The sequence below is a fragment of the Arthrobacter sp. AL05 genome (assembly GCF_029960715.1).
Taxonomy (GTDB): domain Bacteria; phylum Actinomycetota; class Actinomycetes; order Actinomycetales; family Micrococcaceae; genus Arthrobacter.
Window position 1 is genome coordinate 57,367 of the sequence record NZ_JASBRC010000001.1, and the last position, 56,130, is coordinate 113,496.

Genomic DNA, 56,130 nt, shown 5'->3' on the forward strand with positions numbered 1-56,130 from the left:
GTGGACCCCGCGGGCCTGCGGCTGGCCCCGGCCGGCCCCCGCGGGCACCTGAATGCGCAGAGCCCCACGAATCCAGCGGTCGATGGCCTCCTGGTCCGGCCCGTGCCGGCTCCCGACGGATACTCCGCCGCCATTGCGTCCGCCGCGGACCTGCCCGTCCGGGCCGTGCCGCTGGCCGAGATATTCGCCACTAAAAAGCTAGGTCCAAACGTCAAACGTCTAACCTTTAGGTATGGCTAGCAGCACGGCGTCTTCCGCCCTTCCCGAGACAGCACCTCCCGCCGTCGTGCGCTCACCGCGCGGCGTGGCGATCGCCGGAGTCATCGCGATTGTGCTGATCGGGCTGAACCTGCGCGCCGGCATCACCGGAGCCGCCGCCCTCCTGCATGACTTGCAGGAGGTCCTCGGCTACGGGCCGCTGACCGCCGCCATTATTCCCTCGATCCCCACGCTCTGTTTCGCCGTTGCCGGCGCAGCCACGTCCTGGCTGACCCGGCGGCTGGGACTCGAGAAAGCCATCCTGCTCTCCCTCGTGCTGCTCGCTGCCGGCCTGCTGGTCCGGGGCATCCCCTCCACCGGCATGCTGCTGGCAGGCACCGTCGTCGGGATGTCCGGACTGGCGATCTGCAACGTGGCGATGCCCTCCTTCATCCGGGTCCACTTCGCGCACCGGACATCGCTGATGACGGCGCTCTATACGGTGACCATGACCACTGGCGCCACCGCGGTTGCCGTGCTGATCGTTCCCGTGGCGCACCAGCTCGGCTCGCCCTCCGCCGGGGTCGGCGCGATCGGCTTCCTGGCCCTGGGCGCCTGCCTGGGTTTCCTGCCGATCGCCCTGCACGCGCACCGCAACGCACCCGGCATCAAGGCCGCCCCGGTGTCCCCCTGGCCGCTGTTACGGACCCGTACCGGCAGGCTCATTACCCTTGGGTTCACCGTCCAGGCCCTGCTGGCCTATTCGGTGCTGAGTTGGTTCCCCTACATGCTGGTCACGCTGGGCCTCTCCGCATCCGAGGGCGGGCTGATGTTCGGTCTGATGCAGCTCGTCTCGGTGCCCGCCGGCATGGTGCTCGTCGCGATCGGATCACGCCCGCGGATGCAACGGACCGCTTTCTACCTGGCCACTGTGACGATGGCCGCGGGTGTCCTGGCTATGCTCGTCCTGCCGCTGAGCTGGGCACCCGTCACCGCGGTACTGCTTGGCTTCGGGCTCGGCATCTTCCCGCTGGTGATGGTGATGATCAGCCGCAGCGGCCGCACCACTGCCGAAACCACCGCCTTGTCCACGGTTGCGCAGTCGGCCGGCTACCTGCTGGCGACGCTCGGCCCCTTCGGCATGGGCTTGCTGCACAGCGCCACGGGCGCCTGGACGCTCCCGTTGATCCTGCTGCTGGCCGTTGCCTTGGGCCAGATCGCCGTCGGGCATCTGCTGACCACCCTGCCGAAGGTTCCGCAGCGGAAGGAACTTCAGGACACTGAACTGCGGGCCGCAGGCACACCGGCCCGGCCTGATGCCGGCGAGGGACGGTCATGAGCCATACACCGTCCCATCGGCCGCCGCTGGTGGAGGAGGTCACCGCCAAGCTGCGCGGCCTGATCCACTCCGGCGAATGGCCGCTGCAACAGCGGATCCCGGCCGAACCTGAACTGATGGCCATGCTCGGAGTCTCGCGGGGAACCCTGCGGGAGGCCGTCAAGGCCCTGGCCCACGGCGGCATGCTCGATGTCCGGCGCGGGGACGGCACCTACGTCCGCGCCACCAGCGAGATCTCCGGCGCGGCCCAGCGCATGTACCTGGACCACTCGCAGGCTCACATCCTGGAGGTCCGGGTGGGGCTGGACACCCAGGCGGCCCGGCTTGCGGCCCGCCATGCAGCTGGCAGCGACGTCGGGGCGATGCGTGAACTGCTGACGGCGCGCCGTGAGTCCTGGCTGGCCGGCGACTACGCAGGCTGGGCCCGGGCGGACTGGGATTTCCATCTGCTGGTTGCGCAGGCATCGGGCAATCCGCTGCTGTACGAGCTGTACGCCAGCTTCGGCGCTGTTTTCCACGCCGGCCTGCTCCGCCAGCAGCAGCGCGGCGGCTTCAGCGGCCTCCCGCACGAAGGGCATGACGAACTTGTGGACGCAATCGCCGCACACGACGAAACTTCCGCCGTCGAGAGTGTGCACCGGAACCTGAACTCCTGCGCGGAGTGGATCCGGCAGTAACCGCACTGCAGCGCACAGGCCGCGGCGCCGGAACGGGATTCCGGCGCCGCGGCCTGTGCGCTGACGGCGTGTGCCGCTAGCGCGTGAGGCCCTGGAAAACGTTCTTGGGCCGCTGCATTTCACCGTGCTTGGCACCGAGGACGATCACCACGCCGGCGAAGACGGGGATCGCCCACTGCAGGATCTTCAACTGCTGCTGGGCCGAGCGGAGTTCCTCCGAGGCGCCGGGCTTGGGCTCGGTGGCACCTTCGGCGCCTTCGGCGGCTAGCTTGTCCACCTTCGCGCCCTGCAGACCGGAATACAGCGTCACGGCGGCACCGGCCAGGGTAACGATGGACTTGTAGACGCTCAGCCGGGTTACGCCGTCCTGCTTGGCCATCCGGCCCTTGTTCTCCCACATGATGGCGAGCCCGGAGAGCAGGTGCGCACCGAAGGCGGCCGCCTGGAAGGGGGCCCACTTCTTCCAGCCCAGGCTGGAGAGGCGGGTGCGTTCGGCCGGGTCCTTGGCTTCAGCCGTTGCTCCGTTCAGCCCGATAGCACCCATCAGCGAGCCGCCGAACCAGGCCCCCGCCGTCAGGTCGTGGATGGATCGGGCAACAAGATTTCCTGCCATGGTGAGCTTCCTATCGTCTGGGTCCGGGACTGCCGTCACCCCTTAAGGCCACGACCCGACTATGGTAAGCACACTTAGCAAAAAGTTGATAGTTCGGCGCGGGGACCGGGTCTGAGTAGACTCTGCGGCATGGAATCACCAGGGCCCCGGGACCGGCCCTCCCCTGCCGGCGAGGACCCTGACGAATCCGTGGCGTATGCCGCCGACGCCGCCGACGCGTCAGATGCCGCAGATGCCGCGGAGGATGCCTCCAACAGTGCGGCCCTCGACGTCGTCGCCCGTTCCGGTTTTGCCGTGATGGCACTGCTGCACATTATTATCGGCGCGATTGCCGCGGCCCTGGCCCTGGGTTCCCCCGGCCAGGCGGAGCCCACCGGGGCGATTGAACAGCTCGCGGCCAACCCCTGGGGGCCGGCGGTTATGTGGGCGGGGTTCGTCGCGTGCGCCGGACTCGCCCTGTGGCAGCTGAGTGAGGCCACGCTGCGGGCCCGGCACCTCCCGCGCCGGGCCCGGGTTGGCAAGTTCGTTTCCTCCGGCTTCCTCAGCATCGCCTACGCCAGCGTGGGACTCAGCTTCGCCGGCTTCGCGCTGGGCAACGGGGGCGATTCCGGCGATTCGACCCGGGATTTGAGCGTCGCACTGGTGCACGGGCCGTTCGGTGTGCCAGCGCTCATCGGTCTGGGCCTGACCGTGAGCGGGATCGGGGTGTACTTCATCGCCAAAGGCGCGGGGAAGAAGTTCAAGGCGGAGTTAGGCCATTTTGAGGGAACGCGCAGGGGCCATCTGATCAGCGGCTTGGGCGTTGCCGGACACATCGCCAAGGGAGTGGCGCTGATCCTGACGGGCCTGCTGTTTGTGATCGCCGCGGCCACCAATGATCCGGCCTCCGCAACCGGGCTGGACGGCAGCCTCAAAGCCCTGCTGGAGCATCAGTTCGGCCCGGTACTCTTGCTGGCCATCGGTGCCGGGTTCATCGCCTACGGGGTGTTTGCGCTGCTCCGGGCGCGCTTCGGACGGATGTAGCTCCCGCAGCGCACGGCGTCAGCGCCAGCGCCGCAGCGCACGGCGTCAGCGCAGCGCGACGACGTCGCCCTCGCGGTACAACAGGGCCCGGACCTCGGACTCGGCGGAGTCCGGCCGCTTCGGGTCGATCGTCTCCCCCGCGGCAAAGTGGTCCAGCAGCCGGGGATCTACGTAGCTTTTCCGGGCGATCGACGGAGTGTTACCGAGGACATCCGATGCATCCACCATGGCCCGGCTCACCGCGCGCTTCCGGGCTGAAACCTTTGGCTGCGGACCGCTCCGCGCCAGGCTGGCGGCGGCAGCCACCGTTCCGCGCAGGGTCCGGAAGTCTTTGGCGGTGAAGTCCTGGCCGGTGCGTTCCTTGACGTACTGGTTAATCTCGGCGCTTGACACGGGATGCCAGCTCCGTCCGTCCCGGTACGCCAGCAGGCGGGCCTTGCCGCCGCGGCGCTTGAGCTGGCGAACGACGGCGGCAAGGTCGGCGTCGTTGATCCGCGATTCCCAGGCCTGGCCGCTCTTGGCGGGGAAACTGAGCCGCAGTTCGTCCTTGCTCACGCGGACGTGGGCGCAGAGCAGCGTGGCGAGGCCGTGGCTGCCGTTCTCGTTGGTATACCGCTCCGAGCCAACCCGCAGCGAGCCGCTGTCCAGCATCCTGAAGGCGGCCGCCAGCACCCGCTCCCGGGCGAGGCCCTCGGAGCGCAGGTCCAAGGTAACGAGCCGGCGAGCGGCCGGTAGGGTTTCCGCGAGCTGCAGCGCCCGGTCAAACTTCAGCCGGTCTTTTTTCTCCCGCCAGCTTGGGTGATAGATGTACTGGCGCCGGCCGACCGCGTCCAGCCCGGTGGCCTGGATGTGCCCGTTGTCGTACGGGGCTATCCACACGTCCGTCCAGGCCGGCGGGATGCCGATGCTTGCCAGCCGATCGCGCACCTGCCCGGCAGCCAGGGTGGAGCCGTCCAGGTCCTTGTAGCTGAAGCCGGTCCCGGACGCGAGACGCCGGTAACCGCGCCCGGACGCGTTGCTGCGACGGAGCCTCATCGGCGGGCCGCTGGCGTGAGTTGCTCATCCATGACGGTAAGCCTACTGACTACACGTCGAAAATTCCCCTCCAGGACAATGCGGGGCCAGCTGGCGGTCAGACTTCCGCGGCCACCCCGTCGCGGGAAATCCGGACCATGGCCGCACGCGGGACCACCTTGATGCGTTCGCGGGCGACCTCGACGCCGTGCGAGCCGCCGTCGGCGGTCGCCTTTTCGCCCAGGGACCGCTCGTGCGCGTCGAGCGCCAGCCAGCCTTCCCAGCCGGTGTATTGCACGCCCCGGTTCTGCAGCAGTTCGACGACGGCGTCCGGCGCGGGTGCTGCGGCCGGCGGCAGCTTTTCGAGGTCCGCCAGCAGATGCGTCACGGTTTCGAGGGCGTCGCCCTTGGTGTGCCCGATCAACCCGACCGGGCCGCGCTTGATCCAGCCCGTGGCGTAGATGCCCGGCATCCGGGCGCCGGACGCATCCAGGACCCTGCCGCCGTCGTTCGGCACAACACCCTTGCCGTGGTCGAAGCCGACCTCGTTCAGGGCCGAACCGAAGTAGCCGATGGCGCGGTAGACGGCCTGGACCGGGTAGTCGATGATCTCACCGGTGCCGCGGGCGTTGCCGGTACCGTCCAGCGCGGTGCGTTCGAATCTGATCCCGGCGACACGGCCCGGGGCGTCCGCGTCGTCATACACTTCCACCGGGCTGTGCAGGAAATGCAGGTGCAGGCGGCGGGAGGATGTGAGTTCGCTCAGGTCCTCCGGCTGCCCGGCGATCCAGTTGGTGAGCGTTCCCACCATGGTCTTGGTCTGGTTGTTGCTTTGGATCTGGCGGTCTGATTCGGCGTCGAACTCGAAGTCCTCGGCGTAGAGGATGATGTCGACGTCCCTGGAGTGGGAGAGTTCGCGCAGCTCCAGCGGGGTGAACTTCACCTGGGCCGGCCCGCGGCGGCCGAAGACATGGACGTCGGTGACCGGGGAGGCTTTCAGCCCGGCGTAGACATTGTCCGGGATTTCGGAGCTGAGGAGGTCGTCGGCGTGCTTGGAGAGCATCCGGGCCACGTCCAGGGCCACGTTGCCGTTGCCGATCACGGCAACTTCACTGGCTTGGAGCGGCCACTCCCGGGGGACGTCCGGGTGGCCGTCGTACCAGGAGACGAAGTCGGCGCCGCCGTAGGAGCCCTCCAGCTCGATCCCCGGAATGTTCAGGTCCGCGTCCTTGATGGCGCCGGTGGCGAATATGACGGCGTCGTAATGACTCTGCAGGTCCGCCAGGGACAGGTCAGTGCCGTAGTCCACGTTGCCGAAAAAGCGGATGTCGCCGCGGTCCAGGACCTTGTGCAGGGCGTTGACGATGCCCTTGATGCGCGGGTGGTCCGGTGCCACGCCGTAGCGGATCAGCCCATAGGGTGCCGGGTAGCGGTCGAAGAGGTCGATGCTCACCGTAAGCCCACCGCTCTTGACCGCCTCGCTTTTGGTGAGGATGTCCGCGGCGTACACACCGGCGGGTCCGGAGCCGACAATGGCGATGCGCAGCGGGCGAGCGGCAGTTCCTGCAGGGCTGTTCGTTGACACGGCTGTGTTCCTTTTTTCTGTCACGGCCCAACTGACTCGCAGTTCAGGTCGTTTTGCGGGCTCATAACGACCTCAACTGCGAGTCAGTTGGGTGAGGCTACGGGTCGGGGCTACTTGGTCAGGACGCGGGGGGCGTTCGGGGCGGTGGTGCTGTAGTCCGCGGTCTTAAAGTGCGACGGCGCAAACGGGCTGACGCGGACCACGTCACCGATCACGATCACGGCGGGGTTCGCAACGCCTGCGGCCTCCGCCTGGTCCGCGATGGTCCCGAGCGTTCCGATGGTCACCCGCTGGTTGGGCAGGTATCCATTCTCTACGATGCCAACAGGTGTCCCCGGAGGCAAACCGCCGCGTGCCAGGGAAGCCGCTGACTCGCGCAACTGGCCCACGCCCATGAGCAGGATCACTGTGTGGTCGGCACGGGCCGGGACTTCGGCGAGTTCCTCGTGGCCGGTCACCACACTGAAGCCCTTGGCCAGCCCGCGGTGCGTGACCGGGATGCCGGCGGCGGCCGGAACCGAGATGGCCGAGGTGACGCCGGAAACCACCTCAACCTCGACGCCGTGCTGCCGGCAGAACTGTGCCTCCTCGCCGCCGCGGCCCAGGACGTAGGGATCGCCGCCTTTGAGCCGGACCACCCGGTGCCCGGCCAGGGCTTCATCCACCAGGATCCGGTTGATGTTGGACTGCGGGACAGGGTGGTGGCCGGGGGACTTGCCGACCTCGATCACCCGAACGTCGGGGGCCAGTTCGGCCAGGAGTTCGCGCGGGCCCAGCCGGTCCGCGACAACAACGTCGGCCTGGCCCAGGAGCCGCCGGCCGCGGACGGTGATAAGTCCGGAGTCGCCGGGGCCGCCGCCCACGAGGGCCACGGAGCCCGGAGTTTCCCGCCGGCGGCGCAGCGGCAGGTCCCCGGTTTCGAGGGCGGTGGCGACGGCGTCACGCAGTGCCATGGCGCGGCGCGGGTCTCCCCCTGCGTTCACAGCGATCTTCACGTCGTCCACCACCGCGACGGCGGGCGTCCACGCGGCCGAGGCTTCGTGGTTGGAGGCGTTGACGCACCAGATGTGCTGCGCCTCGGCGTCGGCCGCTACCTGCGCGTCAACGGTGGCATCCCCGGTGGCGGTCTGGACGAACCAGACGGCGTCGACGTCGGTGCTGCGGTACGCCCGCGGAGCCCAGTCGAGGAGCCCGGCGTCGGACAGCTCTGTCAGGGCCGGGCAGGCCACGGGGGCAACGGCAGTGACCCGGGCACCGGCGTCGAGCAGTCCCTTGGCGCGGCGCGCGGCGACCGGGCCACCGCCGACCACCAGCACGGGGCGGCCGAGGAGGCGCAGCGCCGTGGGGTAAATGTCCTGAATTGCCATGCATCGACGATAGGGCGGCGTTCCAGGGTGGAACAACGGTGCGGAAACACCAGTTCATCCGGGGTAACGAGGCGTAACCTGGGGCTTCGCTGCGGTCCGGGTCATCCAGTAGCCGTCAGGGCAGCCATGGATCTACTTAACTGCGATGAGCTCGATCAGTTTGATGTCGGGGTCCTTGGCCAGCAGCTCGGGCCCGTGTTCGCCAAGGGCCGCGGGGATGGCTCCGTTGAGGTGGGCCTGCCGGTCCTCCTCGGTGTCGAACGTGTCGAAAATGCCGAAGCTGTTCTCGTTGACCCGGAAGGCATACCAGGTCCGCGTGCCGGGCTCGGCCAGAACTATCTCGCGGCCCCCGTTGAGGAAGTCCCAGACGTCGCGTTCCTTCCCCGGCTTGGCTTCGACCAGTGCCAGCACTCCGTATTTTGGCGCCACGGCTGTCTCCTTGGAATTGGGCTGGAAGGGCCGCATACCGGCCTATAGCCGCGAGTGTAGGCCGGTCCCGGGGTCCGGACAAGGCGTCGCGAGGAGGATCCCGCGAGCCGCAATAAGGCGTTGCAGATAGCGGCGCAGGATAAGCCGCTCGACAAGCCAGCCCAGCGGTCCAAAGGGTGCCGAGAATTCAATCCGATCCGTCATAACGGCCCCAGCATCGTTTGACGCGAATTCGTGGACGTGGCGGAACGCCTTGAAGGGCCCCTCTACTTGCTCATCCACGAACCACGTCGGGTAGTCGAAGCTTGTCACGCGGCTGGTCATGGTCAGGGGAACGCCGAAGTGCCGTGCCCGCCAGGTCACTTCCCCGCCCGCGCCGATGAGCCCCTCGGTGACCCCGGCAACGGCCCGCTCGCCCGAAGAAGCCATCGTGTCCACGTGCACGTCGATGCTGCGCGCCCGGTCGAACAACTGTTCCTTGGGCAGGACTGATTCGGTGCGGCAGACGAAACTCACGGTCATGCCGTCAGTCTGCCAGATGCCAGCCCGACGGCGGAGCAGCCGCCGGCGCACCCACCAGACAACAGCAACGCGGGGTGCCGGCCTAGCGGGTACTGCCCGTGAGGAGTCCGCGGCGGCGGAGCAGCCGTTTTTCGATCGGGCCGAACACCAGCAGTTCGATCAGGATGCCGACGGCGAGGATCAGCAGGATCGCGGACATCACCATGGTCATCTCCGACAACACACGGCCCTGGTCCAGGAGTGAGCCAAGGCCAAAGCCGATGCTGCCTCCGACGGCGATGATCTCCGCGGCCATCAGCGAGCGCCAGGAGAAGGCCCAGCCTTGCTTGAGACCGCCCAGGTACCCGGGCAGTGCTGCCGGGAGGATGATCTGCAGGGCCAGTTGGACCCGGGACGCGCCCAGCACTTTTCCGACACTGCGGTACAGCGGCGGAATCTGGTCCACACCCGAAATCAGCCCGTTGATGATCGAGGGGATCGCGCCCATAAACACCACAAAGAAGACGGTGGCGTCGGTGAGGCCGAACCAGATGATGGCGGCGGGCACCCAGGCCACCGACGGCAGCACCTGCAGCCCGGAGATCAAGGGGCCGAACGCGCGCCGCAGCGGGGCGACCTGGGCCAGCAGCAGACCGACCGGGGTCGCGATGGCCACGCTGATCAGGAATCCTATGAGCCCGCGCTGCAGCGAGGTCCAGAGCGCTTCCTGCAGCTTGCCCTCTGCCCAGAGCCGGCCGAACTGGGCCATCACGTCCAGCGGGCCGGGCACCAGGTCCTGCCGCTTAAAGCCCATCAACACGTACAGCTGCCAGACAAGGATCAAGGCCACAATCGCGGCCAGCGGAAGCAGGATCCGGCTCCAGTCGACGCCCGCCCGGCGCACGGCATCGGACTGCAATGAGTCCAGGCCAGCCTCAAGCTCCCGAAGTTCGGCCGGGCCGGTGGAGGAGCGGGTCAGGGCCGCGGTGACGTGGCGGGTGTCCCCCGGCTCAGCCAGGGACGATTGTTTACTTGGCATGGCGGCGGATCTCCTCGCGGAGCCGGGCGGTGATTTCGCCGGTGAGCTGGCCGGCGAGCCCGGCGTCGGTGCGCTGCTCTTCGCTGACTTGCCACTCCCGCACCACGCGGCCGGGCCGGGAGGAGAGCAGCAGCACGCGCTGGCCCAGCCGGACGGCTTCGCGGACGTTGTGGGTGACAAAAATGATGGTGCGGCCGGTTTCCTTCCATATCCGCTCCAGCTCATCGTGCAGCAGGTCGCGGGTGATCGCGTCCAGGGCTGCAAAAGGTTCGTCCATCAGGAGCAGCTGCCGGTCCTGGGCGAGCGAGCGGGCCAGGGCCACCCGCTGCCGCATGCCGCCGGAGAGCTCGTGCGGGCGTTTGTCCCCCGAGCCGGCCAGGTGCACCAGGTCCAGGAGGTCGTCGGCTTTGATCCGGCGCGCGGCTTTCCCGACGCCGCGCAGCTTCAGTGCCAGCTCGATGTTTTCCCGGGCCGTGAGCCAGGGGAAGAGTGCCGCGTCCTGAAACATCAACGCGGCGCCGTCGCTCGGCACCTCCAGGGCGCCCGACGTCGGGGCCTCCAGTCCCGCCATAATGTTCAGCAGGGTGGACTTGCCGCAGCCGGAGGCACCGAGCAGGGCGACGAATTCGCCCTGCCCGATGCTGGCGTTGACGTCATCCAGCACCGGGGCGCTGTCGCCGAAGCGCTTGCCCAGGTGTTCGAGTACGACTGGCATGGTCAGGTCCTATCTTGTTGGGGCGGAGCCGGTGCCGGGAACCGGCTGGTCCCTGCCCAATCCGGGTGCGGAGATCTTCGTCCCCGTGGCATCCCCGCCCAGGACCCTGTTCAGGGCAGTGAGCTCGAAGATGCCGCTGATGTCGGCCTGGGTGGTGGTTCCGGCCGCAACCCCGTCCTGGAGCAGCTTTTTGTAGGTTCCGGCGAGCGGGTCGACAGTGAAGACGATGTTCGTGAGCGACCGGTCAATCACATCGGCGGGCAGGGCGGCGCCGGCGGAGTCCTTGAGCGCGGCGTTGAGGACCGCGGCCTTCTCCGCGGCGGGGGCGGCGTTGAGCCAGTCCACGGATTCGACGTGGCCCTTCAGCAGGGCCGTGACGGTGCCGGGGTGCTCGGCGGCAAACTTCTTGTTGACGATCAGGACGGTGGTGGGGAACTCGCCGGGCTTCCCTGACAGTGCCCCGTCCCAGAGTTCCTTTTCGTCAACGAGGACTTTCGCGCCGGCTTGGAGCACCAGGCGGGAAGCCCAGGGCTCCGGCAGCCACGCGCCGTCGAGCTTGCCGTCCTGGAACAGCTTGAACGTCTGCGCGTTCTCGGTGGGGTTGATCGCGACGTCGCCGCTGCCGTCGGTGTTGGTCCGGTAGCCCTGCGTGCCCAGCCAGGCGCGCAGGGCCACGTCCTGAGTGCCGCCGAGCTGCGGCGTCGCGAGCTTCTTGCCGGCCAGGTCCGCAGCCGAGGTGATTTCGGGTTTGACCACCAGCTGGGCTCCACCGGATGCGGCACCGGCGATGATGCTGATCGATTCGCCTTTGCTCTTGACGTAGGAGTTGATGGCCGGGTTGGGGCCGATGTAGGTGGCGTCAAGGGCGCCGGCGTTGAGGGCCTCGATCGCGGCCGGGCCGGCGTTGAACACCTGGGTGCTGAGCTTGGTCCCGCCGAGGTTTTTGGCAATGAAGCCCTTGTTGACGCCTACGAGGGCCGGGGCGTGGGTGATGTTGCCGAAGTAACCGAGCCGCAGTTCTGCGGCGGGGGTGTCGGAAACCGCCGCTGCGGGGGCGGCTTCAGTGTTGCGGGACGCCGTCGAAGCCACGGCAGCACCTGCCCCGATCAGCAGCACGAGGCCGGCAGCCAGGCTGATCTCCAGCGTGCGCTTGCGCCTGGGCATAGCAGCTTCACCGGCGACGATCCGGGTGGTTCCGGGACTCTTCCCGGTGGCGTAGGAGATCCGATCCGTAGGTGTCATTGGTTCACCATAGGGACCGCCCGGGACAGGGTTCAACGGTCCGGAAACCCGGGGTCATGCGGGTTCATGCGGCGTCACATGTGAGCGAGGCTCCCGCTGCGGCCGGAGAAGACGGCCGGACCGGTGGGACCGTCAGAGTGCCGCGAAGATGTCGGCCAGCAGCGGCGCGCCGGACTGGCGGGGTGGCCAGGCGAGCACGTACGACTCCCGGCCCAGGACCCGCAACTGCTGTTCACGGGTGAGCGTGTCAGCCATGATGACGTGCCGCTGGGTCCGGTGCTCCCGCAGGCCGGCAAGGACGTTGCCTGCCACGGCGCGCGTATCGACTTCCACGCCGATGGTCTCGTCCGGCACCGGGCGCAAGTGGTAAACGCGCTCCCGGTCCCACGGCTCCAGGCCGTGCTTGAGGCGTGCCATGTTCCAGCGCAGGAACGTAGATTCGCGCATCGCGCCGTGGAGCAGCCGTTCCATCCCGGCGCCACCTTCGCTGCGGACCTGGTGAAAGGCGGTGTCGGCGGCCCGCCCGGTGGCAATGTGATCGGGGTGTCCAGTGATGCCATCCGGGCCAAAGGTACACACCACCCGCGGCCGCTCCTCCCGCAAGATCCGCGCGACCCTTCCCGCGAGCTCCGCCAACGGCACAGCCGCCACCCCGCCGTCCGGGTAGCCAAGCCAGTTATGCCGGTCCGGGGGCCGGCCGTGGGCCTGCCACGCGGCGTCGTCCTCCCGGCGCCGGAATTCGCCCAATCCCCCGGCTGGAACCTCGACGCCGGGCGCGATCTCCCCGGCGCCGCCGTCGGTGGCGTGAATCAGGATGAACCGGAACTCCGGATTCCGGGCATACAAGGCCACGGTGCCGGCCAGTCCATACGCGTCGTCATCGGGGTGCGCCATAACAGCTGGTCAGCGGCGAATTCGCCGGAAACCTGCGGGGTCGCCGGAAGTTTGCGGCGACCCCGCAGGTTTCCGGCGACCTGGCAGGCAGTCGGCGGAGCAGCCCTCAGATCGAGTAGCGTTCGTCCTCGTGGTCGCCGGGGTGGTCCTTGACGAGGCCGGCGGCGAGGGTGTTGCCGTCCTGCGGATCGATTACCAGGAACGCGCCGGTGCGGCGGTGGTTCCCGTAGTTCTCCAACGGCAGCGGAGCGGAGAGCCGCAGCTGGACGTGGCCGATGTCGTTTAGGTCAAGGGTGGTGGTGGGCTCCAGCTGGAAGTCGGCGAGGTCCAGTTTTCCGGTCACGTTGCGCACCAGTGCCTGGACGGTGCGGGTGCCGTGTTTGACCAGCACCTTGGCTCCCTCGCGGAGCGGCTTCGGCGACAGCCAGCACAGCGCGGCATAGAGGTCAGCCGAAGCTTGCGGTATTTTGCCACCGCCAGGCCCCGCCGCCGCAATCGTGTCGCCGCGGGCGACGTCGAACTCGTCGGCGAGCCGCAGCGCGACGGACTGCGGGGCCACAGCCTCCCTCAGTACCTGCCCGGCGAAGTCAATGCCAGCCACGGTGGTGGTGCGCGTTGCCTGCCCCGGAGTCAGGACGCTGACCCGGTCCCCCAGCTTCACCGAGCCTTCGGTGATCTGCCCGGCGTAGGCACGGTAATCCCGGTACGCAGCGGGATCAAGACCACCGGCGACGGCGTCGGGAGCGAGTGCGCCCTGCGGCCGGATGACCAGTTGGACCGGGAAACGGAAGCTTTCCAGGTGGCTTTCGATTTCGTCGGCGGCGGGCAGGGTCTCCAGGACTTCCAGCAGCGCCGGGCCGAAGTACCAAGGCGTGCGCTCGGAGCGGTCCACAACGTTGTCCCCGTCGAGCGCGGAGACCGGGATGACGATGAGGTCAGCGATGCCATCGGAACCGAGCCCCAGCTCCCGGCCCACCCGCTGCACGTCCGCTTCGAGTTCGCGGAACACGGCCTCGCTGAAGTCCACCAGGTCGATTTTGTTCACGGCGACGATCACGTGCGCCACCCGGAGCAGCTGCAGCACGGACATATGCCGGCGGGTCTGCTCCAGGACACCCTTGCGGGCATCAATGAGCACAACAACGGCGTCCGCAGTGGACGCGCCGGTCACCGTGTTTTTGGTGTACTGCACGTGGCCGGGGCAGTCCGCGAGGATAAAGCTGCGGCGGTCCGTGGCGAAGTACCGGTAGGCGACGTCGATGGTGATGCCCTGCTCCCGCTCGGCGCGCAGGCCGTCGGTCAGCAGCGCCAGGTCAATGGCCTGAGTGCCGGTGGCGCCTGCCCCGCCGAACCCGCGGTCCGCGGAGGTGCGGGCAACGGCGTCGAGCTGATCGGCGAGGATCGCCTTCGAGTCATGCAGCAGCCGGCCCACCAGGGTGGATTTGCCGTCATCGACCGAGCCGGCAGTGGCGAAGCGGAACAGCGTGGCGGGCAGCGCCGCGGATGCCAGGTCCAGGCCCGGGATAAGAGTTTCCGTGCTCATTAGAAATAGCCATCCTTCTTGCGGTCTTCCATGGCGGCCTCGGAAATGCGGTCATCGGCCCGGGTGGCGCCACGTTCGGTGATGGTGGAAGCGGCAACTTCGATGACAACGTCGCGCACGGTGGCGGCAGCCGATTCAACGGCGCCGGTGCAGGACATATCGCCGACGGTCCGGTAGCGCACGGTCTTGGTGATGACCTCTTCGTCGTCGCGGGGCCCGGAGACCTCGCCGACCGCACGCCACATGCCGTCGCGGGCAAAAACTTCGCGGCGGTGGGCGTAATACAGGCCCGGCAGCTCAATGTCTTCCCGCTCGATGTAGCGCCAGATGTCCAGCTCCGTCCAGTTGCTGATCGGAAAGGCCCGGACGTGCTGGCCCACGGTGTGCCGGCCGTTGTACAGGTTCCACAGCTCGGGCCGTTGGTTGCGCGGATCCCACTGGCCGAACTCGTCGCGCAGGCTCAGGATTCGTTCCTTGGCCCGGGCCTTGTCCTCGTCCCGGCGGCCGCCGCCGAAGACGGCGTCGAATTTGTTGCGCTGGATCGCGGCCAGCAACGGCACAGTCTGCAGCGGATTGCGGGTGCCGTCGGCACGCTCGGCCAGCTCGCCGGAATCGATGAACTCCTGGACGGAGCCGACGACAAGCTTGAGGCCCAGCCGCTGCACGGTCCGGTCGCGGAACTCGATAACCTCGGGGAAGTTGTGCCCGGTGTCTACGTGCAGCACGGGGAACGGCACTTTCCCGGGCCAGAACGCTTTGGTGGCCAGGTGCAGCATCACCACGGAATCCTTGCCGCCGGAGAACAGCAGTGCCGGCTTCTCAAACTCGGCAACAACCTCGCGGATGATGTGGATCGCCTCGGACTCCAATGTGTCCAAAGACGACAGGCGGGCCGACAGCAGAGCTGCAGAACTCAGGTCACCCGGCGGCAGAGCCGGAGCAGCAGATGCCGCCCCGGGAGTGGCATCGGGCCTGTCGGAGCGGGACGCGATGCTGCTTGCAGCATCGCCGTCCCGCGCAGGGGCGGGGGCGGCATCTGCTGTGGAGGCGTAGCCGGCCACGAAAGTCTCAACATTGCTCATACGTGTAGTCCGCATTCTGTCTTGTCGGTTCCTGCCCAGCGTCCGGCGCGGGGGTCATCACCCGGCGCCACTTTGCGGGTGCAGGGCTGGCAGCCAATGGACGGGTAGCCCTGCGACAGCAAGGGGTTGACGGGCAGGAGACTGTCGTCGGAAAACTGGACCAATTGGTCGAAGCTCCAGGCGGCGACCGGGTTGACCTTGACCAGGCCGTTGGTTTCGTCCCAGCTGACCAGCGGGGTGTTGGTGCGGGTGGGGGCTTCGTCGCGGCGGACGCCGGTGAACCAGAGTTCGTAACCGGCGAGGGTACGGCGCAGCGGCGCGACTTTGCGCAGCGCACAGCACTGGGCGGGGTCGCGGGCGAAGAGGTCCTTGCCCAGGAGCCGGTCCTGCTGCTCCACGGTGTTCTCCGGCAGCACGTCGACGACGTTAACGCGCAGGTTCGCTGCCACCTCGTTGCGCGTCGCGTAGGTTTCCGGGAAGTGGTACCCGGTCTCCAGGAAGAGGACGTCGACGCCGGGAAGCTGGTCTGAGACGAGCGCGGGGAGGACGGCGTCGGCCATGGAGCAGGCGACGGCGACGGCGGGCAGCTCGAAGTGCCGCGCCGCCCAGGCAATAACCTCCCGCGCCGCGGCGTCCCAGCCGAGCTCGGCGGCACCGGACTCGGCGAGGATCCTAAGCTCCTCGTGGCTGCGCAGCGGTTGGGGGCTCACTGCAGATCACCCTCCTCGGCGGCGAAAGCCCACTCGGCGAACGTCTGGCCCTCGGAGTGGTCGGCCACGAACTTCCGGACCACACGCTCCACGTAATAGGGCAGGTCCCCGGCGGTGACCTTGAGGCCGCGGACGGTGCGTCCCAGGCCCGCTTCCTCGCGGTCGAGGGAAGCCAGCCCGCCGCCAAGATGGACCTGGAAACCCGGGGTGGGGTCGCCGTCGGGTGTGGGAAGCATCATGCCCTTAAGGCCGATGTCGGCCGTCTGGATCCGGGCGCAGGAGTTGGGGCAGCCGTTGATGTGCAGCGACAGTGCCTGCGGGAGCTGCCGGGACTCAACGAGGTCGGCGAGGCGGCGTTCCAGCTCGGCGACGGCGGTGGCCGCGGTTACCTTGGTTTCGACGATGGCGAGCTTGCAGTATTCGATGCCGGTGCAGGCGATGGTGCCGCGGCGGAACACGGAGGGCCTGGCGGAGAGGCCCAAGGCGTCCAGTTCCGCGACGAGCGGTTCCACCTGGTCCTTGGCCACGTCGAGGACCACGAGCTTCTGGTGCGGTGTGGTGCGCAGCCGCCGCGAGCCGCGGGCTTCCAGGGTGTCAGCGAGCGTGACCAGCTGGCTGCCGGAGAGCCGGCCGGCCAGCGGGGTGGCGCCGATGAAGAACCTGCCGTCCTTCTGTTCGTGCACGCCGATGTGGTCCCCCGGGCTGGACGGCTTGGGCGCGGCGGGGCCGTCGTCGAGTTGGTAGCCGAGGTATTCCTCCTCGAGGACCTGGCGGAACTTCACCGGCCCCCAGTCGGCCAGCAGGAACTTCAGCCGCGCCTTGGTGCGCATCCGCCGGTAGCCGTAGTCGCGGAAGATGCTGGTGACGCCGAGCCAGACGTCGGCCGCCTGATCCGGGCGGACGAACGCGCCCAGCCGCTTGCCCAGCATGGGGTTGGTGGAGAGCGCTCCGCCCACCCAAAGGTCGTAGCCGATCCCGAGCTCCGGGTGGACCAGGCCCACAAGTGCGACGTCGTTGATTTCGTGGACCACGTCCTGGCTGGGGTGGCCGGTGATGGCGGTCTTGAATTTGCGCGGCAGGTTGGCAAGTTCCGGGTCGCCGATGAAGCGCTCGGCGAGCTCGTGGATCAGCGGCGTCGGGTCGATGATCTCGTCCTTGGCGATGCCGGCGACCGGTGAGCCGAGGATAACGCGGGGAACGTCTCCGCAGGCTTCGGTGGTGGACAGGCCCACCGATTCGAGCCGGCGCCAGATCTCCGGGACGTCCTCGACCCGGATCCAGTGCAGCTGGATGTTCTGCCGGTCGGTGAGGTCGGCCGAGCCGCGCGCAAAGTCGACGGAGATCTGGCCGATGACACGGAGCTGTCCGGTGCTCAGCGCGCCGCCGTCGATCCGCACGCGCAGCATAAAGTACTTGTCTTCGAGCTCGTGCGGCTCAAGGGTGGCGGTCTTGCCGCCGTCGATCCCGGGCTTGCGCTGGGTGTAGAGGCCCCACCAGCGGAAGCGTCCGTGCAGGTCGGTGCCGTCGATCGAATCGAAGCCGTGTTTGGCGTAGACGGACTCGATGCGCTCGCGGACGTTCAGGCCGCTGTCTTCCTGCTTCCAGGTTTCGTTGGCGTTCAGCGGCGCGGTGCCGTCGACTTTCCACTGCCCGTGCGGCTTTGCGGCGGGGCGGGAGGTGGGGCGCTTGGTGCGGCTTGGGTCAGCCTGGTCCGGGGACGCTCCGGCTAGAGCTGTATCAGTCATGGATCGACTGTAGGGCGGCCCGTAATGACGTCACAAAGGCTCAGAAACGCGGGGTCACCTTGGGCAACAAATCGTCACGAAGCATCGGCGAGCCTTGAAGTGGCACTGCAGCTGTGTATGTCCGGGGCAGAATTCCGGCGCCCTCCCGGGCCATTGCGACGGCGCTGGCGGAGCCGGTTCAGGTGCCTGCCGCGAGGGCGGCATCGTAGCGTTCCAAGGCAATTTCCGCGAGCACCGGTGACGGCAAAAGTGCTGCCGTGACCAGGTCAGCGCCGGCCTTGGCAAGCTGGTCGTGGAAGAATCCCGGGGCCAGCAGGTACGCGGCGATGACCACGCGGCCACCCAGGTCCACTGCTCCGGCGGACTCCCCCGCGCCTGCTCCGCCTGCAGCTTCCGCACGGAGCATGGCCACAGCCTCAGGCACTGACGGCTTCGCGGCCGAGCCGTACGCGGCCACGATCCGGTTCGAACGCAGGGTGCGGAGCTGGCCCGCGAGTTCCTCGACGTTCTGCGCCGCGGTGGGGTCGGAGGAACCCGCTGCTGCGAGGACCACGGCGTCGTTGTCGGTGACGCCGGCTTCCCGCAGCCGCCGGTCCAGCAGGGCTGCGAGGCGGTGATCGGGTCCCAGCGGAGCGGCGGCGCGGGTGCCGGCGCGGTCCTTCGCCGCCCGGGCGATGTCGACCTTGACGTGGTACCCGACGCTTAGCAGCAGCGGAACAACGACGGCGGTCGCCCCGGCCGGCAGGCCCGCGACGACGGCCGGCAGATCGGGGTTCTGGACATCGACATAGGCCTCGCGGACGTCGAGCCCCGGGCGCAGCGCGGCTATCCCGTCCCGGAGGGCGTTGACTTCGGCGGCGCCCGCGGTGCTGGAGGTGCCGTGGGCGCAGGCGATCAGGATGGGGCTATTCATAGCCGTTAGCGTAACCTTGGAGCCGCCCTATCCGCCCTCACGAGACTCGACCGGGACCCTCCATGACTCTTTCCTTCAGCCTTGTCCTGGTCTGGCTGGACCTCGCCGGTGTCTTTTTCTTCGCGGTCTCCGGCTCCCTGCTCGCGGCCCGCAAGCAGTTCGACATCATCGGTTCCCTGCTGCTGGCCTCCGTGGTGAGCCTGGGCGGCGGCGTCATCCGTGACATCATCATCAACGCCGGACCGCCCGCCGCATTCACCAACCCGGCATACCTGGTGCCACCGTTGCTCGCCGCCGTGCTGGTGTACTTCCTGTTCTCCAGCGTCCAGCGTTTCACCTCGCTACTGGTCCTCTTTGATGCCGGCGGACTGGCGCTGTTCTGCATTACCGGCACCCTCAAGGCCTTGTCAGCCGGGATGCACCCCGTTGCGGCGCTGCTCCTAGGGGTCACGACGGCGGTGGGCGGCGGCCTGCTCCGGGACATCACGGCCAATGTGGTTCCACAGCTGTTCGACCCCAAGGATCTTTATGCGCTGCCTGCTTTTGCGGGCGCAACCCTGACCATGGTCCTCTCCGTCACCGGCACCTTTAACGCGGCAACCGGCGGAGCCGTGGCAGCCGTCGTCTTCGCCTTCCGGGTCACGGCCTGGCGGCGGCAGTGGCACGTCCCGCTGGCGGTCCGCGGGTGGCACCGGCTCGGCCTGGACACAGCGGATGGCGGGGCCAAGGATTAGCTAGGATAAGAACCATGACTGACATGTTCCTCGAGAAGTTCCGCGCGCTTGTTCCGAAGTATCTCGAAGACGAATGGCAGGAAGAGGATGGCCTCCCGGCCGATGAGGTGGATGCGGCCCTCGCCGAGCACCAGTTCCAGGTTCCGCTGGTCCTTCGGGAGTTCTACCTCGCCGTCGGCGGCTGCGAGGACATCATGGAGGCGTACCACTATTTCTGGGACCCCGAAGAGCTCGAAGTTGACGACGAAGGCTTCCTGATGTTCCTTGAGGACGAGGAGGAACAGTTCACCTGGGGTTTCCGGGTCGGCGACCTCAGCGTTCCGGACCCGATCGTGTACCGCCGCAACAACGCCCGCGGCCAGTGGAAGAGCGAGGAAGGCACTTTCTCCGAGTGCGTCTTTGACATGTTCGAGTGGGCTTTCAACGACGAGGACGAGGACTAGGCGGCACCGGTTCCGGTCCAGCCGCCAATTCTCCCCAGCTTTGGCAGGACTTTCCGGCGTGCCGCACTTGCCCCCGCGGTCCAGCTTGAAGGGGGGAACCTCGGCCCGGACAAGCCCTCAACATCTCGTGACAAACGATTTACAGGCACGCTAGACAGCATGACATTTTTGTCATAAGCTCGTTTCTGGGTTCACTAAATGCCTCCGGTGAATCTGATGCGAACGGAGAAATGGCCCCGGCTCGGCACAACGGTTGTCCTAAAACGTTGTGAGGAACCGGGGCCATTCCGTTTAATCCGGGGCAGCCCGGGTGCGGCTGCCGGCAGCCAGGATCAGCAGGCAGCAGGCCGTAGGCACGATCAGCTGGCGCGGTCCACCACGGCCAGCGCAAAGCTGGCCAGCGAGCTCTTCACCACACCCTCGGGCAGCGGCGCCAGGGCCGCAATCGCCTCGTCGGCCCAGGCACGTGCTACCACCCAGGATTCCGCCGTCACGGCGTGTTCCCGGAGGCCGGCGACCGCCGCCGCGAGGGACTCATCGGAGCTGAGGTCGCCGTCGATGAGCTCCAGGAGCTCGACGGCGGACTGGTCGCCGCTCGCGGCCGCCTTCCGCAGCAGGAGGACGGGAAGCGTCGGCACACCCTCGCGCAGGTCGGTGCCCGGGGACTTGCCGGACTTGACCTTGACGCCGGTGACGTCAATGACGTCGTCGGCAAGCTGGAAGGCCACACCCACTTTCTCGCCGTACTCAACCAGCATCGGCTCGTAGGCTTCATCGGCTCCGGAGAAGATCGCGCCCAGCTGTCCGGAAGCGGCCACCAGCGAGCCGGTTTTGTCCGCGATGACCGAGAGATAGTGCTCCACGGCGTCCTCGTCCGGGCGCGGGCCAACGGTTTCGTGAAGCTGGCCCAGGCAGAGCCGCTCAAAGGTACGGGCCTGGATGCCGAGCGCCCTGGATCCAAGTTCGGAGACCAGGATGGACGCGCGGGCAAAGATCAGGTCGCCGGTCAGCACGGCGACGGAGTTGCCCCAGACCTCATGCGCGGTGGGGGCCCCGCGGCGGAACGGCGCGGAGTCCATCACATCGTCGTGGTAGAGCGTCGCCAGATGGGTCAGCTCAACGACGACGGCGGCCTGCACCACAGCCGGCCGGGAGGCGTCACCCAGGTGTGCGCACAACAAGGTCAGCAGCGGACGGATCCGTTTGCCGCCGGCTTCCACGAGGTGGCGCGACGTTGCATCGGCCAGCGGATCAGAGTTGGCAATGGCTTCACGCAGCTTCTTCTCCACCCGGGCCAGGTTGGTGGTGATCGCGGGGCCGAGGTCGGCGTCCCCGGCAATCGCGGCAAAGCCTGCCGGCAGCTGCAAACCGGTGGCGATCGCGGTGGTGTTGAGGTCGGGTTCCGAGCTCGGCAGGCCGTGCCCGGCGTGCGTCCAGCTTTGGTCTGCAGAGTTGATCACGGGTTAACCCTAACTTTTGTTGCGGAATCCGCGGAGTTGGCGCTGGAATGCGATGACGCGTCAGCGCCGGAATGGCCTTGGTTGGACGTTGCCGGAACCAGCGATTCCAAGACCCGGATGGCACGGTCCTCGAAACCCTTGGCCGCGGGATCGGTCAGGTTGGCCAGCAAACGCACCACAAAACGCATCAGGACAGGGATGGGCATGCCCGTCCGCAGTGCCAGTTTCATCACAGCCGGCTTGCCGATCAGGGCAGCAAAGGCCCTGCCCAGGGTGAAGTGCGAACCCCACTGGTCCCGCACGTAATCCGCATACCGTGCGAGGTGCGCGTCGGCGTCTGTCCCGCCGGCTGATGCGGAGCGGGCGGCGGCGTCGATGATGAACTCGGCAGCGAAACGGGCGGACTCCATGGCATAGGAAATGCCCTCCCCGTTGAACGGGGAGACCACACCGCCGGCGTCGCCGAGCAGGAGCAGCCCCGGCGAGTAGTGCGGGGTGCGGTTGAAGCCCATCGGCAGGGCAGCGCCGCGGATCTCGCCCACTTGGTTCTCGGGGGTGAATCCCCACTCCGCGGGCATGCCCGCGGTCCATTCGCGCAGCACCTGTTTGTAGTCCAGTCTGCCGAATTCCTTGGACGAGTTCAGGATGCCGAGGCCAACGTTGGAGGTGCCGTCGCCGACGCCGAACACCCAGCCGTAGCCGGGCAGCAGCTTTCCGTCGCGCCCCGGAAGCTCCAGCCAGCCTTCCATCCAGTCGTCGTTGTGCCGCGGGCTGGTGAAGTAGGTTCGGACGGCGACGCCGAGCGGCCGGTCATCGCGCTTCCGGATGCCCAGGGACACGGCGGTGCGGCTGGAGTTGCCGTCCGCGGCGAGGACGACGTCGGCGCTGAAGTCACGGGTTTCGCCGGTCTTGCGCCCGGCATCGTCCAGCAGCGCGGCCCGGACCCCGGTGACGCGGCCGTCGTCGGAGCGCAGCGCCTCGGTGACACTGTGCCGTTCCAGCACAACGGCGCCCGCGGACTGGGCGTGCCGGGCCAGTTCCTCATCGAAGCCTAGGCGGGTCCGGATCAGCCCGTACTGCGGGAAATCGGAGACCTCGGGCCAGGGAAGTTCGATGCTGCGCCCGCCGGCAAGCAGGCGCAGGCCCTTGTTGCGGCGCCAGCCCTCCGCTTCGGGGTGCGGCAGGCCAAGCTTCTGGATCTCGCGGACGGCCCGGGGGGTGAGCCCGTCGCCGCAGACCTTTTCGCGGGGGAAACTGGTCTTCTCCAGGACCGTGACGTCGATGCCGGCTTGGGCCAGGTAGTAGGCGGCGGTGGACCCGGCCGGACCGGCTCCGACGATCAGTACTTTCACGGCAGCGGCGAACTAACGCGCGGGCCGGGTGTTGCGGCGCAGCTTCGCCACGGGTCCGGTGTGGTTTGCCAGTGCTGCGGCGCCCGCGCCGGGACCTGTTTCAGGGCCGGGCTTAACGGCCCGGTGCACGGCGACGATGCCGCCGCTGAGGTTGCGGTAAGTGACGTTGTCCCAGCCGGCCTCCTGCAGCCACGCGGCCAGGTGGTCCTGGTCCGGCCAGGCGCGGATGGACTCGGCGAGGTAGACGTAGGCATCCGGGTTGGAGGAAACCTTGACGGCGATCGCGGGAAGTGCGCGCATCAGGTATTCGGTGTACATGGTGCGCCACAGCGGGACAACAGGCTGGGAGAACTCGGCGATGACCAGCTTGCCGCCCGGCTTGGTGACGCGGAGCATCTCGGCCAAGGCCTTTTTCGGCTCGTTGACGTTACGCAGACCAAAGGAGATGGTGCTGGCATCAAAGGTGTTGTCCGCGAAGGGCAGGCGCGTGGCGTCACCGGCAATGAAGTCGATGTCCGGGCGCCGGCGCTTGCCGACCCTCAGCATGCCGAGCGAGAAGTCGCAGGCGATCACGTCGATGCCGGAGTCGGCATACGGTTCGCTGGAGGTGCCCGTGCCGGCTGCGAGATCAAGCACCCGGTGGCCCGCCTTCACACCCATGGCCTCGACGACAATCTTGCGCCAACGCCGGGTCTGCCCCATCGACAGGACATCGTTAACGACGTCGTATTTGGGCGCGACGTCGTCAAACATTGTGGCTACTTCGTCCGGACGCTTATCCAAGGATGCTCGGTTCACTCTGACATTGTCTCAAATGTTCGGCACACCCACTAACCACGCCCTGAACAGGGCCCCCGGCGGAGGCGGGAGTAGTGTTGTCTCACTATGACGAGCACGTTCCGAACCTTGACAGTCCCCCTCGATGCAGCATCATTCCCCGGGGGCGTACCGTCGCTGATGGTCCGGGATGACCTGCTCTGCTGGACGCGGCGCGAAGCCGGACTCGTTGGTTTCGGCGAGGTGGCCCGGTTTACCGCCACGGGCCCGGAGCGATTCCTCGAGGCGGACATCTGGTGGCGCCACCTGGTCATCGAGGCCGAAATCGAGGACCGGGTGGAATGGCCCGGCACCGGTCCCGTCGCTTTCGGCTCCTTCGCTTTCTCCAAAACCTCCGCGCACGCCTCACGGCTGATTGTGCCCGAAATCGTTGTGGGACTGCGCGACGGCAAGGCCTGGCTGACGCAGTTGACGTTCGACGACGCCGACCTCACCGAGGCCGGCGCACGCGCCGCGCTGGAGCGCTGGCTCGGTGCGCCCGTCGTCGTGCCGGCAACAGCTGCCGGAGCAGACGCCGCGCCGGTTGAGGCGACGCTGAGCACCGGATCGCTGAGCGAGGCCGAATGGATGACGGCCGTGGCGGCCGGTGTGGCGGAGATCCGCACCGGAGCGCTGGAGAAGCTTGTGCTGGCCCGCGACATTGTCGCCACCGTTCCTGCCGGTGTGAGTGCCGCCGAGATCCTGCGCCAACTCGCCGTCCGGTACCGCGAATGCTGGACCTACGGTGTGGACGGACTGGTGGGTGCCACCCCGGAGATGCTGATCCAGGTGGAGGGCCGCACCGCGCAGGCCCGCGTCCTGGCCGGCACCCTGGACCGCCGCGACGCCGACGGGATGGCCGGCTCGCCGCTGGAGTTCGCCGAGCGGGTGCTGGCCGGATCCGAGAAACAGCGGCACGAACACGACATCGCCATCCAGTCGCTCACCACCCAGCTGGCCCCCTTCTCCGAGGCCATGAACGCGCACAGCGAACCGTTTATCCTGGAACTGCCGAACGTCTGGCACCTGGCCTCGGATGTGAAAGCGGAGCTGGCCGAGGTGGAGGGCCATGTGCCCACCAGCCTCGCCCTGATCAATGCGCTGCACCCGACGGCGGCGGTCTGCGGCACGCCGACAACCGTGGCCGGCGCCCTGATCCGCAAACTTGAGCACCTGGACCGCGGTCCTTATGCCGGGCCGGTCGGCTGGCTCGATGCGGCCGGCAACGGCGAATGGGGCATCGCGCTGCGCGGCGCCGTCATTGAGTCCCCGGCGACGGTCCGGCTCTATGCCGGCTGTGGGATTGTAGAGGGCTCCGTTCCGGACATGGAGCTCGCCGAAACCTGGGCGAAGTTCCGTCCCATGCTGGAGTCGCTCGGCATCGGCAGCTAGACGCCGCGCGGCGACTCTGCACAGCGACCGGCGCGCAGCGACCGGGCGACGGCGGCGTTCCGGTCGGCAAAAATCCGGGATTACAGACAGATCTGGCGTTGGGAATCTTGCTTTTGGGTCTCGTTTAGTTATCCAATAGTGAAACTTAGTTTCCTGTGATGCACATCTCATGTTCGGCGTTACACTATAACCCGGCCTCTTTACGTACCCCTCCAGCAACAAAAAGGTAATCAAATGCAGATCTCCCGTTCACTCCTGAGCAACCCCGCACTGAAGGCCGCCACGGTCCTCGCGGTGAGCGCATTGGCCTTGACGGCCTGCACCAATGCCTCCGAGACCGGCACCACCGGCGGGCCGTCCGCGTCCGGCAGTGCCAAGGAAAGCTTCGACCCCACCACTGTCAAAAAGGACGACGCCCTGGCGGCCATGGTCCCTGAGGCGATCAAGTCCAAGGGCACACTGACCGTGGGCTCGGACACCACCTACGCCCCCGCGGAATTCCTCGGCAACGACGGCCAGACCGCGGTAGGTTACGACGTCGACATTGCCAAGGCAATCGGCGCCACCCTGGGCCTGAAGGTCCAGGTCCAGACGTCCGAATTCACCGGCATCCTCCCGGCCCTCGGCCCGAAGTACGACCTCGGCATCTCCTCCTTCACGATCAACCCGGAGCGACTCGGCGCTGTCAACATGGTCAGCTACTTCAACGCCGGTACCGCTTGGGCCGTGCAGAAGGGCAACCCGAAGAAAGTCTCGCTGGATGATCTTTGCGGCAAGTCCGTCGGCGTGCAGACCGGTACCGTCCAGGAAGATCCGGACCTGTCGGACCGTAACAAAAAGTGCGCAGCGGACGGCAAGCAGCCCATCAACGTCGTGACGCTGAAGAACCAGACGGACATCACCACACGGCTGGTCAACGGCAGCGTCGATGCGATGGCAGCCGATTCGCCGATCACTGGCTACGCCGTCACCCAGACCAACGGCCAGATCGAAAAGATCGGTGACGTCTATGACGCCGCGCCGCAGGGGATCGCAGTGGCCAAGTCGGACATGGCCCTGGCCGAGGTCATCCAGAAGACCGTCGCCCAGCTCATCGAGAACGGCTCGTACAAGAAGATCCTCGAAGGCTGGGGCAACGCCGAAGGCGCCATCACCAAGTCAGAGGTCAACCCGGCGGCCGGCTCGTGAGTCTTCCCGCAACCGGCCACACCCCAGGCGCGCAGCTGGGCAGTAGGCACGAAGATCTCGACGCCCCGGTAATACTGAACCATCCGGTGCCCGTTCGGCATCCGGGCCGCTGGATCAGCGCCATCATCATCCTCGCCGTCCTCGCCCTGTTCCTGCAGAGCCTGGTCACCAACAGCAACTTCCGCTGGGATATCGTAGGGACCTACATCCTGGATATCAAGGTAGTGCAGGGCATCGGCTGGACGCTGGTGCTCACAGTGGCCTCCATGGTCCTGGCGATCATCCTTGCCATCCTGCTGGCCTTTATGCGCCAGTCGGAGAACCCGGTCTTCCGCTGGTCCAGCTGGGCCTGGGTCTGGTTCTTCCGGGGCACTCCGGTCTACACCCAATTGGTCTTCTGGGGCCTGATCTCCGTCCTGTATCCCAAGATCACCGCCGGCATCCCGTTCGGACCCGAGTGGTTCAGCGTGGACACCAGCACTGTCATCACTGTCACTGTCGCGGCCATCCTGGGCCTGGGCCTGAACGAGTCAGCCTACCTGGCGGAAATCTTCCGGGCCGGCCTCAAGTCAGTGGACCGCGGCCAGGCGGAAGCCGCTGAGGCCCTGGGCATGGGCAAGACCAAGATCATGTGGCGGATCATCCTGCCGCAGGCCATGCGGGTGATTGTGCCACCCACCGGCAATGAAACGATCGGCATGCTTAAGACGACCTCTCTCGTCCTGGCCGTGCCGTTCACCCTGGACCTGACATTTGCCACGAATACCCTGGCCAACCGGACCTATCTTCCGGTGCCGCTGCTGATTGTGGCGGCTATCTGGTACCTGGTGATCACCAGCCTGCTGATGGTTGGCCAGCACTTCATCGAGGCCTACTACGGCAAGGGCGTGGACAACCTTGCCCCGGCCGCCATCAACCCGGCGGCAGCAAAGGCCGCCGGAGCCGGTGCGCCAAGCGGCGCGGCCAAGCCGGCCTTGAAGAAGGACATTCCCGAGGAGGAGGCAAAATGACGACGGCCACCAAGGAACCGCTGGTGCGGATCGAAGGCCTCCATAAGTTCTACGGCCAGCACCACGTGCTGCGCGGCATTGACCTGGAGGTGAACCAAGGCGAGGTGTCAGTGGTCATCGGCCCGTCCGGTTCCGGCAAATCCACCATGCTGAGGTGCGTGAACCTGCTGGAGACCATCAGCGCGGGCCGTATCTCCGTGGGTGGGAACCTGATCGGCTACCGCGAAGTCAACGGCCGGCTCCACGACCTCAAAACCAAGCAGATCGCGGCCCAGCGCCGCGAGATCGGCATGGTGTTCCAGCGCTTCAACCTGTTCCCGCACAAAACCGCCCTCTACAACGTCATGGAGGCGCCGGTCCAGGTCAAGGGCCAGTCCCGGGATTCCGCGCGAAAGCGGGCGATGGAACTGCTGGATCGCGTGGGCCTTGCGGACCATTCGGGCCACTATCCGTCCCAGCTCTCGGGCGGCCAGCAGCAGCGGGTGGCAATCGCCCGGGCCCTGGCGATGGACCCCCAGCTGATGCTGTTCGATGAGCCCACGTCCGCGTTGGACCCCGAGCTCGTGGGCGACGTGCTGGAGGTCATGAAGGACCTTGCCAAGTCAGGCATAACAATGATCGTGGTGACTCACGAAATCGGCTTCGCCCGCGAAGTCGGCGACCGCTTGACGTTTATGGACGCCGGTGTTGTGGTGGAAACGGGAGACCCCCGCGAGATCCTCGCCAACCCGCAGCACCCGCGCACCAAGGAGTTCCTCAGCCGGGTCCTCTAGGCGGCCCGTCCGGGATTTCGCCCCACGTTGCGCAAAAGTCCCGTCGCTACCGGAATTGGGAAGCGACGGGACTTTTCCGCGTCGTAAGGCATCGCCGTTGCCGTCGCAGCGCGGGGCGTCCCGCCTGACGCATTTCAGTCCGGCCGCGACGGCCGCCCGCCTATTCCGCGGCGATCACTCCTACCACCGCGTCGCCCACTGCGGCCCTGATGCGTGTGTGCAGCTCCCGCAGTCCGCGACGGTCCGTGCGCACCTCGATGATGACCCGGCCCGCCCACGGCTCGGCCAGCGCCCGGGCGAGTTCCGCCGTCGTACTGACTGAACGGTGTGCAACTCCGTAAGCGGCCGCCAGTGCGGCGATGTCCACGCTGTGCGGAGTACCGAATAGGCGTTCGACGGCGGTGCCGTAGCGGCCCGCGGCTTCGACGGCGCCGTGTTCCAGCAGCCCGAAAATGGCCCCGCCGGCGTCGTTAAGGACCACGATCCGCAGCGCAGGCTCCTCTTCCCCTGCGCCGAGCAGCAACCCGCCGGCGTCGTGCAGGAACGTAACATCACCCAGCAGCACCGTGGTGGCCTGCATTCCGCCCACGGCAATGCCAGTGGCCGTGGCCACCGTGCCGTCGATTCCGGCGAGGCCGCGGTTGGCGTAGACCGTGGCACCGGGCTCGGGGGCAGGCGCGCCGGCGAGGTCGACGTCGCGGATGCCGTTGGAGGAGCCGAGCATAAGCTGTCCGCGCGAATGCTCCCAGACCAGCGCGCCGACGGCGGGACCGGTGGCAGCGGCGGATCCGGACAGGACCAGGTCGACGGCGTGTTGGGCGGCGGCCCCGGCCAGCAGCCAGGCATCCAGCCAGGCGGAGGAGCCCCGGCCGGCAAACTCGGCCAGGTCCGCCAGGGTCTCGAGTGGAAGTTCGGTTCGGCGGCCGGGCTCGTACCAGGCCACCGGAACCGGTTGGTACAGGGCAGAAGGGACGTCCGCGCGGGCCAGCAACTCGCTGACCGGCCGCGAGAGGGTCGGCCGGCCGAAGAGCACCACCCGCTCGATGGGCTGCCCGGAGTCCGGGCCAAAAGCCGCCAGCAGGAGCCGGTAGGGCCCCACCGCGTTTGGTCCGAACCGGGCATTGGAGGACGGCTCTGCCAGCAGCGGCAGGCCATGGGCGCGGGCAAAGGCTTCGGCCACCGGGCCGGCGTCGTGCCCGGCGAGCACCACTGTCCGCCGTTCGGGCAGGTTGTCAGCGACCGGGGGGAAATCGAGGGCCAGCGGGCCGCGGGGTGCCCGGTATACCCGGCGGCCGGACTCGGGCGGCAGGCTGTCGCCCGGAGCCGGAACCAAGGGGTCACGGAAGGCCAGGTTGAGCTGCACCGGTCCGGGCGGGGCGTCCGCAAAGGCTCCCGTGGCGGCGCTGAGGGCGGTCTCGACGGCGCGCCGCGGGTCGTCGCCGGCGGGCACGTCCGCGGCGAAGCGGACATGCTCGCCGAAGAGGTCCAGTTGCGCGGTGGTTTGGTTGGCGCCGGTCCCGCGGAGTTCCACGGGACGGTCGGCGGAAATCACCACCAGGGGGACGGCTGCGTGGTTTGCCTCCATCACGGCCGGCAGGAGATTGCCGACGGCGGTTCCGGACGTGGTGAGCACGGCCGCGGGTGCGCCGGTGGCGAGGGCCAGCCCGAGCGCCGTGAAGCCGGCGTCGCGCTCATCGATCCGGACCAGCAGCTCCACCCGCCCCGCCGCGTCTGCCTCGGCCAGGGCGTAGGCCATTGGTGCGGAGCGCGAGCCCGGCGCCACCACCACGTAGCGGACCCCTTCGAGCAGGAGTGCAGCGACAGCGATCCGGGCGGAATCCAGCGCCGTCAGTTCGTCCGGGTTCACATGTTCTCCGGCGTCTCGATGCCCAGCAAGTCCAGGCCCTCGGACAGGCGGCCCAGGACCACGGCGCACAGGGCCAGGCGGGACTCGCGCACCGAGTCCTCGGATTTTAGCACCGGGCACTGGTCGTAGAAGGTGGTGAAGAGCTGCGCGAGCTCGAACAGGTAGGTGCACAGCCGGTGCGGTTCCAGTACCTCACGAACCTTGTGCAGCGCGGCACTGTATTCGAGTAGGTGCAGGGCAAGTGCTCGTTCGGCGGGCTCGACGACGGCGATCGGGGTGGCCGTCGTTCCGCCGTCGGTATCGGTGCCGGTGCCGGTGTTGGTGACGGCGTACTGCTCGAGGACGCCGGCCTTGCGCAGGATCGAACGGATCCTGGCGGCGGCGTACTGCACGTAAGGGCCGGTGTTGCCGCTGAGGGCCAGCATCCGGTCGAAGTCAAAGACGTACTCGGTGTCGTGGCCCACGGAGAGGTCCGCGTACTTGACCGCGCCGATACCCACCTGACGGGCGGTCAGGGCGCGTTCGGACTCGGTGAGCTCCGGCCGGCTGGCGTCGATGACGGCGCGGGCGCGGTCTACCGCTTCCGCCAGCAAGGCCATTAGTTTGACCGGGGCGCCGGAGCGGGACTTCAGGATCTTCCCGTCCTCCCCCAGCACGTTGCCGATTTGGACGTGCACGGCCTCAACCGTGTCGGGCAGCCAGCCGGCGTCGCGGGCAGTGGCCATGACCATACGCAGGTGCATGTTCTGCGGCGCGCCCACGACGTACAGGACGCGGTCTGCCGCAAGCTCGCGGACCCGGTAGCGGATCGTGGCAAGGTCCGTTGTGCCGTAACCGTAGCCGCCGTCGGACTTCCGGATGATAAGCGGCATGGGCTCCCCGTCACGGCCGGTGAAGCCCGCCGGGAAGGTGCACAGCGCGCCGTCGCTGATCCGGGCAAGGCCGCGGTCCTCAAGTTCCCGGCACAACTGTGCCAAGTGCGCATCGTAGGAGCTTTCGCCCGCGATGTGGTCGTCCGTGAGGCTGATGCCCAGCACCGAGTAGATGGCGTTGAAGTAGCGCTTGGACTGGGCCACGAGGCGCTGCCAGACGGCGAAGGTTTCCTCGTCGCCGCCCTGGAGTGCCACCACCCGGAGCCGCGCGCGGGTCGCGAAGCCGCCCTCCTCGGCGGCGGAGGCATCGAACTTGGCGCGGGCGGCCTGGTAGAAGGCGCTGGGGTCATCGACCAGCAGCGCGGCCGCCGGGGAGTCCTCGCCGATCTCCAGCCAGTGTTCGATCAGCATCCCGAACGGCGTGCCCCAGTCGCCAATGTGGTTCTGCCGGATGACGGTGTCCCCTAGCGCTTCGAAGACCTTCACCAGGCTGTCCCCCACCACAGTGGTCCGCAGGTGGCCGACGTGCATTTCCTTGGCGACGTTCGGGGAAGAATAGTCGACGACGACGCGCCGGGCCGCCGCGGCCGGCACGTCCGGGGTGCCGGCAGACTCGGCGTTTAGCAGCTCTTCGATCCAGGTGCCGTCGAAGGTGAGGTTGATAAAGCCGGGTCCGGAGATCTCGGTCGCCGTGCAGATCCCGTCCAGGTCCAGTGCGTCGACGATCTTCGCAGCGGCCTCGCGCGGCGGCATGCCGACCCTCTTGGCCAGCGCCATGGCCGCGTTGATCTGGATGTCCGCGAATTGTGAGGGCCTGACCACCGGATCCGTGCCGCGGTACTCTTCGCCGAACGCGCTGGCAATTGCTGCCTGGACTCTGGGGACAACCATTTCGGCCGGATTATTCACACTGTTCAAATTATCAGTTCCTCCACACCCCCGACGCTCCCTCAGCTCCTGCGCCCAAACAGCAAACGCTCCCTCACGTCCGGCGCCCAAACAGCAAACGCTCCCTCACGTCCGGCCGCCCGAAGGCGCAACGTGAGGGAGCGTCGACTCAATGCCCGCGAAAGGTGCGGGAGCGTCCGCCCGAAACCCGCCTAACCTGCGGGAGCGTCGGGAGGGGATGGGGCGGTCAGTCGTGGGTACGGAAGACCTGGACCACGGAGGGGCGCGGGGCGCGCACCTGGCCAGGCTTGGGCGATGTACCGGCAGCAACATAGTCCGGGAAGAACGAGTTCTGCGCCTCGAACGAGCCGTCCTCGCCCGGGTGCTGTACGGCGACGAACACGGTGCGCTCTTCATCGTGGACGATGGGGCCGCAGGTCTCGGCGTCCCGCGGCACAGCCAGGAACTGCTCCACCCGACCGCGTTCGGCGCCGTCGAGGGTGACCTTGAACAGCCCGTCGGCCTGGCCCGTGGTGGACGGCGCGCCGTCGGTGGAGATCCACAGGTTGCCGACGGAGTCGAACGCCAGGTTATCCGGGCAGGAAATCGGCGAGACCTGGTCCGCCGGGAAGCCGCTGAAGTAGGCGGACTTATTCTGGGCCGGATCGCCGCAGACCAACAGCAGGTTCCAGTCAAAGCCCGTGGAGGTCTGGTCGCCGCGTTCGGTGATTTCCACGATGTGGCCGTCGCGGTTGAGGTTGCGCGGGTTGGGTTCGGTGGCGCCTTCCTTGCCGGCCTTGCCGCGGTCCGTGTTGTTCGTGCAGGCCACGTAGACCTTGCCGGTGTGCAGGCTCGGCTGGACGTCCTCGCAGCGGTCCATTTTGGTAGGTCCGACCTTGTCAGCCGCCAGGCGGGTGTAGACCAGGACTTCCTCGACGCTCATGCCCGCGACCATCGATTTGCCGCCGACCACCAGCGGCAGCCACTGGCCGGATCCATCGAAGGCGCCGTCCGTGGGGAGCTTGCCCGAGCCGTCGATCTCCCCGGCCGGGGAGTCGCCAGTGAACTTGGCAACGTAGAGGTCCCCGGCGGAGAGCAGGGTCATGTTGTGCTTGCGGTTGCCTTCAACGTACTTCTGCGCAGAAACGAACTTGTAGAGGTAGTCGAAACGTTCATCGTCTCCCATGTAGGCCACTACATGGCCGGACTTGGCCACAATGACGTTGGCCCCTTCGTGCTTGAAGCGGCCCAGGGCGGAGTGCTTCTTCGGCGTCGACGTGGGATCAAGGGGGTCGACTTCGACGATCCAGCCGAAGCGGTTGGTCTCGTTTTCGAAGCCGGGGGTGCGGGCGTCGAAGCGGGGATCGTCGAGTTCCCACTGGCGGGCGGTGGGCTTGCTGGTCAACCCGTAGCGCTTGTCCGAGTCCGAGGTGCCGGCAGAGACGAAGTAGCCGTTGAAGTTCTCCTCACCGGAGAGGATGGTGCCCCACGGCGTGGTGCCGCCGGAGCAGTTCCCCAGCGTGCCCAGGATGGAACGGCCGGCGGGATCGGCCACGGTGCGGACCAACGGGGAACCGGCGACGGGTCCGGTGAGTTCGTAGGCGGTGTCGGAGAGGTAGCGCCGGTTGAGCTTGGCGCCCTTGACGTAGCTCCACGGCTTGTTCTTGTTTTTGCGTTCCAGCTCGACGACGGTCAGGCCGTGGGCGGCGCGGCCGATGGCGCGTCCCTCAGCCGCGGGCAGGGACGCCGGGAACATGATCGACTCGTTGGTGTATTCGTGGTTTGTGAAGAGCACTGCTCGGCGGTCCTTGGAACCCTCCAGCGGCAGGATGTCGGTGTAGTCGTTGTTGTAGCCGAACTGGCGGGCCTGGGCGGCCGCGGTCTGGCCATTCAGATCAAACGCCGGAGCATCGTTGAACAACGGGTCACCCCAGCGGATGATCGGCTGCCAGCCGAAGCCTTCCGGCACGGTGAAGGCGTCGACGGCGGCATCAACGGGGGCGATCGCGGTGAACTTCAGCTTGGACTTCCCGAAGCCGTCCTTCGCGGCGGCGGCCAGTCCGGGGCCGCCGTCGGCCACTGCGGACTCCGGTGAGCCGAGGGCCCCGCCGAAGGCGATCGCCAAGGCGCCGGCGGCACCGAAGCCCAGTGCGGCGCGGCGGGACATGGTGGCGGAGGCAATGTCGCGGAAGTAGCTGTTCGAGCTGGTGTTGCACACTTCACCCGAACAGGCGTTGTCGCATTTCAGCGCGCAGGTGACGGCGCTGCGTTTGCCTTTGGTGTGGCCGAGCATCGGGAGTAGGGAAAACGTGCGTCCGGAGGAAACAGACATGGGGGCGACCTTCCGAGGGGGTGGCTGTGATCCCGTCCACCCTTCCAGCCCAACACGACCTCAAGGCGTCTGCTAGGTGACGTTCCGGTGAACCTGCGGCCGGCCCCGGTCCGAAAGGAGCGTGTGGACCCGGCGCAGGCGGTCCAGCCACCAGTCGCGGCGCTCCGGCGCGGCGGCGTACTCCGCCAGCAGGTCCGGGTCGGCGGTGACCTCGCGGAGGGTGATGGCGCCGTCGTCGGGGATCAGCGGATCCCGGGTGACGTCGGCGGCCAGCAGGGTCACGGTTCCCAGCCCGCAGGCGTATGGAAGCTCCGGAAGCGCGGCGGCAAGCGCCAGCCCGGCGCGGATTCCCACCGAGGTGTCCAGCGCCGAGCTGACGACGGCGGGCAGCCCGGCCTGCGCCACGATCTCCAGCGCACGCCGTACTCCCCCCAGCGGCGCCACCTTCACGACGATCAGGTCCGCGGCACCGGCACGGGCCACCTTGAGCGGGTCCTCTTCCTTGCGCACGCTTTCGTCCGCGGCGATCAGCACCGGAAGTCCGCTGGCGCGCAGGCGCCGGCGGACCTCGGCGAGGCCGGCGATATCCGGCACGGGCTGTTCGGCGTATTCCAGTCCGACGGCGGACAGCCGCGTCAAGGCCGCCACGGCAGCAGGTACATCCCAACCGCCGTTAGCGTCGACCCGGATGGCCGCACCCGGGAGCGCCTCGCGGACGGCGTCCACCCGGGCAGCATCGTCCGCCAGGGTCTGCCCTGGTTCGGCGACCTTAATTTTGACGGCGTCCACCCGGCCAAAGCGGGCCAGAATGTCCGGTACCCGGTCCGCTGCGATGGCGGGGACCGTGGCATTGACGGGGATGCTGGTCCGCAGCGGCGCCGGGAAACCCTCCCACCCGGCTTCGATGGCGGCGAGGAGCCAGCGGGAGGCCTCCAAGTCGCCGTATTCGGGGAAGGGGCAGAATTCGGCCCAGCCCAGCGGGCCATCCAGCAGCAGGGCCTCGCGCTGGAGGATGCCGCGGAACTTCACCCGCATGGGCAGGCTCACCACATGGGCGCCGGCGAGGAGCTCGTCCAGTTGCGGGAGCCGCACCGTCTCAGCAGGGCCGTGGCCTCCGGGAACGTGCAGCGGCGGTACTGATGGGGTGGGCATGAATTTACTGTACCGGGGGTCCCGCGCGGGTCCACGCCGGTGGTCCCAGATACTTCGCAGGGATTTATGGGATTCTGATAGTCATGAGTTTTCGGCAGGAACGCACAAGCATGGATCCGGCTTCGGGGTACCCGCGGCCGCGCTCTGCCGCACCTCGGGTTCCTGAAGGGACCCCGGGCCGGGCAACGGGGTTCCTGTTCCTGCTGGCCGTCCTCGGCAGCATGGCGGCCCTCGCCGCAACGTACTATTTCTTTGTCCGGACCACCACGGGCCAGTTCATTGACGAGTCTGCCCTGGTGGAGGCCGGGGATATCCACGGCGCGGCAGGCAAGGCCGCCACCAGGTTCCTGGACTGGCTGCCGGCACTGTCCTTGCTGATCGCCACGGTGGTGGTCCTCGTTGTCACCGTGCTGAAGCGGCGCTGGGCAGCCGCTGGGATCGCCGTGGCAGCCTGCGTTGGCGCCAACGTGGCTACCCAGGTCCTGAAAAGCATCGTTCCGGTCCGGCCCTTCCGCGGGATCGAAACCCTGGAACTGAATTCCCTGCCTTCCGGGCACACCACCCTGGCGGCATCCGCTGCGGCCGCCGTGTTCCTGATGGTATCGCCGCGCTGGCGGCCGCTGGCTGGTTTCCTCGGCGGCAGCTTCGCCGTCGCCACGGGGGTGTCCACCCTGATCAACCAGTGGCACCGTCCCGCTGACGTGGTGGCGGCCTTCCTGGTCGTGGCGGTGTTTATGCTCCCCGCAGGCTGGCTGATTATCCGCAACGGGCCGCGCTGGAACGTCTGGGACGGCTACGGGATATTCTGGGCCTCCTCGCGGCTGTGGCTGGCGCTGCCGGCGCTGGGCGGGCTCGCCGCGGCGGCGGTGGCCAGCTACTCGTTGCTGAGGATTGCGCCCGGCCCGGGCCAGGAAAGCAGCACCACAAACTATTTCTGGGCCGGCACGTCACTGATTGTCATTTCCGGCTACTTGGCCACGGTCGCCGGGGTGTGGCTGTTTGGGCACGCTGCACGACGGCGGAGCGCACCGTTGCGCTGAGGCCCCGCGACATGTGCACCCCAACTAGCTCGCAGCAAAGGTCGTTTTGAGCGCTGAAAACGACGTTTACTGCGAGCTAGTTGGGCTCCGGCGCCGCGGTGCCAGTAGCTTCAGTAGTTGCGCCGGTGCTTGAGCCGGGGGATGGTAACGGCGAAGACCGCAGCTGCCGCGAAGCCGAGCACTCCGGTGGCGGCTACCCCGGCCCCGAGCGAGGCCAGCGCGGTAACGCCTGAGAGCAGCACCGGGCCGCCGGTGGCGCCGGCGTCGGCCATAAACCGCCAGATGCCCAGGAACTGTCCGCGGCCGTTGTCCGGTGAGAAGTCCGCCCCCAGCGTCATGTTCAGGCCCGAACTGATCCCGTTGCCAAAACCGATCAGCAGAGCCGCGAGCAGCAGCCCCACAAAGCCGGAGCTAAGCGGGATCAGCAGCATGGCCGCGCCCATGATGAGGGTAGAGGGAACAGCGACCCACTGCCGTCCCTTGCGGTCCATGAGTTTGCCCGCCGGGTAGAAGACCAGCATGTCGATGGCACCGGAGAGTCCGTAGATCAGCGACGCCTGGGTCGCGTCCATCCCGAGGTGCTCGGCCCAGAGCGGGACCACCACCTGCCGGGACGCCCGCAGCGCACTGAGCAGCAGCACGCCCATGCCGACGGTCAGGAAAACCCCGGCGTGGGAGACGGCCACACTGCGCAGCGTCGCCTGCCGGACGGGGACACCGTCCACCGCCGGCGTGGCCACAAGGTCCGGGATGGTCACCGACAGGGCCGCGGCCGCGGCCATCGCCACAACTCCGACCCAGTAGGCGCCGGTGATGCCGGCGAACTGCATCACTGCAGCGCCGATGAAGGGTCCGATAAAGATGCCAACCCGGTTGACGCCGCCGAGCGTGGATAGGGCACGCGCCCTGAGCAGCACCGGTACCGCCTCGGTCAGGTACTTCTGCCGGGCCAGTGCGAAGACGCTCGCCGCCATACCAACGACGAGCATCGCACCAGCGAGCAACCAGAGCCTCCCGGGCATCCCGGGAGCCAGTGCCGCGGCGGCAAGGGCGACGGCGGCCGCGGCCGCGGCGCCGACAATGGCCCAGCGTTCGCCGAACTTCAGGGTGATGAACGAGGCGGGGAGGTTGAAGAGCCAAGAGCCGAGGCCGATCAGGGTGACCACCAAGGCGGCGACGGCCACCGAAGCACCGAGGTCGCGGGCCGACAGCGCCACAACGGGCAGGATCGCTCCCTCGCCGATGCTGAACAGCAGGGCCGGGCCGAAGGCCGGGACGGCGATGCTGCGGAGACTGAAGGGGGCGGTATGCGTGGTCATCCCCTTCATCCTAGGACTGGCTGCGGTCCTGGCAGCTCAGGCCTCGAAGTGGGTTCGGACTTCCCCGCCGGTGAGGTTCCGGAGCACCCCGGCCGCGATGTCGCGGAGCTTCTGGTTCCGGTTGCTGGAAACCTTGGTCAGGATGCCCATCGCTTCCTCCTGGGAACAGCGGTTCTGGGCCATCACGACGCCGCAGGCGAGATCGATGGAGGTGCGGTGCTCCATGGCGGCTTTGAGGTCCTCGGCCCGGGACTGCGCCGTGCCGATCCGGACAGCCAAGCGGAGGGAGCGGCCGGCGAGGTCGGCGAAGCCGGACGCTTCGGCAATAATTTCCGCCGTGAAAAGCCCGGTACTTGAGCCGAAGAAGTTCAGGGCGGCAGCCGCATCCTCGCCGATTTCCAGGGGCACCCCCAGGACACTGCGGCAGCCTTGCGCCGCGAGCTCCAGCTGGTAGCCGGGCCACCGCGGATCGGTGGCGACGTCGGCCAGCAGAGTCACGGAGCGTGTCCGCAGGGCTTCGATGCACGGGCCATCGCCCATGCTTTGTTCGATCCGGTCCAGGACCACCGCCCGGGGGCTGCTCCCCGCCACCGTCATGGTCTTCTTGCGGCGCTGCAGTGTCACGCCGCATTCGATCCCGGCGCCTGCGGCGTGGCTGAGTGTGGCCGCCGAGAATTCCGCGAGGCGGCCGAGGAAATCCTCGACGTTCTCCGTTCCCATCAGAAGGTCCTGCAGCTGCAGGGCGGCTTCGTCCCCGACGTTGTTAGTCATGCCTCAATCTAAGCCGGTCCCCGGGGCGAAACAACTTAGCTGGCCCCGCCGTCCAAAGCCTAGAGGTAGCCGTCCACGATTGCCGCAGCGATTTCACGGTAAGCGCGCCGGGTTTCCGGGCGGAGCACATCGAGGGTGACAAGGTCGCCGTCGGCCACGCCGCGATCATGCGGCACGGCGATCAGCTGGCGGCAAATGCCGGACAGGTGGTCCTCGATCGCGTCCTTGTCTACCCGGGAGGAGACCTCGTCCTTGTCCGTGATGACCACGATGGCGTTGCGGGCCAGTTCTTCGTAGCCGTGGTCGGCGAGCCAGTGCAGGGTGCTGCGCGCGCGCTTGGCGCCGCTGACGGCGTAGCCTGCCGCGATGATCAGGTTGTCCGCCGACTGCAGGATGCCGCTCATGGCGTTGTGCGTGACGCCGGTTCCGCAGTCGGTCAGGGCCACCGAGTAGTACCCGGAGATGAGTTTGCGGATCTGCAGGTATTCCTCGGCGGTCAGGGAGTCGGAAACCTCGGGGTCCTGTTCACCGGCAATCAGGTGCAACCGGCCCGCATGATGCATGTACCGGGCCAGGGCCGTGAGGGAATCAATTGATTCGATGTTCTTCAGCAGGTCTGTGATGGTTCGCGGGCTCTGCTGCTGATAGATGCCCTCGCCGAGGGCGCGCTCCACGAGGTCCCCGGAGTCAGGGTTGGCGTCGATGGCACACGGCGGGTCGCCGCGGAACTCAGCCAGGGTCAGCCCGACGCCCACGGTCGTGGAGGTCTTGCCGATGCCGCCCTTCAGGCTCAGGACGGCCGTGTTGTAACTGCCCTGGAGCTGCCGGGAGATGCGCCTCGCCAGCTCGTCTTCTTCGCGCTGGCGTGCGCTCGGACCCAGGTTCACGCCGCCGCCGGTCAGGGCGTAGAGGGCACCGCGGAGTCCGCCGACCGGGCGTGGCTTCTGCTCGCGGACAAAGAGCCCCGGGGAACTAATGAAATCGGGGGCGGGCGCGCTCAGGGCGGCAGCCCGGCTGGCAGAGCGAGTGGCCCGGCTGGGGAGGGCCGGCACGGCAGGGGCACCTTCCGGCGCCGCCGGAAACGCCGACCGGCGCGACGCGGGGAAGGAGCGCGGCTCGGACGCCGGGTCTTCCAACGCCTCGCCGTCCGGATCTGCCGGCGGGTTGGCATCGGAGGCGGCCGACGCCGGCGGGACTGCTGGCGGCTCGGGCGCGGAGGGGACCTCCCGGATGACGGGAACGGCAACCGTGGCGGCTTGTCGTTCGTCGGCCGCTTCCGCGGCCTCAGCCCAGGAATTACGGCGCAGCGGACGGGCCGCTTCGCTCTCGACGGGGTCAGAGGTGGTGATTGGCATGGTTCCTGTCCGGGCGTCGGAGTCCCCGCCGCGGCGGCGGTCACGCCGGCGACGAAGTTCGGGTTGTTCTACCTGCGCGCCGGCCTTGGCTGTGTTGTTGTCCACCGGATCGGGCATATTGGTCCCCCCTGGGACTCACAGCGCAGACCGCTGCGGTGCTCGTTTGAATTGGTTCAACCCCAATTCTAGGCGCTGTCCCGGGTGCCCCTGCCAATAGCGGTCCCGGGCAGCAGGCTCAGCGGCGCGCCCGGGTCTCCTGCAGGCGCCTGATGAACCAGCGGGACTGCACCGGCCCGTAGGGCAGGATGGGGATGGCCTTGGTGGCGTCGTCCGGCGTCTCCCGGGTCGCCTGGGTGGCCTGCCGCACCGCCGTGGTCATGGTGTTGGCCATGGTCTTGACGAACTGGTCGCTGCACGGCTCGCCGTGGCCAGGGATCAGGAACTCATAGCGGTGGCGCAGCGCCGAGAGATGGCGGAGGGCGTCGGCCCACTCCTCCGGGTAGGAATCCTCAAAAGAAGGCTGCGAGCCGTGCTCCACAAGGTCACCGGCGTAAAGTGTGGTGGCCGTTCCCACCAGCAGGTCGCCGTCCGTATGACCGCACCCGAGGTAGAAGAACGTAACGCTTTGGCCGCCGAGGTCCAGCAGGACCGGCTGATCCTTAACGATGGCGTTGGGAACGACGATTTCGGTGTTGCCGCCCTCGCCGGCAGCCATTTCCGGCTCGCCGGCAACAACCGCGCGGCGCTGGCTGCCGCCGTTCTCGGCGATTTCCGCAGCACAGTTCTCATGCGCCCAGAACTCTGTCGCGCCAGCTTCGGCGAACACGGCGTTGCCGAAGAAGTGATCATGATGGGCGTGCGTGTTGACAACAACAAGCGGCAACTGTGTCTTTTCCCGCACGGCGTCAAGGATCTCGCGTCCCTGCCGGGGTCCGCTGCCGGTGTCGATCACCAGGGCTCGTTCAGAGCCGACCACCAGGCCTGTGTTGAGCAGGGAACCTTGGGTGGTCAGGACGTAGTTGTCCGGGCCAGCCTCGAGCCATCGTGACATTAAATCTCCGTATTCCGCGGTGTTCCGGCGTCGTTGGTGCGATGTTCTGCCCCCGATTCTACCCACGGAGCCTGAACGGGGGCCGGGAATGAAGGCCTTGTCCCGCAGCTGGGCAGGCGGATGCCCGGGAAACGTACCCGCTCCCGGGTGTTCGCCTGCCCCGCTGCGGGCAGTGCCTAGGCTGGCAGGATGCCCGAGCGGCTCAGGAGCGCCCGGGTTTTCGGATGTTGCGGGTCAGTGAAAATACGGGCCGGCGGCCCCTCCTCCACGATGACGCCCTGGTCCATCACGACAATTCGGTCCGCAATGTCCCGGGCGAATTGCATCTCGTGGGTCACGATCACCATGGTGGTTCCCTGCTGGGCGATCTTCTTGATGACAGCGAGGACCTCCCCCACCAGCTCGGGATCCAGCGCCGAGGTCGGCTCATCGAAGAGCATCACGGCAGGATCCATGGCGAGGGCACGGGCAATCGCAACCCGCTGCTTCTGGCCGCCTGAAAGCTTGCTGGGATAGTTGTCCATCTTCTCGCCCAGACCCACCATTTCCAGGTTGGGGACAGCGATCGCCCGGGCCTCGACCGCTGAGAGCTTCTTGACGTCCCGGAGGGGCGCCATGACATTTCCCAAGGCCGTCTTGTTCAGGAACAGGTTGAAATGCTGGAATACGAAGCCAATGTCGGTCCGTTTTTGGGCCGTGATGGATGCTTTCTCGGCGACCAGTTCCCCGTTGCGTTCGTCGTAGCCGATCAGGTGTCCGTTGACGTAGATACGGCCGGCATCAATCGTCTCGAGCTTATTCATGCAGCGCAGCAAGGTACTTTTGCCGGATCCACTTGACCCCAGGATGGCGATCGTCTCGCCGCGGTGAACCACGAGATCCACGCCCTTGAGCACTTCGACCCTTTTCTGCACGTGGGGCTTGCCCCTGAGCCGCTGCCACAGGTTCGGCTTGGTCTCCGAGACGAAGGTCTTGTGGACGTCCCGGACATCAATAATGGTCTCGTCAGCCATTGGCCCGTGCCTTTCGTTCAAGCACTACCACAACGCGCGAGAGTGGAAGGCTGATAATCAGATAAAGTATGGCCGCGGCGGTGTAGATGGCCGTGGTCTGGAAGGTCTGGCTGTTGAGGATGTTGGCCGTCTTCAGGATCTCGGTCACTGCAATCACCGAGGTCAGTGCCGTGTCCTTGATCATGGCGATGAAGTAGTTGCCGATCGGCCCCATGGAGACCACGAAAGACTGGGGAATAACCACCTTCCACAGCGTTTTGCTGGGGGTGTACCCAAGGGACAGCGCAGCCTCGGTCTGGCCGTGCTCCACGGACAGGATCGCGGACCGGAAAACCTCGGACAGGTAGGCAGCGTAGTTCAGCCCAAGTCCGAGGATGCCGGCCGGCACGGGCTCAATGCTGACGCCGATGCTGGGGAGCACAAAGAAGATGTAGACCAGCTGGACCAGCAGCGGAGTGCCGCGGATGACCTCGAGGTAGACGGTGGCGATTGCGCGAAGGATCTTGAGCGAGGAAATGCGTGCCAGGGCCACCAGCAGGCCGAGCACGAGGGCCAGGACCATGGCGCCGAGGGCCAGTTGAATGACAACGGGAACCGCCTGAAGGAGGGCTGGGAACACGGCGAAGGTGTTGTTAATAAAGTCCACTTGGAATCCCTAAATGAGGGTCGGCCAGGGGCGGCGGGCAGTGTTGGGGATGCCGCCGCCCCTGCGTGATTCTGAAAGTTATTTGCTCATGTTCGAGTCGTCCAGGCCGTACTTCTTGAGGATCTCAAGGTACTTGGGGGTCTTCTTGAGATCTGCCAGTCCGGAATTCAGGTCCGCCAGCAACTGGGTATCATCCTTGCGGACGCCGGCGCCGATGATGCCCGGGTAGAACGGCTTGTACGGGGAGACGAGCTTCAGCTTCGGGTTCGGCTTCTGGACCAGGCTGTAGCCGATCACTGCACTGTCGGTGAAAACAGCATCAACCTGCTTGTTCTCCACGGCGGCGAGCAGGGCTGCCTGCGAGTCGAAAAGCTTAACCTGGCTGCCACCGAGGCTGTCCACCAGGTCCTTGAATACGGTGCCGGTCTGGGCGCCGAGGACCTTTCCCTTTACATCGTCGCGTGAGGTAAGGGTTGAATCGGAGGGGACCACCATGGCTTCACCCTCGGTGTACCAGGGATCGGTGAAGTTGATTTGTTTCTTGCGGTCATCGGTGATGTACATGGCGTCGACGATCACGTCCGCCTTCTTGGCATTAAGCGCCGCGATCAGCGTAGCGAACTCGGAGGTGAAGACCTTGACCTTCCAGCCTTTGGCTTCGGCGATGGCATTGATCATGTCCCCATCGATGCCTTTGAGCTCTCCGCTGGCCTGGTCGGTAAAAGAGAATGGCGCATCGTTGGACGTCGCGATGGTGATGGTCTTTTGGTCGGTGCCACCCCCGCTGCTTGCGCCGCCTGTTGAGCCGCAGGCGGTCATGGCCAGGGCGACTGCAACACCCATCGGCACGAGGGCGGCGAATCGGGTGCGGAGCGTTTTTGTCTTAGTCATGACGGGCCTTTGTTAGAGATTGTTGTCTATCGGATGAAGCGGTCGAGGCGGAGTGTGGCGGTGGCCTTGTGGGCTGCCATGCCTTCGGCGTCCGAAATCGTTGTGACGTAGTTGGCCAGACGCGGGGTTGCGTCTTTTTCGACCCGCTGGAAAGTGAGCGGTTTGAGGAAGCGCGCCACGGAGAGCCCGGCGGATGACCGGGCACCGCCGCCGGTGGGAAGTACGTGGTTTGTGCCGGACGAGCCCTTGTCCGAGTAGGCCACGGTGGACCATGGCCCCAGGAAGATGGAGCCGTAGTTGCGCAGGTTCCCGTGATAGTACGCGTCGTCGGCGGTCTGGATTTCCAGGTGCTCCGGCGCCAGGAGGTCCATAATCTCCACCGCCGTTGCCCGGTCTTCAGCCACGTAGACGGTGCCGTAGTCCCGCCAGGCCGGCCCGGCGATGTCGCGGGTGGCCAGCGTCCGCAGTTGTTTGTCGATCTGCCGGATCACCTCTTCGCCCAGCTCGCGTGAGGTGGTGACCAGGGACGCCGGTGACTGCGGGCCATGTTCGGCCTGGCCGAGGAGATCGGCGGCAACCAGCTCTGCGTCGGCGGTTTCGTCGGCGATCACGGCGACTTCCGACGGGCCCGCCAGCAGGTCAATACCGACTCGACCGAAGAGTTGCCGCTTGGCCTCGGTGACGTAGGCGTTGCCGGCACCGACAAGTATGTCCGCTGGCTGTTCGTCCAGGAGCCCGAAGGCCATGGCGGCCATGGCTTGCACACCCCCGAGGGCGAAGGCCCGGTCCACGCCGGCCAGATAGGCGGCATAGAGGACGGCGGGGTTCCCGCCGTCGGGCCCGGCAGGCGGGGTGCAGGCCACGACGTTGCGAACGCCGGCCGCCTTGGCGACCCCAACCGTCATAAAGGCACTGGCCAGGATGGGGAACCTTCCCGCGGGGAGATACGCTCCAACGCGCCCCACGGGGACGTACTTCTGGCCGACAAAAACGCCGGGGAGCAGCTCGGTTTCAAAATCACTGAGGTGTTCGCGCTGCTCCACCGCAAATAGCCGGGTCCGCTCTGCGCTGGCCACCAGGGCCTCCCGCAGTTCCGTAGAGAGCCCGTCGCCGGTTTTAGCCAGAGCGGCCTGGCTAAGTTCAAGGTTGGAGCCCTGCCATCCGTCGAGGTGCCGAGCGTACTTAAGCACGGCGTCCATTCCGTTGGCCTCAATGTCAGCGAGCATCGCGGACACCGTCTCCACGACGTCGGGAAGCCGCTGGGCGGGAACGCCGCCAATGGCCGGGCTCTTCAGGACCAGGAAACTGCCCTGTATGTGAGCCGCATCACGGCTGGATATCTGCATAGGTCCAAGCTACTCAGTCCGTTCCTATCGCACAACGGGACGCTAACGAGTGCCAGCCATAGGGTGACCCGATGGCTGGCGGCTTGTGTTTCACGCAGGTAACAGACCCGCGGTGGTATCTCCCGGCGCCACAAAACCCCCACATTCCGCTCGCTGACTAGAGTGGGCCCATGACCCTTGCGCAACTACGGGCCTTCCTCGCCGCCTATGAGCTCGGTTCTTTCACCGCCGCGGCACGAAAGCTGGAAACAAGCCAGGCTTCCGTCTCCGAGCTCATCAGCAGGCTGGAACACGAGCTTGAGCACAGCCTCTTCATTCGGGGCGGGCGGCGCCTTCTTCCCACGACGGCTGCCGTTGAACTGCAGGTGCATGCGTTGCAGTCCGTCACCTCTTTCGACAACGGCGTGGAGGCACTGAAATCCATGTCTTCGCTGGAAGGGGGCGTCTGCACGTTCGGCGTTCTGCGTTACGGCGCGTACTACGACCTGGCCGACCTGGTGCAGCGGTTTCACCGGCGCTACCCCAAGGTGAAGGTGCGCCTCATCGGACTGAACTCCTTGGCAGTGGCCGAGTCGGTGGCCTCCGGCGAAATTGAGGCCGGGCTGATCGTCCTGCCGGTTGCAGAGGCCGGCCTTCAGGTCAGGCCGCTTTTTCGTGACGAAGTTTTTTACGTGTCGGCTACCCGTAATCCATCGCGCGGCCCCGTGACCATTGAGGAATTCGCCGAGTCGAAGCTGGTGCTCTATGACGCCTTTGCCGGCTGGCGCGATCCCACCCGGCGGCAGATTTTGGAGCGTGCCCGGCTCAAGGGGCTGAAAATCGATGCGGCAATCGAGGTGGAACATGTCGATACCGCCCTGGGCCTGGTTGCCGCCGGCGCGGCCGACAGTTTTGTCCCCCACGCATTGGTTAGCGCGCCGGGTTTTCCGAAAAACGTTCACGCTGTCCCTTTTGCAGAACCATTGTTCGACACAATTGCCCTTGTCCAACGGGAGGGCGCCTATCTTTCCCCGGCAACACGGAAGATGGCGCAAATGGCAGCCCGGACCTTGCTGTCCAAAGTGCCGCCGGGCCAGGACATCAGGCGGGCAACTGTGCGCTAGTCCGGCCGCCAGCGGCCGCTTGCCCCCGGACCAGCGCCTCCGGCAGGCGCTGGTCCGGGTCCCCCGTTCCTCACAAGTCGGCCAGTACCGACCCCGGGTTCTCGATCGCGTCGGCCACAAAACGCAGGAAGCCGCCGGCGGTTCCGCCGTCGCAGACGCGGTGGTCGAAGGTGAGCGTCAGCTCGGTGACCTTGCGCACGGCGAGTTCGCCGTTAACTACCCAGGGCTTGTCGATGATCCGCCCGACGCCGAGGATGCCTACCTCGGGGTGGTTGATGATCGCGGCCGAGCCGTCGACCCCAAAGACGCCGTAGTTGTTCAGCGTGAACGTGCCGCTGCCCAGTTCCGCGGGGGTTGCCTTGCCCTCGCGGACGACGCCGGTGAGCCGCCGGATTTCGGCGTCCAGTTCGCGGGCGCTGAGTTTGTCTGCGTTGCGCACGGACGGCACCATCAGGCCGCGGTCGGTCTGGGCCGCGAAACCGAGGTTGACGCCGTCGAAGGCCACGATCTCCTGGCCGGCCCAACCGGCGGTGTCCCCGGCGCTGACGATCCGGGAGTTCAACTCCGGAAACTTCTTGAGGCCGGCAGTAACAAAGCGGGCAATGAACGCCAGCAAGCCCGGGGTGTGGTCCGGGTCGGCGTTCTTCAGCGCGGCGCGCAGCTCCACCAGCGCCGTGGCGTCGACATCGACCCAGACCGTGGCCTCCGGGATCTCGGACCGGCTGCGCGCCATGTTCGCCGCGACGGCCTTGCGCACGCCGCGGACAGCCGTGCGGCCGGAGATCCCAAGCCCCGTGCGGGCATCCGTGTCCGTGATCGCGGCAGCCACATCCGTTGCTACCGCCGGCGTTTCGACCGGGCTGGTTCCGGCAGGCTCAACCGCAGGCGCCGGCTTGATGAACGCCTCAACGTCGCGGCGCATAATAAGCCCGCTGGCTCCCGAGCCTTGGAGATCCCCCAAATCAACCCCATGGTCCCGAGCCATCCGCCGGACCAGCGGAGAAATCACAGCCCCCAGCTTCCCGGGAACCCGGGTCCGCATAAGCAACAGATCATCGGCAGCCTTCTCGGCCTCAGGCACCTGCGCCACAGCCCGCTTGGATGCCCGGGTCCGCCGGGCAACCCCATGCCCGCCCGGAGTCCCGTAGCCAATGAGGACATTCCCGGACCCGGCCTTCTCCTCCTCGCGGTAGGTCTCTGCCGCGGCATCTTGGGTTGCGGCCGGCTCAGCCACCGTGGCTGCGGCAGACTCAACCGCGGGAGCCGCACCAACCGGCATCACCGAGATCAGCGGCTTCCCGACGTCGAGCGTCTGGCCCGGCTCGCCGTGCAGCACGGCGACGGTGCCGGCGTAAGGGGAGGGCACCTCGACCATGGACTTGGCCGTCTCCACTTCGGCGATCGGCTGGTCGACGCGGATATCGTCGCCCACCTTCACGAGCCAGCTGACCAGTTCGGCTTCGGTGAGGCCCTCACCAAGGTCCGGGAGGAGGAATACTTTCGGTTCGCTCATGGTCAGTTCTCCCACTGGAGGTCGTCAACGGCGTCGAGGATACGGTCCACGCCGGGCAGGTAGTAGTGCTCAAGCTTGGGCGCCGGGTACGGCACATCAAAGCCCGTGACCCGGCGGATCGGCGCGGCGAGGTGGTGGAAACAGCGTTCCTGGACCCGGGCCACGATCTCGGAGGCCACCGAGGCGAAGCCGTGCGCTTCGGCGATAACCACCGCGCGGCCGGTCTTGCGGACCGAGGCGCAGACCGTCTCGTCGTCGAAGGGCACAATCGAGCGGACGTCGATCACTTCCAGCGAGCGGCCTTCCTCGGCGGCGGCGGCAGCAGCAGCCAGCGCCGTCGGGACGGACGGTCCATACGCGATCAGCGTCGCGTCGGTGCCGGGGCGGGCGACGGCGGCGCGGCCTTCCGAGGACGTGCCGCGTTCGGTGTTCGCGGCATGTTCGGCCCGGAGCGCGTCCAGGTCCACCTGGTCCTTGGACCAGTAGAGCTTCTTCGGCTCCATAAACATCACCGGATCATCGGAATCGATGGCCTCGCGGAGCATCCGGTAGCCGTCCGCCACAGTGGCCGGGGTGAATACCTTAAGCCCGGCGGTGTGGGCGTAGTAGGCCTCGGAGGAATCACAGTGGTGCTCCACTCCCCCGATGCCGCCGGCGTAGGGAACCCGGATGACCATGGGCAGCTTCACGCCGCCCTTGGTGCGGTTGTGCATCTTGGCAACGTGGCTGACGATCTGTTCGAACGCCGGGTAGGCGAAGGCGTCGAACTGCATCTCGATGACCGGGCGCATGCCGTTCATCGCCATGCCCACGGCCATGCCGACAATGCCGGACTCGGCCAGCGGGGTGTCGAAGCAGCGGCTCCTGCCGAAGGTTTTGGTCAGACCGTCGGTGATGCGGAAGACGCCGCCGAGCATACCAACGTCCTCGCCGAAGACCAGGACCGAGGCGTCGGCGTGCATGGCGTCGGCCATGGCGGCATTCAGTGCCTTGGCCAGGGTAATGGTCTGCGGGCCGGTCTGCTCGGCCTTGACCGCTGCCGTTTCCGCGGCCTGAGCGGTCGCGGCGCTGACGTTGCCGTTCGCCTCGGACGAGGTGGTGATGGTGGGGCTCATTTCGCGGCCTCCGTCGCTGATGCGGCGTCCCGGGCGAGTTCGTCGGCGAGCATTGCGGACTGCTCCTTCAACTGGGGAGTGGGAGTAGAGAAGACGTATTTGAACAGGTCCTGCGGATCGACGGGGACCTCCTCGCTGAGTCCTTCGCGCAGCTGCGTGGCAACGGCTTCGGCCTTCTCTGCAATAGCGGCGGTGCGGCCGTCATCGAGCAGTCCCCGGTCCGTCAGGTAGGTCTTCATCCGGCTCAGCGGGTCTTTCGCCACCCATTCGGCGACCTCGCTGTCCTGCCGGTAGCGGGTGGCGTCATCGGCGTTGGTGTGGGCCTGCATCCGGTACGTGTGGGCCTCGACAAGCAGCGGTCCGGAGCCTTCCCGGGCCAGCTTGACCGCCCGGCCCAGCACCGCGAGGAGGGCCACGACGTCGTTGCCGTCCACCCGTTCGCCGGCCATCCCGTAACCCACGGCCTTGTGGGCGAGCGACGGTGCAACCGACTGGTGCGCGAGCGGCACGGAGATCGCGTACTGGTTGTTCTGGACGAAGAACACAACCGGCAGGTGGAAGACGGCCGCGAAGTTCAGTGCCTCGTGGAAGTCGCCTTCGCTGGTGGCGCCGTCCCCGCACATGGCCAGGACAACGGTGTCCTCGCCGCGGAGTTTGGCGGCGTGGGCGACGCCGACGCCGTGCAGGAGCTGGGTGGTCAGCGGGGTGCACTGGATACCGACCTTGTGCTCGGCGGGGTTGTAGCCGCCGTGCCAGTCGCCGCGGAACAGCGTCATGGTCTGGACGGGATCCACACCGCGTGCCATCACGGCCACGGAGTCACGATAGGTGGGGAACATCCAGTCGCCGTCGGACAGGCAGAGTGCCGCTGCGACCTGGCAGGCCTCCTGGCCGTGACTGGAGGGGTAGACGGCCATCCTGCCCTGCCGGACGAGGGCTGAGTTCTGATCGTTGACGCGGCGCCCGACGACGAGCTGCTCGTAAGCGGCCAGCAGTTCCGCCTCGCCCGGCAGGCTGTACTCGTGGCCGGGCTGGGTGCCTTGCTCGGTGTGGGGGTTCAGTGTGCCGTCCGGACCCACCATTTGGATCTGGTGCCGGGCGGGCAGCATGTAGTCCTCGACCGTGATGCCGAACTTGCGCACGGCCTCATTGGCCGCGCCTGCCATCTGGTCCTGCGCTGCGGGCTGCGCAGGGTGGTCTGCGGAGATCGTCATTGGTCCGTCCTTCTGTAGCCACTATTCACTCCAAGTATGGGGCTGGGCGATGTTTCGTATCCAGCTCTCACGGAAATCGTGGAGAAGTCCAGAGAATTGCCTTACTCTAGAAGACAAATCGTAGATGTGAGCTGGATTACCGGCGGGGGTTGTGGACAAATGGCAGAGGACGGGGCGGACCAGGCCGCGGTGCCCTTGGATGATGTGGACCGGAACATCATCGCGGAACTGACCAGGGACGGGCGGATGTCCGTCACGCAGGTCGCGGAGAATGTCCACATCTCCCGGGCCCACGCCTACACACGGATTGCCCGGCTGACCGGCGAGGGTGTGCTGACAAAGTTCACGGCACTGGTCGACCCGATTAAGGCCGGCCTGAAGTCCTCGGCCTACGTCACCCTGAAGGTCCGCCAGCATTCCTGGCGGGAACTGCGGGAACTGCTGCGCGCCATTCCAGAGGTGCACCACATCGCCTTGGTGGGTGGCGACTTCGATGTCATCCTGCTGGTGCGCGCCGTGGACAATATCGATCTGCGCCGGGTGATCTTCGACCAGCTGCAGTCCATGCCAGGGGTGCTGGACACACAGACGTTTTTGGTGTTTGAGGATGTCGATACGCGGTAGCCAGGCGTTGCGGTTTCAGTTGACGAAGGCCTTCATCCAGGCTTTGAGCTCCTCGCCGAATTCGACCCGTTCCGAGGCAATCGAGATGACCGCCTTCAGGTAGCTGAGCTTGTCGCCGGTGTCATAGCGGCGGCCCTTGAAGACCACTCCGCTGACCCCGCCGCCCTCGCAGTTTGAGGTGGCCAACGTCTGCAGCGCGTCCGTGAGCTGGATTTCTCCGCCGCGGCCGGGTCCTGTTTCCTCCAGCACGTCAAACACCGCCGGGTGCAGGACGTAGCGGCCGATCACGGCAAGGTTGGAGGGCGCATCGGCGATCGAGGGTTTTTCCACCAGCCGGTTAACCCGCACATGGTCTTCGCCGGCGATGACCGAGACGTCTGCGCAGCCGTAAGCGCTGATTTCGGCGGGATCCACCTCGATCAGGGCAACCACCGAGCCGCCCGTCCGGGCCTGCACCTCGATCATGGTGCTCAGCAACTCATCGCGCTCGTCAATCAAATCATCGCCCAGCAGCACGGCGAAGGGCTCCGCGCCGATATGCTGACGGGCACACAGGACGGCGTGGCCGAGTCCCCGCGGGTCTCCCTGGCGCACATAGTAAAGCGGCCCCAGGGCGGATGCGTGCTGAACGGCCGCCAGTTTCTCCCGGTCACCCTTTAGTTCCAGGGCACGTTCCAGGCTGGGCTCCCGGTCAAAGTGGTCCTCGAGGGCGCGCTTCTGCCGGCCGGTAATCATCAGCAGGTCCGTCAGCCCGGCGCGGACGGCTTCCTCCACGACGTACTGGATGGCCGGCTGGTCGACTACCGGGAGCATTTCCTTCGGCATGGCTTTGGTGGCGGGCAGAAAGCGTGTTCCCAGTCCGGCGGCAGGAATGACAGCCTTAGTTACCGGTTTCCCCAAAGTCATAACCGAACCCTACAAGGACACCTTCGAAATGAGAATGGCTTCGATAAAGAGAAGCAGCCGGGCCGGTCGCCCGGCGACAGTCGTTTTTACCCCTTGAAAACCGGCGTCCGCTTCTCCTGGAACGCCAGGAACCCCTCAGCGTAGTCCGCGGTGTTGCAGAGCCGTGCCTGCTCGGCGTTTTCCTCTGCCATGGACTCCCACAGGCCCAGCCGCTGGTCCCGGATGTGCGCCACGAGGTCCTTGCTGGCGGTGAAGGCACTGGTGGCGCCGGTGGCGGCCTTCGCCACGATGGCGCGGGTGTCCGCCAGGAGGTCAGCTGCGGGCATGGCCCGGGAGAACATTCCCTGCGCCACGGCGTCAGCACCGCTCATCAGCTCCGCCGTATAGATCAGGTCCAGCGTCCGGTGCATACCGAGGCGTTCGGTGAAGTACCAGTGGCCACCCGAATCGAGGGTGGCACCGAGGTTCGCGAACGGGGAGCCGAATTTGGCGTTCTCCGCCACGTACACCACGTCAGTGGCCAGCAGCAGGCCCAGCCCTACCCCCAGGCAGGCTCCTTGGGCTGCCGCGAAGGTGGGCGCCGGAAAGGCGGACATCTTCTTCAGAAGCGGCTGCAGCAACCCGCCGAGATAGCCCTGGACGTCATCCGTTTCCGGCGTCACGCCGGCGATGTCCCGGCCCGCGCAGAAGGCCCGTCCCTCTCCCCTCAGGAGCAGCGCACGCACCTCTCCGCGGGCGGCTGCGGCAGCGGCGTCGTCGTACGCCTGAGACAGATCCCGCAGCGCCTGCTCGTCCAGCGCGTTGAGCTTGTAGGGGGCGTTCAGGACGATCTCGGCGATGCCGTCGGCGATGGAGAGGGAAATCATGGGGCTCCTGGGGTCGGGGCGGGAGTCGGGGTTGGTCCGTTAGACGTCGAAGTCGACGGTGACTTCCGGCGTCGTGGGGTGGGATTGGCAGGTGAGCACGTAGCCCTTGTCCAGTTCGTCCTGCTCCAGCGCGTAATTCTCATCCATTGTGACGGCACCGGTGACTACCTTGGCACGGCAGGTTCCACAGACGCCGCCGGCACACGCGAACGGTACGTCCGGGCGGACGCGGAGCGCCGCGTTCAGGATGGATTCACGGGCGTGGGTCGGGCTGGCCACCTCGCCCTGGAGGCCGTCCAGCTTGAAGGTGATCTTGAACGTGGACTGGGATTCGTCCACAATCACCGGGCGGCCGGCATTGCCTTCGGGACGGTCCGGCTTACCGGTGCTGAACAGTTCGAAGCGGACCTGTTCCGGGTCGACGCCGCGCTCGGCCAGGGTATCCCGGCACAGTTGCACGAGTTCGAACGGGCCGCACAGGAACCACTCGTCGACGTCCTCGGCGTGGATGGCGGTCCCCAGCAGGGCCTGCAGCTTTTCCGCGTCGATCCGGCCGCTGAGCAGCGGGGCGATCCGCTGTTCCCGGGAGAGCACGTGGTGCAACGCGAGCCGGGCCGGGTACTTGTCCTTCAGGTCGGCGAGTTCCTCCAGGAACATCACATCCATCGCGGCCTTGTTGGCGTAGACCAGGTCAAAGCGGGTTTCGGGATGTGCGGCGAGCAGCGTGCGGGCAATCGCGATCACCGGGGTAATCCCGGAACCGGCGGCGATCGCGACGAAAGAGCCGGGCTCCCCCGCGAGCTCGCTGGCCATGTCCTCCGGATGGTTCATCGAGTTCATCAGGTTCTGCTCTTTGCCGTCCCGGCCGTGCCGGGACACAAACGCACCCATCGGGCTCATCACGTCCAGCACGTCCCCGGCCGTGAGCTCGGCGTTCGCCCAGGTGGAGAACTGCCCGCCCAGGTCCTTCTTGATCGCGACCCGGATCTCGCTGCTGCCGTCCGCAAAGCTCCTCGGCTCGGCGCAGATCGAGTAGCTGCGCCGGACTTCCTTCGGCTCGCCGGACTCATCCGGGAGGGTGGTGCGCAGGGCAACGTACTGGCCCGGGAGGTAATCGAACTGGCCCGCGAGTTCGGCCGGAACGCCGAAGGTCACCTCGATCGCATCATCGGTGAGCCGGCGGACCTCATCCACGGCCAGCGGGTGGAAGGACGCACGACGGCGGCCGGTGGCTGCGGCCGTTTCAGCGGCGGTCTGTCGGAGAACAATCATGGCGTTTCCTTAGATGACTTTGAAGTAGTCGAAGGGTTCCTTGCAGTCCTGGCAGACGTACAGCGCCTTGCAGGAGGTGGAACCGAAGCGGGTGAGTTCCTTGGTGTTCAGCGACGAACACTGCGGGCACTTGACGGCGAGGGACAACCGGACCGGGCCGGCGTGCCGGAGGGCGGCAGAGCGGCCCGACGGCGGCGCGATGCCGTACTCCTGCAGCTTGGCTTTGCCGGCCTCGCTCATCCAGTCAGTACTCCATGCCGGGGAGAGGACCATGTCGACGTTGACGCTGGGGTAGCCTTCCCGTTTGAAGGCCGCCGTGAGGTCATCGCGGATGGCGTCCATGGCGGGGCAGCCCGAGTAGGTCGGCGTGATCGTGACCTGCACGGCGGGGACCATCCCGCCGTCGTCGTAGATCCTGACCTTGCGCAGGATCCCCAGGTCCTCGATCGTCAGGACCGGGATTTCCGGGTCGCAGACCGTGGCCGCGAGTTCCCAGGCCTTCTGCTCGGGCGTCCGCGGGGCCGCAGGGCGGCCGTCGGCTGCCGTGGGGTGACTGACGTACATGTCCATCGTGGTTACCAGCTTGCCCCGGGGTACTCGCGGGCGAGTACCTGCATCTCGGCTAAGAGGTAGCCGAGATGTTCGGAGTGCAGTCCCCGGCGTCCGCCGCCGGGGGCCGGCTGAACCGCGGGAACGTCCAGTTCGGCTGCGGCCAGGACCTCGCCGGTAAGGCGGTCGAAATCGGCGCGCAGGCTGGAGGGCTCGACGGCGGCACCGCACCCGGCCAGGCGGGCGGTGAGTTCGTCGTCGCGGAAGAGCTCGTCGACGTAGGGCCAGATGACCTTGAAGGCGTGGATAATCTTCGCGCGGGACTCGTCAGTGCCCTGGGCCAGGCGCAGCACCCACTGGGCGCTGTGGTCGCGGTGATAATCCACTTCCTTGACCGCTTTGGCGGCGATCCCGGCCAGGGTGGTGTCGGTGGAGGCGGCCAGCCGGCGGTAAAGCTCGAACTGGTAGTAGCTGACCACGAACTGGCGGGCGATGGTGACGGCAAAGTCGCCATTCGGAAGTTCAAAGATTTCGACGGACCGGAACTCCGGCTCGCGGCGAAAGTAGGCGAGGTCATCTTCGCTTCGACCGTCTAATCCGCCGGCATAGCTGAGGAAGGACCGGGCGTGCCCCAGCTGGTCCAGGGCGATGTTGCCCAGGGCGATGTCTTCCTCGAGCTCCGGGGCGCGGGAGATCCAGTGGCCCAGCCGCTGCGCGAGGACCAGGGCGTCATCGCCCAGCCGCAGGGCGAACTCGGCGGCGTCAGCGCTCGGCTTCGCGGTTCCCTGGCTTACGGCAAGGGCGATGTCCTCCGGACGGAGGGCATTGCCGGGGGTGATCCGGGTAGCGCTGGCCGTGGCCTCGCCACTGTTGCCGGAGCCGTTGACGCCGACGGAGATGTCCCCGTGACCGGCCGTTTCCGCTGCTGCGGGTGCTGCCGCTGCGGCAGTTTCAGGTGAGGTGCTCACAGGTGCTTCACGCCCTCGCTCTTGGTGTAGTACGTCGCGTGCCGGTAGTCCTTGCCCTGGGGAGACTCGAAAAAGGAGCCCTTGGCGTCAGGATCGGACGAGGCGATCGCGTCCGCCGGGACAACCCAGATGGACACCCCCTCGTTGCGGCGGGTGTAGAGGTCTCGGGCATTGCGCAGCGCCATGGCGGCGTCCGGCGCGTGCAGGGAGCCGGCGTGGACGTGGGAGAGGCCGCGGCTGGAGCGGACAAAAACCTCCCAGATGGGCCAGACGTTGCCTGCGTGCGGTTCGGGAGTTGTCATGCTGCGGATTCCTTCTCTGCTTGCTTGCGGCTCTGCTTTTCAGCGTAGGCCGCGGCGGCTTCGCGCACCCAGGTGCCGTTGTTGTGTGCTTCCCGGCGCCGTTCCAGGCGCTGGGCGTTGCAGGGGCCGCGGCCGGCGAGGATCTCGTGGAATTCATCCCAGTCCAGCGGACCGTGCTCCCATTTCTTGGTTTCTTCGTTGAAACGGATGTCCTTGTCCGGGAGGGTGAGCTCCAGGACCTTGACCTGCTCCATCATCATTCCGACGAAACGGTTGCGCAGTTCGTCGTTGCTGAAGCGCTTGATGTTCCAGGCCATGGACTGCTTGGAGTTGGGCGAGTCGTCATCCGGCGGGCCGAACATCATCAGGGCCGGGGCGTACCAGCGGTTGACCGCGTCCTGGGCCATCTGCTTCTGCGCCGGCGTGCCGTGGGAAAGTTCCAGCAGGATCTCGAAGCCCTGGCGCTGGTGGAAGGATTCTTCCTTGCAGACGCGGACCATGGCGCGGCCGTAGGGGCCGAAGGAGGCGCGGCAGAGCGGCACCTGGTTGGCGATAGCGGCGCCGTCGACCATCCAGCCGATGGCGCCCATGTCCGCCCAGGTGCGGGCGGGGTAGTTGAAGATGGAGGAGTACTTGGCTTTGCCGTCCATCAGCGCCTGGTTCATCTCATCGCGCGGCTGGCCGAGGGTCTCGGCGGCGGAGTACAGGTACAGTCCGTGGCCGGCCTCGTCCTGGACCTTGGCCATCAGGATGGCCTTGCGCTTGAGGCTGGGGGCGCGGGAGATCCAGTTGGCTTCCGGCTGCATGCCGATGATCTCCGAGTGCGCGTGCTGAGAAATCTGGCGAAGCAGGGTCTTGCGGTATGCCGGGGGCATCCAGTCGCGGGGCTCGATCCGCGAATCGTCAGCCATGACTTTGTCGAAGTATGCCTGGCCTTCAGCGTCACGCCGGGCCACATCTTCGAGGCTCTGTTCGTGCCGTGCCGCTGTTGGCTCTCCGGGCACTGACTGCAGGGTCTGCGCTGCCATGGTTGCTCCTATGCATTTTCCGATAAATAATTACCGACCGTTCGTTCAGGATATGCGGAAGGCCGGAGATGCGTCAAGCACTGGAGCTCCACCACGACTGCAGGAAAACCCAAGTTCCGGAGCGTACCGTCTGCACCATCGACTGCAGCGAGGTCTCCCGGCGCTCTCCGCCGGACGCTGCACCGAACTCAGGAGACTCTAATGTCGAATCACGGGGAAGTGGATCGGAAGGAATCGTCAGGAAACGGAACGCCGCCGGGGGCGGCGCGCCGCGACCGGGCGGCCAGGACAGTTCACGGCAAACGCGGCCGCCGGATCCTGCTGGGCGTG

At 67.0% G+C, this 56,130-nt stretch carries 54 protein-coding genes (2 of these 54 cut by a window edge); 14 read left to right on the forward strand and 40 right to left on the reverse strand.

The annotated features are described in order from the left end of the window. The 3 genes in view from QK287_RS00255 to QK287_RS00265 are tightly spaced (each overlapping or abutting the next) and all read left to right on the forward strand, a layout consistent with a single transcriptional unit that may run on beyond the window. Positions 1-240: the end of a hypothetical protein gene (locus QK287_RS00255; RefSeq protein ID WP_282358557.1), read on the forward strand. It extends 570 nt beyond the left edge of the window; 240 of the gene's 810 nt are visible here — the last part of the coding sequence; its start codon lies beyond the left edge, outside the window; the stop codon is at positions 238-240. Continuing rightward, positions 233-1,537, forward strand: a complete 1,305-nt coding sequence (locus tag QK287_RS00260) for an MFS transporter (protein WP_226775688.1) — start codon at positions 233-235, stop codon at positions 1,535-1,537. Before QK287_RS00255 ends, QK287_RS00260 begins: the two co-directional genes overlap by 8 nt. Further along, positions 1,534-2,214 (forward strand): FCD domain-containing protein, encoded by a 681-nt coding sequence (locus QK287_RS00265; protein WP_226775689.1) that lies wholly within the window; start codon positions 1,534-1,536, stop codon positions 2,212-2,214. The genes QK287_RS00260 and QK287_RS00265 overlap by 4 nt, the downstream gene beginning before the upstream one ends. Positions 2,215-2,290: 76 nt before the next feature. On the opposite strand, the gene QK287_RS00270 is transcribed toward QK287_RS00265, so the two are convergent. Next, entirely contained in the window at positions 2,291-2,827 is a 537-nt protein-coding gene (locus QK287_RS00270) for a hypothetical protein (RefSeq protein WP_226775690.1), read from the reverse strand. A gap of 129 nt (positions 2,828-2,956) precedes the next feature. On the opposite strand from QK287_RS00270, the gene QK287_RS00275 reads away from it, so the two are divergent. Continuing rightward, entirely contained in the window at positions 2,957-3,850 is an 894-nt protein-coding gene (locus QK287_RS00275) for a DUF1206 domain-containing protein (protein ID WP_282358559.1), read from the forward strand. A gap of 45 nt (positions 3,851-3,895) precedes the next feature. Here QK287_RS00275 and QK287_RS00280 read toward each other — a convergent pair whose 3' ends face one another. The 14 genes from QK287_RS00280 to QK287_RS00345 all read right to left on the reverse strand — a co-directional run bounded on the left by QK287_RS00280 (position 3,896) and on the right by QK287_RS00345 (position 18,629). After that, positions 3,896-4,885 (reverse strand): DNA topoisomerase IB, encoded by a 990-nt coding sequence (locus tag QK287_RS00280; protein WP_226775691.1) that lies wholly within the window; start codon positions 4,883-4,885, stop codon positions 3,896-3,898. Between the two features lie 97 nt (positions 4,886-4,982). Then, entirely contained in the window at positions 4,983-6,449 is a 1,467-nt protein-coding gene (locus QK287_RS00285) for an FAD-dependent oxidoreductase (protein ID WP_282358560.1), read from the reverse strand. 110 nt (positions 6,450-6,559) lie between these two features. After that, entirely contained in the window at positions 6,560-7,816 is a 1,257-nt protein-coding gene (gene cobA / locus QK287_RS00290; protein WP_282358561.1) for a uroporphyrinogen-III C-methyltransferase, read from the reverse strand. A gap of 132 nt (positions 7,817-7,948) precedes the next feature. Then, the gene (locus tag QK287_RS00295; protein ID WP_226775694.1) at positions 7,949-8,245 is read right to left on the reverse strand and encodes an antibiotic biosynthesis monooxygenase; all 297 of its coding nucleotides are present in this window, start codon (positions 8,243-8,245) and stop codon (positions 7,949-7,951) included. Between the two features lie 42 nt (positions 8,246-8,287). Continuing rightward, entirely contained in the window at positions 8,288-8,767 is a 480-nt protein-coding gene (locus QK287_RS00300; protein WP_282358562.1) for an SRPBCC family protein, read from the reverse strand. A gap of 82 nt (positions 8,768-8,849) precedes the next feature. Continuing rightward, positions 8,850-9,785, reverse strand: a complete 936-nt coding sequence (locus tag QK287_RS00305; RefSeq protein ID WP_282358563.1) for an ABC transporter permease — start codon at positions 9,783-9,785, stop codon at positions 8,850-8,852. Next, on the reverse strand, positions 9,775-10,500 hold the full coding sequence (locus QK287_RS00310) for an ABC transporter ATP-binding protein (RefSeq protein ID WP_226775697.1): 726 nt from the start codon (positions 10,498-10,500) through the stop codon (positions 9,775-9,777). The genes QK287_RS00305 and QK287_RS00310 overlap by 11 nt, the downstream gene beginning before the upstream one ends. A gap of 9 nt (positions 10,501-10,509) precedes the next feature. Further along, a complete protein-coding gene (locus QK287_RS00315) occupies positions 10,510-11,742 on the reverse strand; it encodes an ABC transporter substrate-binding protein (protein WP_282358565.1) in 1,233 nt (410 codons plus the stop codon). A gap of 132 nt (positions 11,743-11,874) precedes the next feature. After that, a complete protein-coding gene (locus tag QK287_RS00320) occupies positions 11,875-12,636 on the reverse strand; it encodes a PIG-L family deacetylase (RefSeq protein WP_282358566.1) in 762 nt (253 codons plus the stop codon). A gap of 106 nt (positions 12,637-12,742) precedes the next feature. Beyond that, positions 12,743-14,179, reverse strand: coding sequence for a GTP-binding protein (locus tag QK287_RS00325; RefSeq protein ID WP_282358568.1), 1,437 nt, complete (start codon positions 14,177-14,179; stop codon positions 12,743-12,745). Beyond that, positions 14,179-15,261 carry a sulfate adenylyltransferase subunit CysD gene (cysD, locus tag QK287_RS00330; protein ID WP_282358570.1) on the reverse strand — a complete coding sequence of 361 codons (1,083 nt, stop codon included), beginning with the start codon at positions 15,259-15,261 and terminating at the stop codon, positions 14,179-14,181. The genes QK287_RS00325 and cysD overlap by 1 nt, the downstream gene beginning before the upstream one ends. After that, positions 15,258-15,971: a phosphoadenylyl-sulfate reductase gene (locus tag QK287_RS00335; protein ID WP_282358571.1), complete on the reverse strand. Its 714-nt coding sequence runs from the start codon at positions 15,969-15,971 to the stop codon at positions 15,258-15,260. Before QK287_RS00335 ends, cysD begins: the two co-directional genes overlap by 4 nt. Continuing rightward, positions 15,968-17,716 (reverse strand): nitrite/sulfite reductase, encoded by a 1,749-nt coding sequence (locus QK287_RS00340; RefSeq protein WP_282358572.1) that lies wholly within the window; start codon positions 17,714-17,716, stop codon positions 15,968-15,970. Before QK287_RS00340 ends, QK287_RS00335 begins: the two co-directional genes overlap by 4 nt. 178 nt (positions 17,717-17,894) lie before the next feature. After that, a complete protein-coding gene (locus QK287_RS00345; RefSeq protein ID WP_282358574.1) occupies positions 17,895-18,629 on the reverse strand; it encodes a CbiX/SirB N-terminal domain-containing protein in 735 nt (244 codons plus the stop codon). A 62-nt stretch (positions 18,630-18,691) separates the two neighbouring features. Between QK287_RS00345 and QK287_RS00350 the strand changes: the two genes are divergently transcribed. Next, positions 18,692-19,363: a trimeric intracellular cation channel family protein gene (locus tag QK287_RS00350; RefSeq protein ID WP_282358575.1), complete on the forward strand. Its 672-nt coding sequence runs from the start codon at positions 18,692-18,694 to the stop codon at positions 19,361-19,363. Between the two features lie 14 nt (positions 19,364-19,377). Continuing rightward, on the forward strand, positions 19,378-19,806 hold the full coding sequence (locus QK287_RS00355) for a hypothetical protein (RefSeq protein ID WP_282358576.1): 429 nt from the start codon (positions 19,378-19,380) through the stop codon (positions 19,804-19,806). A gap of 359 nt (positions 19,807-20,165) precedes the next feature. On the opposite strand, the gene QK287_RS00360 is transcribed toward QK287_RS00355, so the two are convergent. Genes QK287_RS00360 through QK287_RS00370 form a run of 3 tightly spaced genes read right to left on the reverse strand, consistent with a single transcriptional unit; the run spans position 20,166 to position 23,416 of the window. Continuing rightward, the gene (locus QK287_RS00360) at positions 20,166-21,266 is read right to left on the reverse strand and encodes a polyprenyl synthetase family protein (protein ID WP_226775705.1); all 1,101 of its coding nucleotides are present in this window, start codon (positions 21,264-21,266) and stop codon (positions 20,166-20,168) included. Continuing rightward, positions 21,263-22,618, reverse strand: a complete 1,356-nt coding sequence (locus QK287_RS00365) for a geranylgeranyl reductase family protein (protein ID WP_282358578.1) — start codon at positions 22,616-22,618, stop codon at positions 21,263-21,265. Before QK287_RS00365 ends, QK287_RS00360 begins: the two co-directional genes overlap by 4 nt. 12 nt (positions 22,619-22,630) lie before the next feature. Beyond that, entirely contained in the window at positions 22,631-23,416 is a 786-nt protein-coding gene (locus QK287_RS00370; protein ID WP_226775708.1) for a demethylmenaquinone methyltransferase, read from the reverse strand. 87 nt (positions 23,417-23,503) lie between these two features. Here QK287_RS00370 and QK287_RS00375 point away from each other — a divergent pair, with 87 nt between their 5' ends. From QK287_RS00375 to QK287_RS00390, 4 genes are all read left to right on the forward strand, one after another. After that, positions 23,504-24,826 carry an isochorismate synthase gene (locus QK287_RS00375; RefSeq protein ID WP_282358581.1) on the forward strand — a complete coding sequence of 441 codons (1,323 nt, stop codon included), beginning with the start codon at positions 23,504-23,506 and terminating at the stop codon, positions 24,824-24,826. Between the two features lie 234 nt (positions 24,827-25,060). After that, positions 25,061-26,014 carry an ABC transporter substrate-binding protein gene (locus tag QK287_RS00380; RefSeq protein WP_282358582.1) on the forward strand — a complete coding sequence of 318 codons (954 nt, stop codon included), beginning with the start codon at positions 25,061-25,063 and terminating at the stop codon, positions 26,012-26,014. A gap of 71 nt (positions 26,015-26,085) precedes the next feature. Next, entirely contained in the window at positions 26,086-27,024 is a 939-nt protein-coding gene (locus tag QK287_RS00385) for an amino acid ABC transporter permease (RefSeq protein WP_226775734.1), read from the forward strand. Continuing rightward, the gene (locus QK287_RS00390) at positions 27,021-27,797 is read left to right on the forward strand and encodes an amino acid ABC transporter ATP-binding protein (RefSeq protein WP_282358583.1); all 777 of its coding nucleotides are present in this window, start codon (positions 27,021-27,023) and stop codon (positions 27,795-27,797) included. Before QK287_RS00385 ends, QK287_RS00390 begins: the two co-directional genes overlap by 4 nt. A gap of 160 nt (positions 27,798-27,957) precedes the next feature. On the opposite strand, the gene menD is transcribed toward QK287_RS00390, so the two are convergent. The 4 genes from menD to QK287_RS00410 all read right to left on the reverse strand — a co-directional run bounded on the left by menD (position 27,958) and on the right by QK287_RS00410 (position 34,908). After that, on the reverse strand, positions 27,958-29,664 hold the full coding sequence (gene menD, locus QK287_RS00395) for a 2-succinyl-5-enolpyruvyl-6-hydroxy-3-cyclohexene-1-carboxylic-acid synthase (RefSeq protein ID WP_282358584.1): 1,707 nt from the start codon (positions 29,662-29,664) through the stop codon (positions 27,958-27,960). Continuing rightward, entirely contained in the window at positions 29,661-31,427 is a 1,767-nt protein-coding gene (gene argS / locus QK287_RS00400; RefSeq protein WP_226775713.1) for an arginine--tRNA ligase, read from the reverse strand. The genes menD and argS overlap by 4 nt, the downstream gene beginning before the upstream one ends. 244 nt (positions 31,428-31,671) lie before the next feature. Continuing rightward, a complete protein-coding gene (locus QK287_RS00405; protein WP_282358586.1) occupies positions 31,672-33,756 on the reverse strand; it encodes a PhoX family phosphatase in 2,085 nt (694 codons plus the stop codon). A gap of 72 nt (positions 33,757-33,828) precedes the next feature. Continuing rightward, complete coding sequence (locus tag QK287_RS00410; protein WP_282358587.1) at positions 33,829-34,908, reverse strand: o-succinylbenzoate synthase; 1,080 nt, start codon at positions 34,906-34,908, stop codon at positions 33,829-33,831. A gap of 83 nt (positions 34,909-34,991) precedes the next feature. Between QK287_RS00410 and QK287_RS00415 the strand changes: the two genes are divergently transcribed. Beyond that, entirely contained in the window at positions 34,992-35,948 is a 957-nt protein-coding gene (locus QK287_RS00415) for a phosphatase PAP2 family protein (RefSeq protein ID WP_282358588.1), read from the forward strand. A 110-nt stretch (positions 35,949-36,058) separates the two neighbouring features. Here the strand turns inward: QK287_RS00415 and QK287_RS00420 are convergent, their stop codons facing one another. The 8 genes from QK287_RS00420 to hisD form a co-directional block, all read right to left on the reverse strand. Then, positions 36,059-37,267, reverse strand: coding sequence for an MFS transporter (locus QK287_RS00420; protein WP_282358589.1), 1,209 nt, complete (start codon positions 37,265-37,267; stop codon positions 36,059-36,061). A 36-nt stretch (positions 37,268-37,303) separates the two neighbouring features. Then, the gene (locus QK287_RS00425) at positions 37,304-38,038 is read right to left on the reverse strand and encodes a GAF and ANTAR domain-containing protein (protein ID WP_226775718.1); all 735 of its coding nucleotides are present in this window, start codon (positions 38,036-38,038) and stop codon (positions 37,304-37,306) included. A 59-nt stretch (positions 38,039-38,097) separates the two neighbouring features. Next, entirely contained in the window at positions 38,098-39,510 is a 1,413-nt protein-coding gene (locus QK287_RS00430; RefSeq protein WP_226775719.1) for a MinD/ParA family protein, read from the reverse strand. 118 nt (positions 39,511-39,628) lie between these two features. Continuing rightward, positions 39,629-40,444 carry an MBL fold metallo-hydrolase gene (locus tag QK287_RS00435; protein ID WP_226775720.1) on the reverse strand — a complete coding sequence of 272 codons (816 nt, stop codon included), beginning with the start codon at positions 40,442-40,444 and terminating at the stop codon, positions 39,629-39,631. A gap of 176 nt (positions 40,445-40,620) precedes the next feature. Then, positions 40,621-41,457 carry an amino acid ABC transporter ATP-binding protein gene (locus QK287_RS00440; RefSeq protein ID WP_226775721.1) on the reverse strand — a complete coding sequence of 279 codons (837 nt, stop codon included), beginning with the start codon at positions 41,455-41,457 and terminating at the stop codon, positions 40,621-40,623. Beyond that, positions 41,450-42,103: an amino acid ABC transporter permease gene (locus tag QK287_RS00445; RefSeq protein WP_226775722.1), complete on the reverse strand. Its 654-nt coding sequence runs from the start codon at positions 42,101-42,103 to the stop codon at positions 41,450-41,452. Before QK287_RS00445 ends, QK287_RS00440 begins: the two co-directional genes overlap by 8 nt. A 78-nt stretch (positions 42,104-42,181) precedes the next feature. Then, entirely contained in the window at positions 42,182-42,994 is an 813-nt protein-coding gene (locus QK287_RS00450; RefSeq protein WP_282358590.1) for an ABC transporter substrate-binding protein, read from the reverse strand. 26 nt (positions 42,995-43,020) lie between these two features. Continuing rightward, on the reverse strand, positions 43,021-44,340 hold the full coding sequence (gene hisD / locus QK287_RS00455) for a histidinol dehydrogenase (protein ID WP_226775724.1): 1,320 nt from the start codon (positions 44,338-44,340) through the stop codon (positions 43,021-43,023). Between the two features lie 170 nt (positions 44,341-44,510). Between hisD and QK287_RS00460 the strand changes: the two genes are divergently transcribed. Beyond that, positions 44,511-45,443: a LysR family transcriptional regulator gene (locus tag QK287_RS00460; protein WP_226775725.1), complete on the forward strand. Its 933-nt coding sequence runs from the start codon at positions 44,511-44,513 to the stop codon at positions 45,441-45,443. A gap of 70 nt (positions 45,444-45,513) precedes the next feature. Here the strand turns inward: QK287_RS00460 and QK287_RS00465 are convergent, their stop codons facing one another. Genes QK287_RS00465 through pdhA form a run of 3 tightly spaced genes read right to left on the reverse strand, consistent with a single transcriptional unit; the run spans position 45,514 to position 49,285 of the window. Continuing rightward, positions 45,514-46,956, reverse strand: a complete 1,443-nt coding sequence (locus QK287_RS00465; protein ID WP_282358591.1) for a dihydrolipoamide acetyltransferase family protein — start codon at positions 46,954-46,956, stop codon at positions 45,514-45,516. Positions 46,957-46,958: 2 nt separating this feature from the next. Then, on the reverse strand, positions 46,959-48,071 hold the full coding sequence (locus tag QK287_RS00470; protein ID WP_226775727.1) for a transketolase C-terminal domain-containing protein: 1,113 nt from the start codon (positions 48,069-48,071) through the stop codon (positions 46,959-46,961). Next, complete coding sequence (gene pdhA, locus QK287_RS00475) at positions 48,068-49,285, reverse strand: pyruvate dehydrogenase (acetyl-transferring) E1 component subunit alpha (RefSeq protein WP_282358593.1); 1,218 nt, start codon at positions 49,283-49,285, stop codon at positions 48,068-48,070. The genes QK287_RS00470 and pdhA overlap by 4 nt, the downstream gene beginning before the upstream one ends. 159 nt (positions 49,286-49,444) lie before the next feature. Between pdhA and QK287_RS00480 the strand changes: the two genes are divergently transcribed. Beyond that, positions 49,445-49,909 carry an Lrp/AsnC family transcriptional regulator gene (locus QK287_RS00480; RefSeq protein WP_226775729.1) on the forward strand — a complete coding sequence of 155 codons (465 nt, stop codon included), beginning with the start codon at positions 49,445-49,447 and terminating at the stop codon, positions 49,907-49,909. Between the two features lie 15 nt (positions 49,910-49,924). On the opposite strand, the gene galU is transcribed toward QK287_RS00480, so the two are convergent. The 7 genes from galU to paaA all read right to left on the reverse strand — a co-directional run bounded on the left by galU (position 49,925) and on the right by paaA (position 55,800). Further along, the gene (gene galU / locus QK287_RS00485; RefSeq protein ID WP_282358597.1) at positions 49,925-50,815 is read right to left on the reverse strand and encodes a UTP--glucose-1-phosphate uridylyltransferase GalU; all 891 of its coding nucleotides are present in this window, start codon (positions 50,813-50,815) and stop codon (positions 49,925-49,927) included. 86 nt (positions 50,816-50,901) lie between these two features. Next, positions 50,902-51,681 (reverse strand): enoyl-CoA hydratase/isomerase family protein, encoded by a 780-nt coding sequence (locus tag QK287_RS00490; RefSeq protein ID WP_226775731.1) that lies wholly within the window; start codon positions 51,679-51,681, stop codon positions 50,902-50,904. A 39-nt stretch (positions 51,682-51,720) separates the two neighbouring features. Further along, positions 51,721-52,953, reverse strand: a complete 1,233-nt coding sequence (gene paaE / locus QK287_RS00495) for a 1,2-phenylacetyl-CoA epoxidase subunit PaaE (RefSeq protein WP_282358598.1) — start codon at positions 52,951-52,953, stop codon at positions 51,721-51,723. Between the two features lie 9 nt (positions 52,954-52,962). Beyond that, complete coding sequence (paaD, locus tag QK287_RS00500) at positions 52,963-53,517, reverse strand: 1,2-phenylacetyl-CoA epoxidase subunit PaaD (protein WP_226773539.1); 555 nt, start codon at positions 53,515-53,517, stop codon at positions 52,963-52,965. Between the two features lie 11 nt (positions 53,518-53,528). Continuing rightward, positions 53,529-54,470 carry a 1,2-phenylacetyl-CoA epoxidase subunit PaaC gene (gene paaC, locus QK287_RS00505; protein ID WP_282358599.1) on the reverse strand — a complete coding sequence of 314 codons (942 nt, stop codon included), beginning with the start codon at positions 54,468-54,470 and terminating at the stop codon, positions 53,529-53,531. Further along, the gene (gene paaB / locus QK287_RS00510; RefSeq protein WP_024367847.1) at positions 54,467-54,772 is read right to left on the reverse strand and encodes a 1,2-phenylacetyl-CoA epoxidase subunit PaaB; all 306 of its coding nucleotides are present in this window, start codon (positions 54,770-54,772) and stop codon (positions 54,467-54,469) included. Before paaB ends, paaC begins: the two co-directional genes overlap by 4 nt. Beyond that, positions 54,769-55,800 (reverse strand): 1,2-phenylacetyl-CoA epoxidase subunit PaaA, encoded by a 1,032-nt coding sequence (gene paaA / locus QK287_RS00515; protein ID WP_226773533.1) that lies wholly within the window; start codon positions 55,798-55,800, stop codon positions 54,769-54,771. Before paaA ends, paaB begins: the two co-directional genes overlap by 4 nt. Before the next feature lie 201 nt (positions 55,801-56,001). Between paaA and QK287_RS00520 the strand changes: the two genes are divergently transcribed. Further along, on the forward strand, positions 56,002-56,130 hold the 5' end (the start) of the coding sequence (locus QK287_RS00520) for an LCP family protein (protein ID WP_226773534.1). It continues 990 nt past the right edge of the window; the window shows 129 of its 1,119 coding nt (coding positions 1-129); its start codon is at positions 56,002-56,004; its stop codon lies off the right edge, out of view.

Coding starts and splice junctions, on each gene's coding strand:
- QK287_RS00260 (WP_226775688.1), top strand. CDS start 233: ATGGCTAGCAGCACGGCGTCTTCCGCCCTTCCCGAGACAGCACCTCCC.
- QK287_RS00265 (WP_226775689.1), top strand. CDS start 1,534: ATGAGCCATACACCGTCCCATCGGCCGCCGCTGGTGGAGGAGGTCACC.
- QK287_RS00270 (WP_226775690.1), bottom strand. CDS start 2,827: ATGGCAGGAAATCTTGTTGCCCGATCCATCCACGACCTGACGGCGGGG.
- QK287_RS00275 (WP_282358559.1), top strand. CDS start 2,957: ATGGAATCACCAGGGCCCCGGGACCGGCCCTCCCCTGCCGGCGAGGAC.
- QK287_RS00280 (WP_226775691.1), bottom strand. CDS start 4,885: ATGAGGCTCCGTCGCAGCAACGCGTCCGGGCGCGGTTACCGGCGTCTC.
- cobA (WP_282358561.1), bottom strand. CDS start 7,816: ATGGCAATTCAGGACATTTACCCCACGGCGCTGCGCCTCCTCGGCCGC.
- QK287_RS00300 (WP_282358562.1), bottom strand. CDS start 8,767: ATGACCGTGAGTTTCGTCTGCCGCACCGAATCAGTCCTGCCCAAGGAA.
- QK287_RS00305 (WP_282358563.1), bottom strand. CDS start 9,785: ATGCCAAGTAAACAATCGTCCCTGGCTGAGCCGGGGGACACCCGCCAC.
- QK287_RS00310 (WP_226775697.1), bottom strand. CDS start 10,500: ATGCCAGTCGTACTCGAACACCTGGGCAAGCGCTTCGGCGACAGCGCC.
- QK287_RS00315 (WP_282358565.1), bottom strand. CDS start 11,742: ATGACACCTACGGATCGGATCTCCTACGCCACCGGGAAGAGTCCCGGA.
- QK287_RS00320 (WP_282358566.1), bottom strand. CDS start 12,636: ATGGCGCACCCCGATGACGACGCGTATGGACTGGCCGGCACCGTGGCC.
- QK287_RS00325 (WP_282358568.1), bottom strand. CDS start 14,179: ATGAGCACGGAAACTCTTATCCCGGGCCTGGACCTGGCATCCGCGGCG.
- cysD (WP_282358570.1), bottom strand. CDS start 15,261: ATGAGCAATGTTGAGACTTTCGTGGCCGGCTACGCCTCCACAGCAGAT.
- QK287_RS00340 (WP_282358572.1), bottom strand. CDS start 17,716: ATGACTGATACAGCTCTAGCCGGAGCGTCCCCGGACCAGGCTGACCCA.
- QK287_RS00345 (WP_282358574.1), bottom strand. CDS start 18,629: ATGAATAGCCCCATCCTGATCGCCTGCGCCCACGGCACCTCCAGCACC.
- QK287_RS00350 (WP_282358575.1), top strand. CDS start 18,692: ATGACTCTTTCCTTCAGCCTTGTCCTGGTCTGGCTGGACCTCGCCGGT.
- QK287_RS00355 (WP_282358576.1), top strand. CDS start 19,378: ATGACTGACATGTTCCTCGAGAAGTTCCGCGCGCTTGTTCCGAAGTAT.
- QK287_RS00375 (WP_282358581.1), top strand. CDS start 23,504: ATGACGAGCACGTTCCGAACCTTGACAGTCCCCCTCGATGCAGCATCA.
- QK287_RS00380 (WP_282358582.1), top strand. CDS start 25,061: ATGCAGATCTCCCGTTCACTCCTGAGCAACCCCGCACTGAAGGCCGCC.
- QK287_RS00390 (WP_282358583.1), top strand. CDS start 27,021: ATGACGACGGCCACCAAGGAACCGCTGGTGCGGATCGAAGGCCTCCAT.
- argS (WP_226775713.1), bottom strand. CDS start 31,427: ATGGTTGTCCCCAGAGTCCAGGCAGCAATTGCCAGCGCGTTCGGCGAA.
- QK287_RS00405 (WP_282358586.1), bottom strand. CDS start 33,756: ATGTCTGTTTCCTCCGGACGCACGTTTTCCCTACTCCCGATGCTCGGC.
- QK287_RS00410 (WP_282358587.1), bottom strand. CDS start 34,908: ATGCCCACCCCATCAGTACCGCCGCTGCACGTTCCCGGAGGCCACGGC.
- QK287_RS00415 (WP_282358588.1), top strand. CDS start 34,992: ATGAGTTTTCGGCAGGAACGCACAAGCATGGATCCGGCTTCGGGGTAC.
- QK287_RS00420 (WP_282358589.1), bottom strand. CDS start 37,267: ATGACCACGCATACCGCCCCCTTCAGTCTCCGCAGCATCGCCGTCCCG.
- QK287_RS00425 (WP_226775718.1), bottom strand. CDS start 38,038: ATGACTAACAACGTCGGGGACGAAGCCGCCCTGCAGCTGCAGGACCTT.
- QK287_RS00430 (WP_226775719.1), bottom strand. CDS start 39,510: ATGCCCGATCCGGTGGACAACAACACAGCCAAGGCCGGCGCGCAGGTA.
- QK287_RS00435 (WP_226775720.1), bottom strand. CDS start 40,444: ATGTCACGATGGCTCGAGGCTGGCCCGGACAACTACGTCCTGACCACC.
- QK287_RS00440 (WP_226775721.1), bottom strand. CDS start 41,457: ATGGCTGACGAGACCATTATTGATGTCCGGGACGTCCACAAGACCTTC.
- QK287_RS00450 (WP_282358590.1), bottom strand. CDS start 42,994: ATGACTAAGACAAAAACGCTCCGCACCCGATTCGCCGCCCTCGTGCCG.
- hisD (WP_226775724.1), bottom strand. CDS start 44,340: ATGCAGATATCCAGCCGTGATGCGGCTCACATACAGGGCAGTTTCCTG.
- QK287_RS00460 (WP_226775725.1), top strand. CDS start 44,511: ATGACCCTTGCGCAACTACGGGCCTTCCTCGCCGCCTATGAGCTCGGT.
- QK287_RS00465 (WP_282358591.1), bottom strand. CDS start 46,956: ATGAGCGAACCGAAAGTATTCCTCCTCCCGGACCTTGGTGAGGGCCTC.
- QK287_RS00470 (WP_226775727.1), bottom strand. CDS start 48,071: ATGAGCCCCACCATCACCACCTCGTCCGAGGCGAACGGCAACGTCAGC.
- pdhA (WP_282358593.1), bottom strand. CDS start 49,285: ATGACGATCTCCGCAGACCACCCTGCGCAGCCCGCAGCGCAGGACCAG.
- QK287_RS00480 (WP_226775729.1), top strand. CDS start 49,445: ATGGCAGAGGACGGGGCGGACCAGGCCGCGGTGCCCTTGGATGATGTG.
- galU (WP_282358597.1), bottom strand. CDS start 50,815: ATGACTTTGGGGAAACCGGTAACTAAGGCTGTCATTCCTGCCGCCGGA.
- QK287_RS00490 (WP_226775731.1), bottom strand. CDS start 51,681: ATGATTTCCCTCTCCATCGCCGACGGCATCGCCGAGATCGTCCTGAAC.
- paaE (WP_282358598.1), bottom strand. CDS start 52,953: ATGATTGTTCTCCGACAGACCGCCGCTGAAACGGCCGCAGCCACCGGC.
- paaD (WP_226773539.1), bottom strand. CDS start 53,517: ATGTACGTCAGTCACCCCACGGCAGCCGACGGCCGCCCTGCGGCCCCG.
- paaB (WP_024367847.1), bottom strand. CDS start 54,772: ATGACAACTCCCGAACCGCACGCAGGCAACGTCTGGCCCATCTGGGAG.
- paaA (WP_226773533.1), bottom strand. CDS start 55,800: ATGGCAGCGCAGACCCTGCAGTCAGTGCCCGGAGAGCCAACAGCGGCA.